We start from the raw sequence: 56,777 nt of genomic DNA, 5'->3' as shown, positions 1-56,777 counted from the left end.
GGCTGACGCGCCCCTTGCCGCGGCCGTCGCGCTCCAGGATGGCGCGGATGTCGGGCACGGCGGTCGCCGCATCGATGAAGATGCGCATCCCCTGCCCCACCCCGGCGGCCGCCTTGTCCAGCCGCTCGACATCCATGGCCGTCAGACGCAGCGCTTCGCCTTCCAGCTTCGCTTCGGCGGTGATCAGCAGCGCCGTGCCCTCCTCCAGCATGTCGCGGGAGCGGTTCAGCACCTCGCTGAAGAAGGTCACCTCATAGCTGCCCGCCTGGTCGGAGAGGCTGATCCAGGCCATGCGGCTGCCAGTGCGGGTGTTGCGCTCCTTCTTCGCGTTCACCGTGCCGGCGAGCTTCAGGCGGGTGGAGCCGGCGCGCGCGCGATCCCCGATCAGGGCGGAGGGTGTCGCGCCCAGCCGCCGCAGCGCGCCCTTGTACTCGTCGAGCGGATGGGCCGAGAGGTGGAAGCCGACCGCCTCCGCCTCAAAGCCGAGCTTGTCGAGCTGCGGCCAGTCCGGGATCTCGGGCAGGCGCAAGAGGGGCGGTCCCTGCTCCACCTCGCCGAAGAGGCCGATCTGGTTGCTGGCGCGGTCCTCCGCCGTGGCCTGGGCGCGGCGCAGCACCGTCTCGGCGCCCGCTACGAGCCGGGCGCGATTGCCCTCCAGGCTGTCAAAGGCGCCGGCCTTGGCGAGGTTCTCGAGCTGCATCTTGTTCAGCAGCTTCGGGTCCACCCGCGCCGCGAAATCGGCGATGCTGGTGAAGGGCGCATCCCGCGCGGCGACCAGATCGCGCATGGCCTGCAACCCCACGCGCTTGATGGCGGCCAGCGCGAAGCGGATGGCGGGCCCCTCCTCGCGGTCCTCGATGGTGAATTCGGCGCCACTCCGGTTGATGTCCGGCGGCAGCACCTTGATGCCGAGCCGCGCAGCCTCCTGCATGTGGGACGCCAGCTTCTCCGTCTTGTCGAGATCGAGCGACATGGAGGCGGCAAGGAAGGCGACCGGATGGTTCGCCTTCAGCCAGGCCGTGTGATAGGCGACCAGCGCATAGGCCGCCGCGTGCGACTTGTTGAAGCCGTAATTGGCGAATTTCTCCATGAGGTCGAAGACCTCGCCCGCCTTGTCCGCCGGCACGCCGTTCTTCGCCGCCCCCTCGCAGAAGATGGCGCGCTGCTTCGCCATCGCCGCCGCATCCTTCTTGCCCATGGCGCGGCGCAGCAGGTCCGCGCCGCCGAGCGAATAGCCCGCCATGACCTGGGCGATCTGCATCACCTGCTCCTGGTAGACCATGATGCCATAGGTCTCGCCCAGGATGTCCTGGATGGAGGGGTGCGGCGCCTCCCACTTCTCGCCATGCTTGCGGGCGCAATAGGCCGGAATGTTCTCCATCGGGCCCGGCCGGTAGAGCGAGACGGCGGCGATCAGGTCCTCGAAGCGGTCGGGGCGCATGGAGCGCAGGCAGTCCCGCATGCCCTGGCCTTCGAACTGGAACACGCCGGCCGCATCACCCTTGGCCAGCATGGCGTAGGTGCGCTCGTCATCCAGCGGCAGTTTGTCGAGGTCCACCTCGATGCCGCGGGCCTTCAGCAATTGCACCGCGCGCTGCAGCACCGTCAGTGTCTTGAGGCCCAGGAAGTCGAACTTCACCAGGCTCGCCTGCTCCACGTACTTCATCGAGTACTGGGTGATGAGTGAGGGCGAGCGCGGGTCGCGATAGATCGAGGTGATCTCGATCAGCGGCTTGCGGCCAATCACCACGCCGGCCGCATGGGTGGAGGCGTTGCGGTACAGCCCTTCCACCTGGAGCGCCGTGTCCAGCAGCTTGGCGATGGCCTCGTCCGTCTCCTGCATCTCCTGCAGCTTGGGCTCGCCCTTGATGGCGTCCGCGAGGCTGACGGGATTGGCGGGGTTGTTCGGGATCAGGCTCGCGATCTTGTCCACCTGGCCATAGGGCATACCCAGCACGCGGCCCACATCGCGCACCGCCGCCTTGGCCTGGAGCTTGCCGAAGGTGATGATCTGCGCGACCCGGTCCGCGCCATATTCCCGGCGGACGTAATCAATCACCTCGTCGCGCCGGTCCTGGCAGAAATCGATGTCGAAGTCGGGCATCGAGACGCGTTCGGGATTGAGGAAGCGCTCGAAGAGCAGCCCGAAGCGCAGCGGGTCGAGATCCGTGATGGACAGCGCCCAGGCGGCGACGGAACCGGCACCCGAACCACGGCCCGGCCCCACCGGAATGCCCTGCTGCTTCGCCCATTGGATGAAGTCGGCCACGATCAGGAAGTAGCCCGAGAAGCCCATCTGCTCGATGACGCCGAGCTCGTATTCCAGCCGCTCGGCATGGGCGGCGGGCACACCCTCGGGGAAGCGGCGCTTCAGGCCCTCGCGCGCCATGTCGGCCACCGTCTCCGCCTCGGTGCGCCCGGGCAGGACCTTGGGGCAGATGGGCAGTTCGGGCTTCTTCGATTCCGCCATGACCGCGCACATGCGCGCGATGGCGAGCGTGTTGTCGCAGGCCTCGGGCAGGTCGGCGAAGAGGGCGCGCATGGCGGCTGGCGGCTTGAACCAATGGTGCGGTGTCACCCGGCGACGATTCTGCTCGGCGACCAACCGGCCCTCGGCGATGCAGAGCAGCGCGTCATGCGCCACATGCGTCTTCTCCTCGGCGAAGTAGACGTCATTGGTGGCGACGATGGGCAGGCCGGCCTCATCCGCCAGCCGCAGCAGACCGGGCTCGAGCGCCTGCTGCCGGTCCGTGTGGTGGCGCATCAGCTCCACCACGAGACGCCCGTCATAGGCTTCGCCAAGCTCCTTCAGCAGGCGCACCGCCGCCTCGCGCCGCCCCTCGGCCAGCAGGCGGGAGAGCGGGCCATGGTCGCCGCCCGTCAGCAGCATCAGGCCGGGCGCATGACGGAGCAGCTGGTCCAGCGAGAGCGCGGGCTTGCCCGAGACATCCTCGCCCAGCCAACCCAGCGAGGAGAGGCGCTGGAGATTCTCCAGCCCCTGCGCGTTCATGGCCAACGCCACCACGGCGTCAGCGCCGGCGCGCAGCGCCTCGGGCCGCTCCTCGCCGGTCGCGGCGCGGGAGAGCCAGAGCTGGCAGCCCATGATGGGCTGGATGCCCTTGCCCGAGGCGTATTGCGCGAATTCCAGCGCGCCGAAGAGGTTGGCCGTATCGGTCAGCGCCACGGCCGGCATGCCCGCTGCCAGGGCAAGGCCTGGCAGTTTGTCCACCTTGATGGCGCCCTCGCTCAGGGAATACGAGGAATGGGTGTGCAGGTGGATGAAGGAATCGCGCATCCGGGGAGTTTAGCGCGAAGTCAGCGCCGCGCCCGCACCATGTCGAGCACGGCGATGAAGAAGGCGCCCATGGCAAGCTGAAGCCCCAGCAGCATGGACGTCATGGAGGCGATGGCGAGGCGCATCGTCCCATGCCCGCCGATCTCCCCGAAGCGCACCGAGCCCCAGATGGCGATGGCGGCCAGGCCCAGCAGCAGGCCCAGCACGAAGAGGCCGAGCGCCGTCAGCAAGGCCGGCTCCAGCCCGAATCGCGCCAGGAAGGCGGTGAGCAGGGGTTGCTCCGGCACCAGCCCCTCCCGCGCGCCATGGATACGCGCGAAGGCCCAGAAGAGGATCAGCTGGAAGCCCATGCTGACAGCCGCCGACGCATAGAGCAGCGTGTGCACGTCCAGCGTCAGGCTGCCGAGCTTCGCCGGCCCGGTCAGCAGCGCGCCCATGCCGAAGAGCCCGCCCAGGAAGAGGATCAGCCCCGGGTAGAGGAACAGCCAGCGCGGACAGAAGACCAGCAGGAAGCGCAGGTGCCGCCAGCCATCCCGCCAGGAGCGCAGGTGGGGCGGGCGCGAGCGGCCATCGGGCGAGAGCGTGGTCGGCACTTCGGTGATGCGCAGCTTCTGCAGCGTCGCCTTCACCACCATCTCGCTGGCGAATTCCATGCCCGGCGCACGGAGGTCGAGCCCGAGGATCGCATCGCGGTTGAAGCCACGCAGGCCGCAATGGAAATCCCCGCTCGGGCTGCCGAAGAAGACGCGCCCGATCGTGGTCAGCACCGGATTGCCAAGGTAGCGATGCAGGGGCGGCATGGCGCCGGGCTTGATCCCCCCCTTGAAGCGGTTGCCCATGACGAGATCGTAGCCCTCGCGCAGCTTCGCGACGAAGGGATCAAGATTTTCGAAATCATAGCTGTCGTCGCTGTCGCCCATGATGACGAAGCGGCCGCGCGCGCCCTTGATGCCGGCGATCAGCGCCGCGCCATAGCCGCGCTCGGGCACCGGCAGCACGCGCGCGCCGAGGCTGGTCGCGATCTCCTGGCTGCCGTCGGTGCTGCCATTGTCGGCGATCAGCACCTCGCCCCGGACACCGCTGCGCTCCAGGTAGCCCATGGCCTTGCGGATGCAGGTGGCCAGCGTCTCCGCCTCGTTCAGGCAGGGCATCAGGATGGTGAGTTCGAGCGGCGCGGCGGTCATGAATTCTCCTCGGCCGGTCCCGGCTGCGGCCATATATGGGGTGATGGGCGCCCGGGGAACCCGGTCAGGCCGGCCGCAGCGTCCGCCACAGCAGGATCAGTGGCAGCGCAAGGCCCAGCAGCAGGGCGGGCATGGCGGGGGAGAGGTAGAGCATGTTCACGCTCGGGATGGCGACGGTGTCGAGATAGGCCAGCAGCGCCACGCGGGTGGCGTAGAGCAGGTACGCCCCGACGCAGAGCGCGAGCACGGGCCAGCAGGCGCGCTCCGGGTGGCGCCGCCATAGCCAGGGCAACGCCAGCAGCGCCAGCAGTGCCGCGATCTGCAGGACCGGGCCGAGGATGGCCCAGACGCGCATCCACCCCTCAAGCCCGCGCAGGAGGCGCGTGGCGCGCTCAACCGCCAAGGAGGGGAAGGGATAGGGCGGGGTCGCCTCCGGCCGCAGCACATCCACGAAGAGATCGCCGCGCACCACGTCCAGGAAGGCCGAGGCGCGGGGTTCGAGTTCCCCGCCCGAGAAATAGACCGAGCGCAGCCGCCGCGGATCAGGCAGCCCGGGCGGCGCCAGCCCTGTGGTCCAGACCTGCCAGGCGGCGCCCAGCGTGGGCAGGATATAGGCGGCGCGAAAGCGCGGGGCGAGGCTGTGGCGCGGCGGCAGGCAGGCGAGTTCACCCCGCGCGCAGGCGGCGTTCACCTCCTCGGCGAGGCGGAGGTTGAAGCGCCGCACCGCGAGGGCATCGGCGTAGCCAGCCGCGATCACGGTCGCATCGCGCAGCGCCCACATGAACCAGGCGGCCCGGAACTCGTCGTCGCAAGGCGTCACTTGATAGGTCTGGCAGCCCACATCCAGGTAGCTGCGCCCACGGTCGGCCGCGAAAAAGGACGCAAGCTCGGCCGCCGCCGGGCTGGCTGCGAACAATTCCGGCAGGCGCGCCCTGGGCAGCACGATCAGCGAGGGCTCCGCCGGGCCAAGGCGGGCCAGCGCCGAATAGGCGGCGATGAAGGCGGGGTCGCGGAACTCCACCGTGCGAAAGACGCCATAGACCCGCGCGTTCATGGCGCTGACCGCCAGCACGGGCAGCACGGCCATGACGCCACAGGCCAGCAGCGCCGCCGCCTCCGCCCGCCAGGTGGCCGGCGTCCAGCCGCGCCAGAGCACGACCGCACGCAGCGCGAGGCAGCCGAGCAGGAAGGGCAGGATCCAGACGCCCTCCTCCCGGGTCAGGTGGAACAGGCCGAGTGCCAGGCCAAGGCCCGCCGCGAGCAACAGGCGCCGGCCCAGCCCCTCGCCCGACCAGCGCACCCACCAGAGCAGCAGCGCCAGGATCAGCAGGAGGGTGGGCGTGTAGAAGCCTTCGCGGATCACGCGGAGATTCTCGGTGCCATAGAGGCCCGGATTGGCGAGCAGCAGGACCAGCAGGGCGAAAAGCGCCCCCTCCTGCGGGATCCAGCGTGACAGGGCGCGCACCAGCAGCAGCGCGGCCGCGGCATAGAGCAGCGCCTGGCCCAGCAGCGCGGGGATGGACAGCCCGCCCGTGAGCGCGAGCCAGAGCGGATAGCCTACCCCCTTGGCCAGCGTGAACTGGGTGTAGGGGCCGAGCCACTGCCCGCTCAGGATCAGCGCCGCATGCCGGACGAAGAGCGCGTCATCCACGCCCGCATTGGGAATGGCCATGAGCGGCAGGCTCGCCCAGACCCAGGCGAAGCCGGCCAGCAGAATGGCGTAGAGCGGTATCCAGGGGCGACCGGGCATGCGGCGGGGGGTAGCCCAGCGCCGGGGCGCCAGCAAGCAGAACCCGGAACGAGAAAGCCCGCCGCCCGGGCTTGCCGGACGGCGGGCTTCGTTAGGAAGGCCGAGGCTTACAGGCCGGCCTGCGTCACGAACTTCGTGTTCAGATAGGCCTCGATCGCCTCATCGCCGCCCTCGGTGCCATAGCCGCTGTCCTTCACGCCGCCGAAGGGCACTTCAGGGATGGCGAGGCCCAGGTGGTTGATGGTCATCATGCCGACCTCGACGCCGGCCGCCAGAGCGGAAGCCGTCTTGCCGCTGCTGGTGAAGGCATAGCTGGCCAGGCCGAAGGGCAGGCGGTTCGCCTCGCTCACCACCTCGTCCAGCGTCTTGAAGGAGCGCATCAGGGCGACGGGGCCGAAGGGCTCCTCGTTCATGGCGCGCATGTCGGTGGTCATGCCCGCCACCACGGTCGGCTCGAAGAAATAGCCCTTGTTGCCGATGCGGTTGCCGCCGGTGACGATCTCGGCGCCCTTCTGCTTGGCGTCGGCGATCAGGGTCTCCATCTGCGGCACGCGGCGCTCATTGGCCATGGGGCCCATCTGCGTGTCGGCCTCCAGGCCGTTGCCCACCTTCAGCGCCTTGGCATGGCCCGCGAAGCTCGCCACGAACTGGTCATAGACGCGCTCCTGCACCAGGAAGCGCGTCGGGCTGACGCAGACCTGGCCGGCATTGCGGAACTTGGCGAAGGCCAGAGTCTTGGCCGCGTGTTCCACATCGGCGTCGTCGAAGACCATCGCCGGCGCATGGCCGCCGAGTTCCATCGTCACCCGCTTCATGTGCTGCCCGGCCATGGCCGCCAGCATCTTGCCCACAGGGGTGGAGCCCGTGAACGTCACCTTGCGGATGATCGGGCTCGCGATCAGGTAGGAGCTGATCTCGCTCGGGACGCCATAGACCAGGCCGATCACGTCGCCCGGCACGCCGGCATCGAGGAAGCACTTGATGAGCGCGGCGGGGCTCGCCGGCGTCTCTTCCGGCGCCTTCACGATGATGGAGCAGCCGGTGGTCAGCGCCGCCGACAGCTTGCGGACGATCTGGTTGATCGGGAAGTTCCAGGGCGTGAAGGCGGCGACGGGGCCGACCGGCTCCTTGATCGTCATCTGGTAGACGCCGGGGGCGCGGGCCGGGATGACATGGCCATAGGCGCGGCGGCCTTCCTCGGCGAACCAGTCGATCGTGTCGGCGCCGCCCATGATCTCGACCTTGGCCTCGGCCAGCGGCTTGCCCTGCTCCATCGTCATGAGCTTGGCGATCTCGTCCACGCGCGAGCGCATCAGGTCGGCCGCCTTGCGCATGATCTTGGAGCGGTCATAGGTGCCGACCTTGCGCCAGGCCGCGAAGCCGCGCTCGGTGGCGGCCAGGGCGGCGTCCAGGTCCTTGATGGAAGCGTGGGCGACGGTGCCGATCACTTCCTCATTGGCGGGATTCAGGACGTCGATCTTGCGGCCATTCTCGCCATCGCGCCACTCGCCGGCGATGTGGAGGAGGGTTTTGGGGTAATCGGCCATGCGGGTCTCTCCGGTTGCTTTGAGGGGAAGGTGGGGCAGCTTCGCCCCTTGCACAACCCGGAGGGCGCGCCCCTTCAGTCGGAAAGCGCACGCATGACGCGGATCAGGTCCGCCTTCCCCTCGAAGCCGATGCCCGGGAGTTCCGGCATCACCACATGCCCGTTCTCGACGCGGACGCCATCGGGGAAGCCGCCATAGGGCTGGAACAGGTCCGGGTAGCTCTCATTGCCGCCGAGGCCGAGGCCCGCCGCGATCATCAGCGACATCTGGTGCCCGCCATGCGGGATGCAGCGCGAGGGGGACCAGCCGAACTGCGCCAGCACATCAAGCGTGCGGAGATACTCGACCAGGCCGTAGGAGAGCGCGCAGTCGAATTGCAGCCAGTCCCGATCTGGCCGCATGCCGCCATAGCGCAGGAGGTTGCGGGCATCCTGGTGGGAGAAGAGGTTCTCGCCCGTCGCCATTGGCCCCGGGTAGAATTCGGAGAGGGCGGCCTGGAGGGCATAGTCCAGGGGATCGCCTACCTCCTCGTACCAGAAGAGCGGGTAGTCCCGGAGCATCTTGGCATAGGCGATGCCGGTCTCCAGGTCGAAGCGGCCATTGGCGTCCACGGCCAATTGCGCCTGGGGGCCGATCTCGGCCAGGACCGCCTCGATCCGGCGGCGGTCCTCGGCCAGCGAGGCGCCGCCGATCTTCATCTTCACCACGTTGTAGCCGCGGTCGAGATAGCCGCGCATCTCGGCCCGGAGCGCCGTGTCGTCCTTGCCCGGGTAATAGTAGCCGCCGGCGGCATAGACGAAGACGCTGGGGTTGGCCTCGCGCCCGTGGCGCTCGGCCAGCAGGCGAAAGAGGGGCTTCTCCTCGATCTTCGCCACCGCGTCCCAGATCGCCATGTCGAGCGTGCCCACGGCAACCGAGCGCTCGCCATGGCCACCCGGCTTCTCGTTGCGCATCATCGCGTCCCAGATCTTGTGCGGGTCGAGGTTGTCGCGGGCATCGTCACGCAGGCTCTCGGGCGGGGCTTCAAGGATGCGGTCGCGGAAGCGCTCGCGGATCAGCCCGCCCTGGCCGTAGCGGCCATTGGAGTTGAAGCCATAGCCCACGACCGGTCGGCCATCACGCACCACATCGGTGATCACGGCGACGAGGCTCGTCGTCATCTTGCTGAAGTCGATATAGGCGTTGCGGATCGGCGAGGCGATCGGCTGGGTGATTTCGCGAACATCAACGATGCGCATCTGGCATGGCTCCTTTGCGATATGAGGCGGGATCTTGGTCCGCTTTCCGGACTGGCATCCGATATGCTCAGGAGATAGGCTGCTTCAGGGGAGCCTGCCCAATGCCAAGTTTCGCAACCACTATGCCAGATCAGCATCAGCCATGGAGCTGACCTGGCTGGAGGATTTCCTCGCCCTCGCCGAGCATCGCAACTTCTCGCGCGCGGCCGAGGCGCGGCATGTCACCCAGCCGGCCTTCAGCCGCCGCATCCAGGCGCTGGAGCAATGGGTCGGCACCACGCTGGTGCTGCGCACGCGGCAGGGCGTGCAGTTGAACGCCGCCGGCACCACCCTGCACGCGGGCGCGGTAGAGCTGGTGCGGGACCTGCATCAGCTGCGGCGGGCGGCGCTGCGGTCGGCCGGGCGGGAGGGTGCCACGCTCTCCATCGCGGCCACCCATGCCCTCTCCTTCACCTTCCTGCCCGGTTGGATCCGCAACCTGGAGCTGCCAGGGACTCTCACCCTGCTCTCCGACACCATGGCGGCCTGCGAGGCCCTGCTGCTGGCGGGCGATGCCGACCTGCTGCTCGGCCACGCCCATCCCGACATGCCGAGCCGGCTGCAGGCTGAGCACTTCGCCAGCCTGGTCGTGGGCCGGGATCTGCTGGTGCCGGTGATGGCGCCGGGCGCGGGCTCTGGGCTGCCCTTGCTGGCCTATAGCCAGGCGTCAGGCCTCGGCCGGATCCTGCGCGCGGCCCACGCTGGCTGGGCGGATGCGCCCAAGCTGGAGGCCAGCGTCACCGCACCACTGGCCGCCACGCTGCAATCCCTCGCGCGCCAGGGTGAGGGTATCGCCTGGCTCCCGCGCAGCTTGGCGGCGGAGGACCTCGCCGGCGGGCAGCTGGTCGAGGCGGGCGAGGCTTATCATGCGATCCCCCTGGAGATCACCCTGATCCGGCCGCGCCGCCGCCTCTCGGCCACGGCGGAGGCCTGCTGGGAGCGCGCCTCCGCTCAGAGCTTGAGGTCGGCCGCCACCTGAACGACATGCCCCTCAGGGCCCAGGAGGTCCGCCAATGCCTGGAGGCCGGCCAGGCCACAGGCAATGTCCTGCTCTCCATTGCCGCCGGACAGACCGATGCCGCCCACCACCTCGCCGTTCAGCACGATGGGAAAGCCGCCGACAAAGACGGCGAAGCGCCCCTCGAAGCTCCATTGGATGCCGAAGGCCTCATTGCCCGGCAGGGCGGGACCATTGGGCGGCGTGTTGAACAGATGGGTGGAGCGCTTGTGCCCCGCAGCGGTGAAGGCCTTGTTCCAGGCGATCTGCGGCCCGGTGATGCGCGCGCCATCCATGCGCTCCAGCAGGATGGGCACGCCGCCCTCATCCACGACGCACACACTCTGCCGGACGCCGATCTCCAGCGCCCTGGCGGTGGCGCCGGCCACCATCACCCGCGCCTCGCGGGTTTCGAGCTTGAGGGCGGATTTCATGCGGAGGCTCCAGGGGAAGGCTTGGCCGGCCAGGAGATGCTGGCATCGCCATTGACGAAGGTCTGGCAGGCCATGCGCCAGCCTTCCGCGAACTCCTCCTCCGTCAGATGCTTGCGCTCCTTCGCCGTGACGGCGGAGGCATGCTCCACGCCGGATTCGAAGCGGCACTTGCAGGTCCCGCAATGCCCGCCGCCACACTTGAAGGGAATGCCGCCCTTCTCGCGGATCGAGATGCGCAGCAGGCTGCCGCCGGCCGCAGCTTCCACTTCCTTGCCGTCATTGCTCACGAAGATCACGCGGATGCGCGGCGCCGCAGCCTCGCTCATTGGCGAACCAGCTCGGCCTCGACGCTGCGGAAGCGGGTGAGATGCGCGAGTTCCGCCCGGGCGGCGTCGAGGTCCGCGAAGCGCGGCAGGAACTTGCTCGGCACCAGGTTCAGGATGGGTTCGCCCGCCAGATCCACCACGCGCAGCTTGGTCTCGTGCTGCAATTCCGCGATGACGAATTGCGCGCGCAGCCTGCCCTGCGCCTGGTAGTCATAGGTCTCGACCGGGATCAGGCCGGGCGTGAGTTCGGTGCGGAACTGGCCCGGCTTGCTGGTCAGGATCACATATTGGGGCATCAGGCCGCATCCTGTTCCAGGGTGATGTCATGCTCGAGCCAGAGCTGGCACATCAGCCGGTAGCCCTCGCTGATCCGCTCACCCAATTGCTTCACTTCCTTCCAGTTGGGCTCGGGCAGTGCGTCGCCACCCGCCAGCACGCGGCAGGCGCATTTGCCGCATTTCCCCATGCCGCAGCCGTAGCGCAGATGCGGCCAGGGGTATTTCCTGATGCCGGCGCGAACGACGAGGTTGCCCTTCTCCGGCACCTCGCCCTCATGCACCTCGCCCGCCTTGTGGAAGGTGACCTTCGGCATCAGGCCGCGGCGGCGAGGCGGCGCTCGACATAGTCGTGATACAGCGCCGTGGTGTAGAGCAGCCGCATCTCGGCGCCGATCTCGCAGATGCGCAGGCATTTCTGCTGCAGCTCGACCGTGTTCGCGTGCTCGAGGACGATCTGGTAGCCGCGCTCGCCATGGATCTCGTCCGAGACGATGTGCAGGTCGAAGAACTCCACCTCCTCATCGGTGAAGCCGTATTTCTCGCGCAGCGTCGGCGTCTGCTTGCGGTAGATGCTGGGCACCTGCAATTCCAGGCCCACCACGAGCGCGGCCACGGCGACCACCGGGTCCTCGCGCATCGCCACCGCATAGCACCAGCTCTGCAGGCCGCGGGTGGTGGGGGACATGTTGTCAGGGTTGGTCACGCGCTCGCGCGTCGTGCCGCAGGCCTCGGCGAAGCGGATCAGAAGGTCGGTGTGGCGGTCGCCGCCGATCTCCTCCTCATACATGTTGGCGAGCAGGAAATCCTTGGCCTCGGTCATGTGCGCCGGCATGCGGGCATAGACGTAGCCGAGATAGTCGGCGAAAGGGCCGACATAGTGGTAGTGGTTCTCCGCCCAGCGGCAGAGATGCTCCCGCGTGAGGGTGCCGTTGGCCCAGGCGATGCTGAAGGGCGAGGCGGTCGCCGCTTTGCCCTTGATGGCGTTCTCGAGCGCGGTGCGGAACTCGTCATGGGTCATCAGGGCGGTCATCGGGGCGTCCTTCCTGCGGTGGGGAGGCCCAGAGCATGGTATACGAGAGAATGCCGAGTCAAAGGAAACCTTGGCCCAAACAGCCAGATCAGCGCTTCGCGGCGCCCCACTCGTATACAACGAGCCAATGAGCCGCGAACCCCTCAGCCGCCAGGCCTTGCAACGGCTGCGCGCCGCCATCCTCTCGGGCGATCTCAAGCCGGGCGAGCGCCTGGTGGAGGAGCGGCTCTCGGCCGAGCTCGGCATGTCCCGCGTGCCGATCCGCGAGGCGATCCAGCAATTGATCGCCGAGGGCCTCGCCGTGCCCGCCGAGGGCACGCGCGGCGCCCAGGTCGCCACCATGACGGAGGAGTTCGCGCGGGACCTGATTGAGGTCCGCGCCGTGCTGGAGGGGCTGACCGCCCGCCTCGCCGCCCGCCACTGCGACGCCCGGACGCGCGCCGAGATCGAGGCGCTGCTGGAGCGCGGCGCCGCACTGGCCGCCGGCCCACAGCGCGATGCCGGGCAACTGGCCGCGCTCAACATCGCTTTCCACGACCTGCTGGCCCTGGCCGGCACCAACCAGGCCCTGCGCGAGGTGATGCGCCCGCTGCGCGAACGCACCGAGCTGGTCTTCCGCCGCAACAGCACCGAGCGCGCGGTGCGTGACTGGCAGGAGCACGCGATGATCCTGGAGGCCGTCTCGGAGGGCGACGAGGAGCTCGCCGCCCTGCTCGCCGCGCGGCATGTGCGCCGCGCGGGCCGGCGCCAGGACGGCTAGTCGCGCCCGAGGATTTCGCGGTTATGCGCGCCCAGCTTCGGCGAATCGCTGCGCGGCTTCGGGCGCTGCCGATTGAAGGAGAGCGGCAGGCCGATCACCTTGGGCGCGCCACCCGGCAGCTCCTGGATCAGGTCCACCGCCGCCATCTGCGGGCTGGCCGTCACCTCGGCGATGTCGTTCACCGGCCCGCTCGGTACGCCGACCGCATCGAGTTCCGCGAGCCATTCGTCGCGCGGCCGTGTCAGCAGCACGGCCTTGATCAGCGGGATCAACGCGTCCTTGTTCCTCACGCGGTTGCCGCCGGTGGCGAAGCGGGGATCCTCCGCCCATTCCGGATGCCCCATCACCTTGGCCGCCCGCGCGAAGAGCCGGTTGTTGCCGGCGGCGAGGCAGAGCGGACGATCCGCCGTGTCGAAGACCTGGTAGGGGACGATCACCGCGGCGCCCGTGCCATGGCGCTGCGGAATGTCGCCGGTGGCCAGGTGGTTGTTGATCTGCCCCTCGACCCAGAAGGCCGCGGTCTCGAAGAGGCTGCCATCCACCAGGCAGCCCTTCCCGGTGCGGTCGCGCCAGCGCAAGGCCGCCAGCGCGCCGATCGTGATGAAAAGGCCGGTCGCCTTGTCGTTGATCGAGGCGCCGCAGAAGGTGGGCGGGCCGTCGGGCTGGCCGGTCACGCTCATCATGCCGCCATAGGCCTGCAAGAGCGGGTCGAAGCCCGGCTTCATCTTCATCGGCCCCTCGAAACCGAAGGCCCAGATGGAGCAGTAGATCAGGCGCGGGTGCCGCTCCAGCATCGCCTCCGGCCCGATGCCGATCTCCTCCACCACGCCGGGGCGGAGGTTCTGGATCAGGATGTCCGCGCTTTCACAAAGCCGGTGCAGTTCGGCAATGTCCTCGGGCTTCTTCAGGTCCAGCGTGATGGAGCGCTTGGAGCGATTCTGCCCGTGGAAATAGAGCGAGGTGACGCCATCCGGCCCATAGGGCGGGCCCCAGAGGCGGGCATCATCGCCGCCATCGGGCTTCTCCACCTTGATCACATCGGCGCCCATATCGGCCAGCACCACGCCGGCCAAGGGCCCGGCGAGCGCCTGTCCCACTTCGATCACGGTGAGCCCCGTCAGCGGCAGATCCATCTTGCGTCCTCCTGTCGGGGCGCAGTCTAGACGCTGCCGCTCGCCGCGCTACCCGGGGACGACGCGTCCCTCGCGCAGCGTGACGGTGCGGTCCATCCGCGCCGCAAGTTCCGGGTTGTGGGTCGCGATGAGGCAGGCGAGCCCCCTGCCCCTCGCCTCGCGCAGCAATTCCTCGAAGACGAGATTGGCGGTGCCCGTGTCGAGATTGCCGGTCGGCTCATCCGCCAGCAGCACGCGCGGCGCATTGGCCAGCGCGCGCGCGATGGCGACGCGCTGCTGCTCACCGCCCGAGAGCTTGCCCGGCCGGTGCTGCAGGCGCGCGGCCAGGCCGAACTGGCCCAGGATCTCCGCGGCCCGCGCCTTCGCCGTGCCGCGCGGCGTGCCGGCGGCGAGCTGCGGCAGCATCACATTCTCCTCCGCCGTGAATTCGGGGAGCAGGTGATGGAACTGGTAGACGAAGCCGATCGTGTTGCGGCGGATCGCGGTGCGCGCATCATCGCTGAGCGTGCCCGCGGCCGCGCCCTCGATGAAGACCTCGCCGCCATCCGGGCGCTCCAGCAGGCCGGTCACGTGCAGCAGCGTGGACTTGCCAGTGCCCGAGGGCGCGACGAGCGCCACGATCTCGCCCGCCTTCAAGGTCAGGTCCGCGCCGCGCAGCACCTCGAGCGCACCCGCCTCGGTCTTGTAGCGCCGCTCGACGGCGCGCAGTTCCAGGGGCGGGCTACTCATTGCGAAGCATCTCGACAGGATCGGTCTTGGCCGCGCGCCAGCTCGGATAGATCGTCGCCAGCAGCGCGAGCGAGAGGGCCAACGCCACAACCTGCATCACCTCCGTCCAGTTCAGCACGGCGGGGAGTTGCGTGAGGAAATAGATCTCGGCGCTGAACAGCTCGGTGCCGCTCAGCATCTGGATGAATTGCCGGATGCTCTCGATGTTCAGGCAGAAGACGACGCCGACCAGGAAGCCCGCCAGCGTCCCCACCACGCCGATCCAGGCGCCGCACATCAGGAAGATTCGCATGATGGCGCCGCGCGTCGCGCCCATGGTGCGCAGCACCGCGATGTCCCGCCCCTTGTCCTTCACCAGCATGATGAGGGACGAGATGATGTTGAAGGCGGCGACGATGATGATGAGCGTGAGGATCAGGAACATGACGTTCCGCTCCACCTGCACCGCCGCGAAGAAGCTGGAATTCGCGTCCTGCCAGTCGAGGATGCGGACGGGCTGGCTGAGCGCCGCGCGGATCTCGCGGTTCACCGCGCGCACGCGTGTCGGGTCCGCCACGAAGACCTCGACCTGCGAGGCCGCGTCGCCGGTCTGGAAGTAGATCTGCGCGGCTTGCAGCGGCATGAAGACATAGGTGCTGTCATACTCGTTCATGCCGACTTCGAAGATGGCGGCGACGGTATAGGCGCGTAGCCGTGGAATGGTGCCGATCACCGTGGCGCGGCCCTGCGGGCTGACCAGCGTGATCTTGTCGCCGATGGAAAGCCCCAGCCGGAAGGCGAGGCGCGTGCCGATGGCGACCGCGTCTTCCCCCTCGAAATTCGCGAGCGAACCCGCGCGGATGTTCTCCGCGATGATCGGCCGCGCCCGCAGATCCTCCGGCCGGATGCCGCGCGCGAGGCCGCCGGTCGCCGTGGCTCCCGCACCGGTCAGCAGCACCTGCCCCTCCACGATGGGCGTCGCCGAGACCACGTTCGGCAGGCGGCGGATGGTGGCGGCGATGGCGTCGAAATCGCGCAGATTGCCGCGATCGGCCGCATAGACGCCCAGATGCCCGTTCAGCCCCAGGATGCGCCCCAGCAATTCCTGCCGGAAGCCGCCCATCACCGACATCACGATGATGAGCGTGGCCACGCCCAGCATGATGCCGACGAGCGAGAAGCCCGCGATCACCGAGGTGAAGCGGTCGCTCTTGCGCGAGAGCAGGTAGCGCGCGGCGACGGTGCGTTCGAAGGCGTTGAACATCAGAAGCCTTTGCCCGGCCGATTCACGCTTCGCTCCGCTCAGCGACCGGACAGGAAAGCTTGGCGAGAGCTTCCTCGAACGAAAGCTCCACCCGCTCACCCGTCATGCGGCGCTTCAGTTCCACCTTCCCGGCGGCCGCACCGCGGGGCCCGATGATGGCCTGCCAGGGGAAGCCCATCAGGTCGGCATCGTTGAACTTCACGCCGGCGCGCTCGGCGCGGTCGTCATAGACGGCCTGGTCCGGGAAGGCGGCGTAGAGCTTCTCGCAAAGCGCGTCACAGCCCGCATCGCCGGGCTTGAGGTTCAGGATGGCGAGCTTCCAGGGGGCCACCGCATCCGGCCATTTGATGCCGGCCTCGTCGTGATTGGCCTCGATCAGCGCGGCGACGAGGCGCGAGACGCCGATGCCGTAGCTGCCCATCTCCGGCACCACGGTCGTGCCGTCCGGCCCCGCGACGGAGAGGCCCATCGTCGCCGAGTACTTCTGGCCGAAATAGAAGATGTGGCCGACCTCGATGCCCTTGCCCTCGCGGCGCCGCGCCTCGGGCACGGTTTCCCAGGCGGCGGTGTCGTGCATCTCCTCGGTCGCCGCATACATTGAGGTGACCTGGTCGAAGAAGCCCTGCAGCGCCGGCACGTCGTCATAGCCGAGGCTCGCATCAGCCCAGTCGCGGCTCTCGAATTCGCTGTCGTAGAAGACGGTGCTCTCGCCCGTCTCGGCCAGGATGATGAATTCATGGCTGAGATTGCCGCCGATGGGGCCCGTATCGGCGCGCATCGGCACGGCCTTCAGCCCCATGCGCTGGAAGGTGCGCAGATAGGCCAGCATCATCTGGCGGTAGGAGTGCTGCGCGCCCTCCACCGTCATGTCGAAGGAATAGGCGTCCTTCATCAGGAATTCGCGGCCGCGCATCACGCCGAAGCGGGGGCGCACCTCATCCCGGAACTTCCACTGGATGTGGTAGAGGTTGCGCGGCAGGTCGCGATAGCTGGTGGCATAGCCGCGGAAGATGTCGGTGATCATCTCCTCATTGGTGGGTCCGAAGAGCATATCGCGCTCATGCCGGTCCTTCAGGCGCAGCATCTCCTTGCCGTAATCCTCGTAGCGGCCGGAACGCTGCCAGAGCTCGGCCGACTGGATGGTGGGCATCAGCACTTCCTGGGCGCCAGCGCGGTCCTGCTCCTCCCGGACGATCTGGGTCACACGCTGCAGCACGCGCCAGCCGGCCGGCAACCACGCATAGATGCCGGCCGAGGTCTGCCGGATCAGGCCCGCGCGCAGCATCAGCCGGTGCGAGACGATCTGCGCCTCGGCCGGGGTTTCCTTCAGGGTGGGCAGAAAGGCGCGGGTGAGACGCAAGGCCGAGATTCCTTAGCAGGCTGAGATGGCGGCGGAACCTAACCGAGAACGGGTTGAGCCGAAACCGCCCGCGCGAGCGCGCAACAATGCTGCGCCGCAACATGCCTGGAAGGCTCGAAAATGTCTTGATAGGTGTGAACGAAATGGCTTAAGAAAAAGAAAGGGCCACCCCCGCGAGGGAGCGGCCCAAGTTTAGGGAGGAAACGCCAGTCACACGGCAGAAAGAGGAAAATCCTCTCTCTGACGTGAAGATTGCCGCAGAAGGCCGGGAAGCCTCAACGCCTATCGGTGCTGTAGACGGCGAAAAAACGAGCGTCCGGCCAACGGATGCTCAAAACGCAGGCGGCAGTCCAGGGAATCCCGGACAGTCGCCTTTTCTTTGTGCAGTTCACCGATCTGGAATAGAGAGCCAGGGGTCGCGGAAGCTGATCCAGTTGCTCTCGATGAGCGCGTAGACGCCCAACCAAAGCACCGCCGAGAGAATCGTCGTCCCCAGGAGCTTACGGCCGAGATGCAGCTTCGTCGGCGTGCCGCGCCAGCCGCCCGCCTCCAATTCGCCCTTCGCATCCGGTCGCACGCCGATGGGCAGGACGCAGAACAGCGCGGTCCACCAGATCAGCGCATAGACGACGAAACCGAGAAACCAGCCCATATCAAACTCTTAACAGGTGGATTTCAACATTGGGGCGCTTCTTCAGCCGCCGCCCCACGGCCTTGCGGAGTACCGCGCGCGCGGCCTCGGTCAGGGCGTCATCCTCGCGGCGCAGGCCCTTGGGCAACTCGCCCACACCGCGCGCCAGCTCATCCTCGAGCTGCCCCGATTCCGGCCCCTCCGCCTCGAAGAGCCCCGGTGCCGAGACGCGCGGCCGGCCGACGACCCGCCCCGCCTCATCCACGGCCAGGCTCGCGACCACGATCCCGTTGAACAGCATGCGCTTGCGCGCGCCGATCACACCGCCCTCCATGGGCAAGAGCCGCGGCCCATCCACCGCGAGGCGACCAATCGGCACGCTGTCGGTGATCTTGGGCTTGCCGGGGCCGAGCCGCACCACGTCGCCATCCTCGACCAGGATCGGCTCCGCACCGCATTCCTGCGCGAGGTCGGCATGCTGGGAGAGGTGCCGCCACTCGCCATGCACCGGGATCGCCACCTTGGGCTTCACCAGCGCATACAGCTTCTTCAGCTCGTCCCGCGCGGGGTGGCCCGAGACATGAACGGCATGGTCATCGGCCGTCATCACCCGGCAGCCCGCGCGCGTCAGCTCATCCTGCACATGCAGGATGCCGCGCTCATTCCCCGGGATCATGCGGGAGGAGAAGATCACCGTATCCCCCTCCCCCAGCGAGATGTTGGGGTGGGTGTCGGCCGCGATCTTGGCGAGCGCGCTGCGCTCCTCGCCCTGGCTGCCGGTGCAGATGATCAGCAGGTCGTCATCCGGCAGGCGGTCCGCCTCCTCCTCGCTGATGAAGTCCCTGACCGAGGAGAGATAGCCGCAGTCGCGCGCCGACTGCACGGCGTTGCGCAGCGAGCGGCCGAACAGCGCCACCTCCCGCCCCGCCGCCTGGCCGGCCAGCGCGATGGATTCGATGCGCGCCAGGTTGGTCGAAAAGCAGGTGACGGCGACACGGCCGCGCAGGCCCGCGATGATGGCCTTGAGGTTGCGCCGCACCTCGGCCTCGCTGCCCGAATGGCCCTCGACCATGGCGTTGGTGCTGTCGCAGACCATGGCCAGCACGCCCTCGGCGCCGAGGCGGGCGAAGGCCGCCTCATCCGTGGGCGGGCCGATCAACGGCTGGGGGTCGAGCTTCCAGTCCCCCGTATGCACGACCAGCCCGTGCCGGGTGCGGATGGCGAGCGCGCAGGCCTCCGGCACGGAATGGGTCACGCGGATGAACTCAAGCCCGAAGGGCCCGACCTCATGCGTGCCCGGCAGGCCGTGCGTGATGATCTTCACATCCTGGCCAAGCCCTGCCTCAGCGAGTTTGCGCCGCAGCACATTGCTCGCGAAGGGCCCCGCGATGACCGGGCATTTCAGGCTCGGCCAGAGATGCGCCACGGCGCCGATATGGTCTTCATGCGCATGGGTGATGACGAGCGCCACCAGGTCCTTGCTGCGTTCGGAGAGCCAGGCCGGGTCGGGCACCATCACGTCCACGGCCGGGTTTTCCGCCCCGCCGAAGCCGATGCCGCAGTCCACGGCGAGATACTTCCCGTCGCAGCGATACACGTTGAGGTTCATCCCGATCTCGCCGGTGCCACCGAGCGGGATGAAGGCAAAGTCGTCCATGGTGTCTGATGATTTCACAAAAGGTCTTTTTGAGAGATGGGGCTGGGGTTGCGTTCCGCCAACAGGCGAAGTCCCTCCAGCGTGATGTCGGGGTCGATGCGTTCGATCAGGGTGGTGCCCTCGGCCAGCAGGGGTGCCAGGCCCCCGGTCGCGATGACCTTCATCCGCGGCAGGTCCACCTCGGCGCGGATGCGGGCGACGATCCCCTCGATCATGCCGACATAGCCCCAGAAGATGCCCGACTGCATGGCCGAGACGGTGTTGCGGCCAATCGCCGCCTGGGGCCGGCCGATGCCGATGCGCGGCAGCCGGGCGGCGGCGCGGTGCAGCGCCTCGATGGAGAGGTTGATCCCGGGCGCGATCACGCCGCCCTGATAGGCGCCCGTGCCATCCACCACGTCGAAGGTGGTGGCCGTGCCGAAATCAATGACGATGAGCGGCCCCCGGTAGTGGTGATGGGCGGCGAGCGCGTTCAGCAGGCGGTCGGCGCCCACCTCCTGCGGCTGGTCCACCTTGATCTCGAACCCCCAGTTGAGCACGGAGCGCGCCACCAGCGGCTCATTCCCGAACCAGTCGCGGCAAAGGCGGCGGAGATTGTAGAGTGCCACGGGCACCACGGTGCCGATGACGCAGCGCTGCACATCGGCCGGGCGCAGCCCCGCATGTTGCATCAGCGCCAGCAGCCAGACGGCGTATTCGTCGCTGGTGCGGTTGGGATCGGTCGCGATGCGCCAGCGGCCGCGCCACTCCGTGCCGTCATGCACGGCGAAGACGACATTGGTGTTGCCGGCGTCAATCGCGAGAAGCATCGGGTCGTTCCATCACCTCGCCCGCATGGAACACCATCGGGCCTCCGGCCGTGGCGAGCAGGAGCCCGCCATCCTCGGCGAGCCCTTCGTAGCTTCCCGTGACCGGCTTGTCGCCGTGCCGCAACGTCATGCGTGAGCCGCGCTCAGGGCCGCGCTCCATCCAGGCGGCGCGGATGGGGGCGAAGCCTCCGGCCTCGCGCAGCGCCAGCCAATGGGCCAGGCGCTCCAGCAAGGTGGCGGCGACATCCTCCGGCGGGATGGCGCCGAGGGCGGCGACCGCCCTGCCCTCCACCACCGGCGCATGGGCCAGGTTCACGCCGATCCCGAAGATCAGATGCGCGATGCCGCCGCGCTCATCCAGTGCCGCCTCGGAGAGGATGCCGGCGAGCTTGGCGCCGCTCTCCATCAGGTCATTGGGCCATTTCAGCGTCAGCGCCCGGCCGGGGGCGTGGTGGCGGGCGGCGTCGTGCAGGGCGACGGCCGCGAGCAGCGCGTAGCCCGCGATGTCCCGGGCCGAAGCCATGGGCCGGATCAGGATGGAGATGTGCAGATTGCCGGCCTGGGAGTTCCAGGCGCGGCCCGCCCGCCCCCTGCCCGCCGTCTGCCGCCGCGCCAGGATCGCGAGGCCGGCGGCCTCACCCCGCTCGGCCCGCTCGGTCAGCAGGCTTTGCGTGCTGGGCAGGCTGTCATGGATCTGGAGGCGGAAGCCGCCCCTCACCCGATCAGCGCCGCCACGGCCTGCCGCGCGGCCGCCAGCAGCGGCGCCGGGAACAGGAAGAAGAAGAGCGTGAAGGCGCCCGTGCCCGCCAGCACGACCGAGACGCCCGTGGGCCGCGCATCGAAGGCCGGCTTGGCCGGGTCGAAATACATCACCTTCACGATGCGGAGGTAGTAGTAGGCCGACACCACGGAAGAGAGCACGGCCACCACCGCCAGCAGCCAGAAGCCCTGCTCGATGGCGGGCAGCAGCACGTAAAGCTTGGCGAAGAAGCCTGCCAGTGGCGGGATGCCCGCCATGGAGAACATGAAGATCGCCATGGCCATCGCCATGCCGGGATCGCTGCGGCCGAGGCCCGCCAGATCCTCCACGCCCTCCACAGCGCGCCCGTCGCGCCGCATGGCGATGAGGACCGCGAAGGCGCCGATGTTCATGGCGATGTAGATGGCCATGTAGACCAGCACGCCGCGCAGGCCGCTCTCGCCGCCCACGGCCAGGCCCATCAGCGTGAAGCCGACATGGCCGATGGAGGAATAGGCCATCAGGCGCTTGATGTTGGTCTGCCCGATCGCGGCGAAGGCGCCCAGGATCATGGAGCCGAGCGAGGCCAGCACGATCACCTGCTGCCACTGGCCCACCACGTCACTGAAGGGCCCGGCCAGGATGCGGACCAGCAGCGCCACGGCCGCCACCTTGGGGGCGGATGCGAAGAAGGCCGTCACCGGCGTGGGCGCGCCCTCATAGACGTCGGGCGTCCACATGTGGAAGGGCACGGCCGCGATCTTGAAGGCCATGGCGGCGATGATGAAGATGATGCCGACGACCACGCCGTTCGACACATCCTGCGGCGAGGAGAGCGCGTCGGCGAGGCGATCGAAATTGGTCGTGCCCGCGAAGCCATAGACCAGCGAGGCGCCGTAGAGCATCAGGCCCGAGGCCAGAGCGCCCAGCACGAAATACTTGAGGCCCGCCTCGGCCGAGCGGCCATTGTCGCGGTCGAAGGAGGCGAGCACGTAGAGCGGCAGCGAAAGCAGTTCGAGCCCGAGATAGAGGCTCATCAGGTCATTCGCCGAGATCATGACCATCATGCCGAGGGTGGCGAAGAGGACCAGCACCGGGAATTCGAAGCGCGAAAGCCTCTCCCTCTCGTTCCAGTCCAGCGCCAGCAGCAGGCCGAGCGCGGCGGCGGCGAGCGCCAGCAGCTTCATGAAGCCGGAGAAGGCGTCGGCGACGTATTGGCCTGCGAAGGCCGTGCCCTCGCCCTGGGCCAGCACCAGTACGCCCGCCAGCAGGAAGGCGCCCAGCACCAGCATGGTGCAGGGGAAGGTCATGTCGCGCTTCGGGATCACGCCGAAGACGAGGATCGCGAGGCCCGAGAGCGCCAGCGCCAGTTCCGGGAGGGCAAGGGTCCAGTTCATCAGAGGCCTGCCAGACGCGAAGCGGCGCCGATCGCGGCCTGGTGCTCCTGCACCAGTTCCGCCACCGTCACCGAGAAGAAGGAGAGGAAGGATTGCGGGTAGATGCCCATCCAGAGCGTCAGCGCGATGAGCGGCGCGAAGATGGCATATTCCCGCGGGCTGAGGTCCAGCAGGGACTTCAGGTCGTCGCGGATGATCCGCCCGAAGGCGACCCGGCGATAGAGGAACAGCATGTAGGCCGCGCCCAGGATCATGCCGAGCGCCGCGCCGAAGGCGACCCAGGGGTTCACCGCCCAGGCGCCCAGGATGACCAGGAACTCGCCGGGGAAGCCCGCCGTGCCCGGCAGGGCCACGGACGCCATGGTGAAGAGCATGAAGATCAGCGCATAGGCGGGCATGATCTTGGCCACACCGCCGTAACGCGCGATCTCACGGCTGTGGACGCGGTCATAGAGCACGCCCACGCAGAGGAAGAGCGCGCCGGAGACCACGCCATGGCTCAGCATCGTGAAGAGAGCGCCCTCGATGCCCTGCTGGTTAAAGGTGAAGATGCCCAGCGTCACGATGCCCATGTGGGCCACCGAGGAATAGGCGATCAGCTTCTTCATGTCGGTCTGCGCGAGGGCGACGAGGCTGGTGTAGACTACGGCCACGATGCTCAGCACATAGATGAAGGGCGCGAAGTAGAGGCTGGCCTCCGGCAGCAGCGGCAGGCTGAAGCGCAGGAAGCCATAGGCGCCCATCTTCAGCAGCACGCCGGCCAGGATGACCGAGCCCGCGGTCGGGGCTTCCACGTGGGCGTCGGGCAGCCAGGTGTGCACCGGCCACATCGGCACCTTCACCGCGAAGGAGGCGAAGAAGGCGAGGAACAGCCAGACCTGCATGTTGAAGGGAATGTCGTACTCGGCCAGCTCGACGATGTTCGTCGTGCCCGCCTGGTACCAGATCGTGATGATGGCCAGCAGCATCAGCACCGAGCCGAGCAGCGTGTAGAGGAAGAACTTGTAGGAGGCGTAGACCCGCCGCGCGCCGCCCCAGATGCCGATGATAAGGAACATCGGGATCAGGACGGCCTCGAAGAAGATGTAGAAGAGCATGAAGTCGAGGGCCGCGAACATGCCCACCATCATCGTCTCCAGAATGAGGAAGGCGACCATGTATTCGCGCACGCGGTTCTGCACGCTCTCCCAGGAGGCGAGGATGCAGATGGGCGTCAGCAGGGTGGAAAGCAGGATGAACAGGACGGAGATGCCATCCACGCCCATGATGTAGGAGACGCCGAATTCCGGCAGCCAGGCGAGCTGCTCGACGAACTGGTAGTCCACGCTCGTCTTGTCGAACTGCACCCAGAGGATGAGCGAGAGCCCGAAGGTGATGAGGCTGGTCCAGAGCGCCGTCCAGCGCGCATTGCTGGCGACCACCTGCTCCTCGCCGCGCACGCACATGATGATGGCGGCACCCAGCAGGGGCAGGAAGGTGATCAGGGAGAGAAGCGGGAAGCCCATCGCTCAGCGCCCCATCAGATAGAGTGAGACGAAGAGGACGAGGCCGATGATCATGGCGAAGGCGTAGTTCGCCACCCGCCCCGTCTGCAGCCGCACCACGCCGCGCGCGGTGGTGGCCGCCATGCTGGCCGCCCCGTTCGGCATGCCGTCGATGATCCGCACATCGCCCACCTGCCAGAGCTGCACCGCCATGCGGCGCGCGGGCTGGACGAAGATGCGGTCATACAGCTCGTCGAAGTACCACTTGTTCAGCAGGAACTGATAGGCGCGCGGGGCCATGGCAGCCACGCGGCCCGGAAGCTGGGGCATGAAGCCGTAGACGACCACGGCGAGCGCGATGCCGCTGATGGCCACCGCCTTCGCGAGCGTCGGCACCCAATGCGGCGCGTGGTGCAGCGCCTCCATCATGTGCTTGGCCGGCAGGTTGAAGATCGCGCCGTTCCAGAAGGCCGTCGCATGGTCGCCGATGAAGTAGGGCGCGAAGACGAAGCCCGTGGTGATGGCACCCGCCGAGAGCACCAGCAGCGGGATGAGCATGACGAGCGGGCTCTCATGCACATGCTCCATGGTGTGGTGATCCGCCCGCGGCTTGCCGTGGAAGGTCAGGATGAGGAGGCGCCAGGAGTAGAAGGCGGTGAGGAAGGCCGCGAGGACGCCGCAGGCGAAGGCGTAGGAACCCACAACGGAACCGGCGGCCACCGCGCCCTCCAGGATCGCGTCCTTCGAGTAGTAACCCGCGAAGATCGGAATGCCGGCCAGCGCAAGCGAGCCGATCCACATCACCAGGTAGGTGACCGGGATCTTCTTCCAGATGCCGCCCATCTTCCGGATGTCCTGCTCATCCGACATCGCATGGATGACCGAACCCGCGCCCAGGAAGAGCAACGCCTTGAAGAAGGCATGGGTGAAGAGGTGAAACATCGCCGCCTGGTAGAGGCCCACGCCGGCGGCGAAGAACATGTAGCCGAGCTGCGAGCAGGTGGAGTAGGCGATGATGCGCTTGATGTCGTTCTGCACGCAGCCGATCGTCGCGGCGAACAGCGCGGTGGACGCGCCCACCACGGTGACGATGGCGAGCGCCACCGGCGCGTATTCCATCACCGGGGACATGCGGCAGATCAGGAAGACGCCAGCGGTCACCATGGTCGCTGCATGGATCAGCGCGGAGACGGGCGTGGGGCCCTCCATCGCGTCCGGCAGCCATGTGTGCAGGCCGAGCTGCGCAGACTTCCCGCAGGCGCCGAGGAAGAGCAGCACGCCGATCAGTTCCAGCGCCGGCAGGCCGAGGAAGGTCTCATCCACCTTGGAAGCGGCGGCGGCGAAGATCGTGTTGAACTCGAGGCTGCCGAAGACCAAGAAGGTCAGCGCCATGCCGAGCATGAAGAAGACGTCGCCCACGCGGTTCACGATGAAGGCCTTCATCGCGGCGGCGTTCGCACTCTCCTTCTCGTACCAGTAGCCGATGAGCAGGTAGCTCGCGAGGCCGACACCCTCCCAGCCGAAGAAGAGCTGCACCAGATTGTCCGCCGTCACCAGCATCAGCATCATGAAGGTGAAGAGGCTGAGATAGGCGAAGAAGCGGCTCGGCGTCGCGTCATGCGACATGTAGCCCACGGAGTAGAGATGGATCAGCGTGGAGATCAGCGTCACCATGCCGACCATGATCGCGCTCAGCGTGTCGTAGCGCAGCGCCCAGGCGAATTCGAGCTCGCCCACATCCATCCAGGTGAAGAGGGTGACGGTGGCGGGCGTGCCGCCGAGGGCCACCTGGAAGAAGGCCATGCTGCCGCAGATGGCGGCCAGCGCCATGCAGACCACGGTGGACCACATGGCCGCACGGTCGCCGATCCAGCGGCCGAAGAAGCCGCTGATGCAGGCGCCCAGCAGGGGGAAGAAGATGGCTCCGACGAACATCGGGTCAGCCTTTCAGGGCCGAGACGTCATCGACCTCGATGCTGCCCCGGTTTCGGAAGTAGATGACGACAATGGCAAGCCCGATCGCCGCCTCGGCGGCGGCAACGGTCAGGATGAACATGGCGAAGACCTGGCCCGTGAGATCATCGAGCCGAGCCGAGAAGGCCACGAAGTTCAAATTCACCGCGAGCAGGATGAGCTCCACGCTCATCAGGATGACGATGACGTTCTTGCGGTTCATGAAGATGCCGAGCACGCCCAGCACGAAGAGAATGGCGCCCACCGTGAGGTAGTGGGCCAGGCCGATGGCCAGCATCAGTGGTGCCCCCCTTCATGCGCCACGGGCTTCGGCTTTTCCGCGACGGGCGGCGGTAACGGTCGGAGGATTTCCGCGCGGTTGATGCCGGCACCGACGGCCGGCTGCGCCATGACCACCTCGGAGGAGCGGGCGATCTGCTCGGCGATGTTCTGGCGGCGGGCCGTCGGCTTGTCGCGCAGCGTCAGCACGATGGCGCCGATCATGGCGACCAGCAGGATCAGGCCGGAAGCCTGGAAGAGGTAGATGTAGTCCGTGTAGATGACGCGCCCCAGCGCCTCGGTATTGGACACACCCGCCGGCGTCGGCGAGAGCCGCAGGTCACCCACATCGGCCGCGAAGCGCCATGCGCCCAGCACCAGCAGAAGTTCGAGGAAAAGAATGCCGCCGATCACCGCGCCCACAGGGAGGTAGCGCTGGAAGCCCTCGCGCATCTGCGCGAAGTCGATGTCGAGCATCATCACGACGAAGAGGAACAGGACCGCGACCGCACCGACATAGACGATGACCAGGATCATCGCCAGGAACTCCGCGCCCGCGATCAGGAAGAGCGCCGCCGCGTTGAAGAAGGCGAGGATGAGGTAGAGCACCGAATAGACGGGGTTGCGCGACGTCACCACCATCACCGCGGAGGCGATGAGGATGAAGGCGAAGAGGTAGAAGGCGAGGCCGGCGATCATCGGTAGGGTGCATCCAGTTCGAGGCGCTTGGCGAGAACGCTCTCCCACCGGTCGCCATTCGCGAGCAGGCGATCCTTGTCGTACATCAGCTCCTCGCGGGTTTCGGTCGCGAATTCCGCGTTCGGCCCCTCGACGATGGCGTCCACCGGGCAGGCTTCCTCGCACATGCCGCAATAGATGCACTTCGTCATGTCGATGTCGTAGCGCGTGGTGCGGCGGGAGCCGTCCTCGCGCGGTTCGGCCTCGATCGTGATGGCCTGGGCGGGGCAGACCGCCTCGCAGAGTTTGCAGGCGATGCAGCGTTCCTCGCCATTCGGGTAGCGGCGCAGCGCGTGCTCGCCCTTGAAGCGCGGCGAGAGCGGCGTCTTCTCGTAGGGGTAGTTCAGCGTCACCTTGCGGCTGAAGAACTGGCGCAGGGTCTGCGCCATGCCCGAGACCAGCTCGGCCAGCAGGAAGGAGCGCGCGAAGCGGTCGAGACCGGTCATGCGGGGAGCAACCCTGTGAGCTTGAGGAAGGCCGCGGTCAGCACCAGCCAGACCAGGCTGAAGGGCAGGAAGACCTTCCAGCCCAGGCGCATCAGCTGGTCATAGCGATAGCGCGGGAAGGTCGCGCGCACCCATATGAAGACGAAGAGCAGTGCCGCCACCTTCAGCGCGAACCACACCGGGCCCGGGATCCAGTTCAGCGGCGCGATGTCGAGCGGCGGATACCAGCCTCCGAGGAAGAGGATGGTGGTCAGCGCGGACATCAGGATCATGTTCGCGTATTCGCCAAGGAAGAACAGCGCGAAACTCATCGAGCTGTATTCGACGAAGAAGCCGGCCACCAGCTCACTCTCGCCCTCGGGCAGGTCGAAGGGGGCGCGGTTGGTCTCGGCCAGCGTGCTGATGAAGAAGATGACGAACATCGGAAACAGCGGGATGGCGAACCAAAGGTTCTCCTGCGCGCGCACGATCTCCGTCAGGTTCAGCGAGCCCACGCAGAGCAGCACGGTCACGATCACGAAGCCCATCGAGACTTCGTAGGAGACCATCTGCGCCGCCGAACGCAGCGCGCCCAGGAAGGCGTATTTCGAGTTGGACGCCCAGCCCGCGATGATGATGCCGTAGACGCCCAGCGAGGAGATGGCGAAGAGATAGAGGATGCCGACATTGATGTCGGCGATCGCCCAGCCGTCATTCACAGGAATCACCGCCCAGGCCATCATGGCCAGGATGAAGGTGAGCATCGGCGCCAGGATGAAGAGCCCGCGCGAGGCGCCGGAAGGAATGATGGTTTCCTTCATCAGCATCTTCAGCGCGTCGGCGAAGGGCTGCAGCAGGCCGAAGGGGCCGACCACGTTGGGGCCGCGCCGCATCTGCATGGCACCCAGCACCTTGCGCTCGGCCCAGGTGAGGTAGGCGACGGCGACCAGGATCGGCACCAGCAGCGCCAGCGCCTGCGCCACCGTGAGCGCCAGCACGCCGATCGGGGAGTTGAGGAAATCCGTCATGCGCTCACTCCGCCGCCAGCGCCGGGCGCAGATAGGTGGCCGCGCATTCCGCCATGGTGGAGCTGGCCCGCGTGATGGGGTCCACCTGCCAGTAGTTACGGATCGGCAGGCCGAAGGGTGCGGCGCTCAGCCCGCCCGTGGCTTCCGGGCCGGTATCATCGGTGCAGCCCGGCAGCGGCGCCTGGTCGAGCCGCGCGAACACCGGATGCGCGGCGGCCATCTCGGCGCGCAGCGCCTCCAGCGTGTCGAAGGGCAGCGTCACGCCGAGGAATTGCGAGGCGGCGCGGATGATGCGCCAATCCTCCCGCGCCTCGCCCGGCGGCAGCACGGCCATGCGGCCCCGTTGCACGCGGCCTTCGGTGTTGACGTAGGTGCCATCCTTCTCGGTATAGGCCGCACCAGGCAGGATCACATCGGCGCGCGCGGCCGCGGCCTCGCCATGATGGCCCTGGTAGACCACGAAGGTGCCGGGCTTGATGCGCGCAACGTCGAAGCCATCCGCGCCCAGCAGCCAGAGCGCATCCACACCGCCCGCCAGCATGCCCGCCATGTCGAGGCCGCCCACACCCGGCACGAAGCCGAGGTCGAGCGCCGCCACCTGGCCGCCGAACTGGTGCAGCAGGTTGAAGCCATGCCAATCCTCGCGCAGCGCCTCCGCGCCCTTGGCGAGTTCCCAGGCGGAGGAGAGCACGGCCGCGCCATCCTCCCGCGCCAGAGCGCCACGGCCCAGGATGACCATGGGCTTGGCCGCACCCTTCAGGAACTCCGCACCCGCCGCGAAATCGGCGGGGCCTTGGCCCAGATGCGTGGCAGGGTAGGTCAGGTCCACCGCCTCGCCGATCACGCCCACGCGCATGCCGCCCGCGACCCAGCGCTTGCGGATGCGCGCATTGATCACCGGCGCCTCGACGCGCGGATTGCTGCCGATGAGGAGGATGGCGTCCGCCTCCTCGATCCCGGCGATGCTGGAATTGAACAGGTAGTAGTCAGGGCGTGAGGCATCGAGCTTAGCGCCGTCCTGCCGCGCATCCAGGTGCTTGCTGCCCATGGCGTTCAGCATCGCCTTCAGCGCAAAGAGGCTCTCCGCATCCATCGTGTCGCCCGCGATGGCACCGATGCGCTGGCCGCGGACATTCTGCACGATGGCGCCGAAGGCCTCGGCCCAGGACGCCGGCTTGAGCTGGCCATCGCGCCGCACCCAGGGGCGGTCCAGCCGCTTGCGCTTGAGCCCATCGAAGGAGAAGCGCGAGCGGTCGCCCAGCCATTCCTCGTTCACGTCGTCATTCACACGGGGCAGCATGCGCAGCACCTCGCCGCCGCGCACATCCACGCGGATGGCAGCCCCCGTGGCGTCCAGCACATCCACGCTGTCCGTCTTCGAGAGCTCCCAGGGCCGGGAGACGAAGGCATAGGGCCGGCTGGTCAGCGCGCCGACCGGGCAGAGGTCGATCAGGTTGCCGGAGAGTTCGCTCGAGAGCGCCTTCTCGACATAGGTGCCGACTTCCATGTTCTCGCCACGGCCCGTCGCACCCATTTCCGGCACGCCGGCCACTTCGGCGGCGAAGCGGATGCAGCGCGTGCAATGGATGCAGCGGTTCATCACCGTCTTGATCAGCGGGCCGACATACTTGTCCTTCACCGAACGCTTCTGCTCGTGATACCGGCTGCCATCCTTGCCGTAGGACATGGCCTGGTCCTGCAGGTCGCATTCGCCGCCCTGGTCGCAGATCGGGCAATCGAGCGGATGGTTGATCAGCAGGAATTCCATCACGCCGCGCCGCGCATTGCGCACCACCGGCGTGTCGGTGAAGACCTTCATGCCGTCCATGACGGGGTAGGCGCAGGAGGCGACGGGCTTCGGCGCCTTCTCCACTTCCACCAGGCACATGCGGCAATTGCCGGCGACCGAGAGGCGCTCATGATAGCAGAAGCGCGGGATTTCCTTGCCCGCGGCCTCGCAGGCCTGCAGCACGGAGGACCCGTTGGGGACCTCGACCTCGATGCCGTCAATGGTGACCTTGGCCATGCTGCTTACTCCGCCGCCATGGGCAGGTTGTTGCGCGCCTTGTAGGCGGCGATGCGCTCTTCCATCATCGGGCGGAAGTGGCGGATCAGGCCCTGTACCGGCCAGACGCCGCCATCGGCCAGCGCGCAGATGGTGTGGCCCTCAATCTGCCGCGTCACCTGCTCCAGCACGTCGATCTCCTCGATCTCGGCGCGGCCTTCCACCATGCGCAGCATCACGCGGTTCACCCAGCCCATGCCCTCGCGGCAGGGCGTACACTGGCCGCAGCTCTCATGCTTGTAGAAGGCACTGAGACGCTGGATCGCCTTGATGAGATCGGTGGACTTGTCCATCACGATCACGCCTGCCGTGCCCAGGCCGGTCTTGTGCTCGCGCAGCGCATCGAAATCCATCAGCACGTCGTCGCAGACCGCCTTGGGAATCATCGGCGTGGAGGAGCCGCCGGGGATCACCGCCAGAAGATTGTCCCAGCCGCCGCGCACGCCGCCGGCATAGCGGTCGATCAGCTCGCGCAGCGGGATGCTCATCTCGGCTTCCACGTTGCACGGCTTGTTCACATGACCTTGCAGGCAGAAGATCTTGGTGCCCGAATTCTTGGGCCGGCCGAAGCTCGAGAACCAGGAGGCGCCGCGCCGCAGGATGGTCGGAACCACCGCGATGGTCTCGACATTGTTCACCGTGGTCGGGCAACCATAGAGGCCGACGGCGGCGGGGAATGGCGGCTTCAGCCGCGGCATGCCCTTCTTGCCCTCCAGGCTCTCGATCAGCGCCGTCTCCTCGCCGCATATATAGGCGCCGGCGCCGCGATGCACGAAGACGTCGAAATCATAGCCCGAGCCGCAGGCGTTCCTGCCGATCAGCCCGGCATCATAGGCCTCGTCGATCGCGGCCTGCAGCACCTGGATCTCGTTGTAGTACTCGCCGCGCACATAGATGTAGGCAGCGACCGCGCCCATCGCGAAGCCCGCGATCAGGCAGCCCTCGACCAGCTTGTGCGGATCATGACGGATGATGTCGCGGTCCTTGCAGGTGCCAGGCTCGCTCTCGTCGCCATTCACGACGAGATAGGAGGGCCGGCCCTCGACCGGCGCCTTGGGCATGAAGGACCACTTCATGCCGGTCGGAAAGCCGGCACCACCGCGGCCGCGCAGGCCGGAATTCTTCACCTCCTCGATCAGCGCATCGCGCCCTTTCGAGAGCAGATCCTTCGTGCCATCCCAATCGCCACGCATGCGCGCGGCCTGGAGGTTCCAGGGCTGCGTTCCATAAAGGTTGGTGAAGATGCGATCCTTGTCGGAGAGCGCCATGGTTCAGTCCTCCGCCCCGTTCAGCACCTGCGGGCCGCCAACGGGCGCGCTCGTCTGGCGGCCGATCATCGAGCCGGGCTTCGGCCGCTCGCCGCGCTTCAGCGCCTCGATCAGCCTCACCGTGCTGTCGTAGTCCATGTCCTCGTAGTAGTCGTCATCCACCTGCAGGATCGGCGCGTTCACGCAACCGCCCAGGCATTCGACTTCCGTCAGCGTGAAATTGCCGTCGGCGCTGGTATCGCCATAGCCCTTCAGCGCGCCCGCATCCTTGCAGGCGCGCAGCACATCATCCGAGCCGCGCAGCCAGCAGGGCGTGGTGCCGCAGACCTGCAGGTGGAAGCGCCCGATCGGCTTGGTGTTGTACATGAAGTAGAAGGTCGCGACCTCGTAGACGCGCATCGGCGCCATGCCGAGCCGCTCGGCGATCACGTCCATGGCGATGCGCGGCACCCAGGCGGAGCCGGTCTGCCGGCCCATCTGCTTCTGCGCGACGTAAAGCAGCGGCATCACCGCGCTGGCCTGCTTGCCGGCCGGATAGCGCGGCAGGATCTTCGCGATCTGCGCTTCGCTCTCGGCGTCGAATTCGAAGGAGGTCGGCTCGCTCATGGGGCTTACAGCTTCTGCACGAAGAAAACGGCCGCGGTGAGGATCACCGCCAGCCAAAGCGGCGTCCAGCCCCAGGCGGGCTTCAGCCAACGGAACAGCACGCCCGCGACCAGCGCCGGCACATAGAAGCCGATGAAGCTGATCAGGGCGTTGTCGCTCACCGGTCGATCTCGCCGAAGACGATGTCGAGGCTGCCGATGATGGCCACCGCATCGGCCAGCATGTGACCCTTGCTGAGCGTCTCCATCGCCTGGAGATGCGCGTAGCCAGGTGCGCGGATCTTGCAGCGATACGGCTTGTTGGTGCCGTCGGCGACCAGATACACGCCGAACTCGCCCTTGGGCGCCTCGGTCACCGTGTACGTGCTGCCGGCAGGCACGTGATATCCCTCGGTGTAGAGCTTGAAGTGGTGGATGAGCGCTTCCATCGAGCGCTTCATCTGCCCTCGCGTGGGCGGGACGATCTTGTTGTCCAGCACCTTGATGGGGCCGGGCTTCATCTGGTCCAGGCACTGGCGGATGATGCGCAGCGACTGCCGCATCTCCTGCATGCGCAGCAGGTAGCGGTCATAGCAGTCGCCATTGCGGCCGACCGGCACGTCGAACTCCATCCGGTCATAGACGTCATAGGGCTGCGACTTTCGCAGATCCCAGGCGACGCCAGAGGCGCGCAGGCAGGGGCCGGAGAAGCCCCATTCCATCGCCTGCTCGGCCGTCATCACGCCGATATCCACGGTGCGCTGCTTGAAGATGCGGTTGTTCGTCAGCAGCCCTTCCAACTCATCCAGGAAGGCCGGGAACTGCGCCATCCAGCGCTCGATCTTGTCGGGCAGCGCGGCGGGGATGTCCTTCGCGACACCGCCAGGCCGGAAGTAATTGGCGTGGTAATGGCTACCCGAGGTCATCTCGTACATCTCGAGCAGGTGCTCGCGCTGCTCGAAGCCCCAGAGCGCCGGTGTGATGGCGCCGCAATCCAGCGCGTAGGTCGTGACATTCAGCAGGTGGTTCGCGATGCGCGTGATCTCGGCGAAGAGCACGCGGATATACTGCGCACGCTCCGGCACGTCCTGCGTGATGCCCAGCAGCCGCTCGGTGGCCAGAGCGAAGCTGTGCTCCATGCACATCGGGCTGACATAGTCGAGCCGGTCGAAATAGGGCAGCGCCTGGAGGTAGGTCTTGTACTCGATCAGCTTCTCGGTGCCGCGGTGCAGCAGCCCGATATGCGGATCGGCGCGCTCCACCACCTCGCCCTTCATCTCGAGGATGAGGCGCAGCACGCCATGCGCCGCCGGGTGCTGCGGGCCGAAATTGATGGTGTGGCTGTCCATCTCGACGATGCGGCGCTCGGTCTCGTTCGCCGGCACTTCGCCGATAGGGCTGAGGTCGCTCATGCCTTGTCCCCCTTCTCATCCTCGGGGCGCGCGATGCGGTTCAGATGCACCTTCTCGTCGCCCGGGAGCGTGGTCATCGCCTCCCAGGGGCTGAGGAAGTCGAAATTGCGGAAGTCCTGCACGAGCTTCACCGGCTCCTGCACCACGCGGCCGGCCTCGGCGTCGTAGCGCATCTCGACGAAGCCGGTGAGCGGGAAGTCCTTGCGGAGCGGGTGGCCCTCGAAGCCGTAATCCGTCAGCAGGCGGCGAAGATCGGCAAGGCCCGCGAAGACCACGCCGTACATGTCCCAGGTCTCGCGCTCGAACCAGGTGGCGGTGGGCCAGATGGAGGCCACGCTCGGCACCGGCTGCTCGGCATCCGTCGTGGTGATGACGCGCAGGCGCTCGTTCCGGGTCAGCGAGAGGAGATTGTACACCACCTCGAATCGCTCCGGCCGCTCGGGCCAGTCCACGCCGCAGACATCCATGAGCTGCGCGAAATCGAGCGATGGTGCATCGCGCAGCAGTGTCATCAACGGCAGCAGCGCATCGCGCGCCACATGCAGCACAAGCTCGGCGCCGCCGCGCTCGCGCGTGAAGGCCACGGGCAGGCGGTCGGCGATCAGGCCGCGGATGTCGTTCTCGAGCGCGTCAACCACGGAGGATGGTCCCCGTGCGGCGGATCTTCTTCTGCAACTGGAGGATTCCGTAAACCAGCGCCTCGGCCGTCGGCGGGCAGCCGGGGACGTAGATGTCCACCGGCACGATGCGGTCGCAGCCGCGCACCACCGAGTAGCTGTAGTGGTAGTAGCCGCCGCCATTGGCGCAGGAGCCCATGGAGATCACCCAGCGTGGCTCGCTCATCTGGTCGTAGACCTTGCGCAGCGCGGGGGCCATTTTGTTGGTCAGCGTGCCGGCCACGATCATCACGTCACTCTGCCGCGGCGAGCCGCGCGGAATGATCCCGAAGCGGTCGAGGTCGTAGCGGGCCATATAGGCGTGGATCATCGGGACGGCGCAGCAGGCGAGGCCGAAGGTCATCGGCCAGAGCGAGCCGGTCCGGGCCCAGTTCACCACCTTGTCGAGGTTGGCGACGACGAAGCCCTTTTCCTCGATTTCTCCGGTCACGGCGCGGATCACCGCATCCTGGGGCGCGCCGGCGGGGTTCCAGGCGATCTCGTTCATGGCCCTATTCCCAATCCAGGGCGCCCTTGCGCCACTCATAGATGAAGCCGACCGTCAGCACGCCGAGGAAGCCCATCATCGAGAAAAAGCCAAGCCAGCCGATCTCGCCCAGCGTCACCGCCCAGGGGAAGAGGAAGGCCACCTCGAGGTCGAAGATGATGAAGAGGATGGCGACCAGGTAGAAACGCACGTCAAAGCGCCGGCGCGTATCGTCGAAGGGGGCGAAGCCGCACTCATAGGCCGAGAGCTTCTCGGCATTGGGCTTCTGCCGCGCGACCAGCAGGCTGCCGCCCACCATGGCGAGGGCGATGCCTCCCGCGATCCCCAGGAAGACGAGGATAGGGAAATACTCGGCGAGCAACGGCTGCGTCATCTTTGCCTCGGCGACTCTTTTGCCTCGCCCATTCCTGGCCGCTTTGCCACGGCGGATGAGCGATGGGCCAGGGGAGCGGGACTGCGCCTCTGACGCGGCGCACCATACAGCAAGGCGGGCCCGCTCCGCCATAGGGGGGACGAGTTAAACCCGCGTCAGCACAAGCAGTTGCGCCGCGCGATCGGTTCGGATTTGCAATGTCAGGAAGGGGTGCGGTCTGGCGCGAGTGACGGGGCTCGAACCCGCGACCTCCGGCGTGACAGGCCGGCGCTCTAACCGACTGAGCTACACCCGCAGCAGACGTAGGGGCGTTTAGGCCCCGCCCGGGTGGCTGTCAACCAACCCCGGAAGGAAAAGTGGTGGGCGCTGACGGGGTCGAACCGCCGACATCCTGCGTGTAAAGCAGGCGCTCTACCTCTGAGCTAAGCGCCCCACAGGCGCATCATGCCATGACACGCCGCGCAAGAAAAAGGGCCGGCCCGCGCATGGCGGGCCGGCCCTGCAAGACCGAACTGGCGTCAGCTCAGTTCACGGCGTCCTTCAGGTTCTTGCCGGCCTTGAAGCGAACCGTCGTCGAGGCGGGAATCTTGATCTCCTCGCCCGTGCGCGGGTTGCGGCCCTTGCCGGCCTTGCGCTTGCTGGTGCTGAAGGTGCCGAAGCCGACGAGGCGGACTTCCTGCTTCTTCTTCAGCGCCTTGGTGATCGCCTCGAAGACGGAGTCGAGAACGTCGCCGGCCTTCGCCTTGGACAGTTCACCCGACTCGGCAACGACGGCCACGAGATCCTGCTTGTTCATGGGACGGTCCCCTTGCTGAACGGCCTACGCACGTGAAGACCGATTCTCCACACTGGCCTGGAAGGGACAGTAAGCGGCGGTTTTCCGCCACGTCAATCAGCCACCCCTCCGATTCGCGGCGGTTTGCCTGGGTTTTTTGGGGATAGCTTCGGCAAACCCTTGAGCGACGTGGCGAAAACGAAAAGGGCGCCCGCGGGGGCGCCCTTGCCGGCATGGATTTCCGGGCCGGTCAGTGCGGCCGGACAACAGCCCCCGATTCGACGGTAGGCACCGCCGCCTCCTCCGGCTCCACCCAGGTGATCGGATCGGGCGCGCGCACCAGGGCCTGGTTGATCACCTCATCGGCATGGCTGACGGCGATGATCTTCAGCGCCTTCTTCACGCTGTCCGGGATGTCGGCCAGGTCCTTCTCATTCTCCTTCGGGATGAAGACCGTGGTGATGCCGGCACGCAGGGCCGCCAGCAGCTTCTCCTTCAGGCCGCCGATCGGCAGCACGCGGCCGCGCAGCGTGATCTCGCCCGTCATCGCCACCTCACGCCGCACCGGAATGCCGGTAAGGACGGAGATGATGGAGGTCGCCATCGCCACACCCGCGCTCGGGCCATCCTTGGGCGTCGCGCCTTCCGGCACGTGGACGTGGATGTCGCGCTTCTCGAACAGCGTGGGCTTGATGCCGAAGCTGATCGAACGCGAGCGCACATAGGAAAGCGCCGCGCTGACCGATTCCTTCATCACGTCGCCGAGCTGGCCGGTCGGCTTGATGTTGCCCTTGCCGGGCACCACCACGCTCTCGATGGAGAGGATGTCGCCCCCCACCTCCGTCCAGGCGAGGCCGGTGACGACGCCCACCATGTCCTCGCTCTCGGCCTCGCCATAGCGGAACTTCTTCACGCCCGCGTATTTCTCGAGGTTCTTGCGGTTGATCGCGACCTTCTTCGCCTTGCCGGTGACGATCTCCTTCACCGCCTTGCGCGCCAGGCCGCCCAGCTCGCGCTCCAGGTTCCGCACGCCCGCCTCGCGCGTGTAGTAGCGCACGAGATCGAGCAGCGCCTCGTCCGAGAGCGACCATTCGGCGGACTTCAGGCCATTCGCCTCGGTCACCTTGGGCAGGAGGTGCCGCTTGGAGATCTGCACCTTCTCATCCTCGGTGTAGCCGGGGATGCGGATGATCTCCATGCGGTCCAGCAGCGGCTGGGGCATGCGGAGCGAATTGGCGGTCGTGACGAACATCACGTCGCTCAGGTCGTAATCCACCTCCAGGTAGTGGTCGGCGAAGGTGGCGTTCTGCTCGGGGTCCAGCACTTCCAGCAGCGCGCTGGAGGGGTCGCCCCGCCAATCGGCGCCGAGCTTGTCGATCTCATCCAGCAGGAAGAGCGGGTTGCTCGTCTTCGCCTTCTTCATGCCCTGGATGACCTTGCCCGGCATGGAGCCGATATAGGTCCGCCGGTGGCCACGCACTTCCGCCTCGTCCCGCACGCCGCCCAGCGACATCCGCACGAAGTTGCGCCCCGTGGCCTTGGCGATGGATTTGCCGAGCGAGGTTTTGCCCACGCCGGGCGGGCCGACGAGGCAGAGGATGGGGCCGCGGATCTTCTTGCTGCGCGCCTGCACAGCCAGATACTCGATGATCCGCTCCTTCACCTTCTCCAGGCCGTAATGGTCGGCGTCGAGCACCTTCTCGGCCGCGGTGATATCGCGGCGGATGACGCTGCGCTTCTTCCAGGGGATGCTGAGGATCCAGTCGAGGTAGTTGCGGACGACGGTCGCCTCGGCCGACATGGGCGACATGGTGCGCAGCTTCTTCAGCTCCGCCATCGCCTTGTCATGCGCTTCCTTGCTGAGCTTCGTGGCCTTGATCTTGGCCTCGATCTCCGCCGATTCGTCCTTGCCGTCCTCGCCCTCGCCCAGCTCCTTCTGGATCGCGCGCATCTGCTCGTTCAGGTAGTATTCGCGCTGCGTCTTCTCCATCTGCCGCTTCACGCGGCTGCGGATGCGCTTCTCCACCTGGAGCACGCTCATCTCGCCTTCCATGTGCGAGAAGACACGCTCCAGACGCGCGGCGACGGAGGCGATCTCGAGCAGCTCCTGCTTCTCGGGGATCTTGATGGAGAGGTGGCTCGCCACCGTGTCCGCGAGCTTGCCGGCATCATCGATCTGGTTGATCGAGACCAGCACCTCGGGCGCGATCTTCTTGTTGAGCTTGATGTAGCTCTCGAACTGCGAGACCACGGTGCGCATCAGCGCCTCGACCTCGCGCTTGTCCGAAGCGGCTTCGGCCATCGGCTCGGTGAAGGCCTCGAAGTAGTTCTCGGTCTCCTTGAAGCCCACGATCTTGGCGCGGCGCCCGCCTTCGACCAGCACCTTCACCGTGCCGTCGGGCAGCTTCAGCAGCTGCAGCACGGTGGAGACGGTGCCGGTCTCGAACAGGTCCTTGGCGCCAGGATCATCCTGCAGGGCGTTCTTCTGGGCGACGAGCAGGATCTGCTTGTCCTCGCGCATCACGGCTTCGAGCGCGCGCACGGATTTCTCGCGGCCGACGAAGAGCGGCACGATCATATGCGGGAAGACGACGATATCCCGCAGGGGCAGCACGGGAAGCAGGTCGCCGCGAATGGTTTCCGTCATGAGGACCTCACTGGGACAGTCGGCGGGGCGGGCGCCCGAATTCGGCACGCCCACCCGGAGCCACGGGTTAGTGACCTTATCTGGTCATGAAAGGGCGGCAGACAAGCCGCCCCTCCTGACCCCCGCCGGCTCAGGCGGAGGTCTGTTCGGCGGGCTTCTCGCCGTAGATGAAGAGCGGCTGGGCACGGATCTCCGCCACCTCGCGGTTCACCACCACCTCCTCGACGTCGGCGAGGCCCGGCAGCTCGAACATGGTGGTAAGCAGGATCTGCTCCATGATGGAGCGCAGGCCGCGAGCGCCGGTCTTGCGCTGGATCGCCCGCGTGGCGACCGACCGGAGCGCGTCCTCGGTGAAGGTGAGCTTGGCGCCCTCCATCTCGAAGAGCCGCTGGTACTGCTTGAGCAGCGCGTTCTTCGGGCGCGTCAGGATCTCGATGAGCGCCTTCTCGTCGAGGTCCTCGAGCGTCGCGACCACCGGCAGGCGGCCGATGAATTCCGGGATCAGGCCGAACTTCAGCAGGTCCTCGGGCTCCACCTCGCGCAGCACGGCCCCCATGCGGCGATCCTCGGGGCTGCGCACCTCGGCGCCATAGCCGATGCCCGAGCCCTTGCCGCGCGCGCCGATGATCCGCTCCAGCCCGGCGAAGGCGCCGCCGCAAATGAAGAGGATGTTGGTCGTGTCCACCTGCAGGAATTCCTGCTGCGGATGCTTGCGCCCGCCCTGCGGCGGCACGGAGGCCACGGTGCCCTCCATGATCTTCAGCAGCGCCTGCTGCACGCCCTCGCCCGAAACGTCCCGCGTGATGGAGGGGTTGTCCGACTTGCGGCTGATCTTGTCGACCTCGTCGATATAGACGATGCCGCGCTGCGCGCGCTCGACATTGTAGTCGGCCGCCTGCAGCAGCTTGAGGATGATGTTCTCCACATCCTCGCCGACATAGCCGGCCTCGGTCAGCGTCGTCGCATCCGCCATGGTGAAGGGCACGTCCAGGATGCGGGCGAGCGTCTGCGCCAGCAGCGTCTTGCCCGAGCCGGTGGGGCCGATCAGCATGATGTTGGACTTGGCGATCTCGACGTCGTTGTTCTTGGCCACCGCGGCGAGGCGCTTGTAGTGGTTGTGCACCGCGACCGCGAGCACCTTCTTCGCGTGTTCCTGGCCGATCACATAGTCGTCGAGGACCTTGCAGATTTCCTTCGGCGTCGGCACGCCATCGCGCGTCTTCACCATGTGGGTCTTGTGCTCTTCACGGATGATATCCATGCAGAGTTCGACGCATTCATCGCAGATGAAGACGGTCGGGCCCGCGATGAGCTTGCGCACCTCGTGCTGCGACTTGCCGCAGAAGGAGCAGTAAAGGGTGTTCTTGCTGTCGCCAGACTTGCTCATGCGCACTCCTCGCGGCGGGACGGGACCCGGCTGTCCGCCCCACGGCCGCGTTTCAAACTCGTGACCCGGGAATCTACCCTCCCGGGGGCCTGCAAGGGAAGCTTTGCCGCCCCTGCCGGCTCATCCTGCTCCATAAATCCCTAAGCCTCGCTCAAGGCTCAGCTTTTCGGCACTTCCGCCGCGGGGGGGCGCTTGTCCACCACCTGGTCGATCAGGCCCCAGTCGCGGGCCTCCTCGGCGGACATGTAGCTGTCGCGCTCCAGCTTGGCCTCGATCGCCTCGACCGGCTGGCCCGTGTGGGTGACGTAGATCTGGTTCAGGCGCTTGCGCAGTTCCAGGATCTCGCGCGCCTGGATCTCGATATCCGTCGCCTGGCCCTGGGCGCCGCCGGACGGCTGGTGAACCATCACCCGGGCATTCGGCAGCGCGAAGCGCTTGCCCTTGGCGCCGGCCGTCAGCAGCAGCGAGCCCATGGAGGCCGCCATGCCGAGGCAGACCGTGCTGACCGGGCTGCGGATGAACTGCATCGTGTCGTAGATCGCGAGCCCGGCGCTCACCACGCCGCCCGGGCTGTTGATGTAGAACGAAATTTCCTTGTTCGGGTTTTCGCTCTCCAGAAACAGGAGCTGCGCGCAGATCAGCGAGGACACCTGATCATAGACCGCGCCGGTCAGGAAGATGATCCGCTCCTTGAGCATCCGCGAATAGATGTCATAGGCGCGCTCGCCGCGGCTGGATTGCTCCACCACCATGGGGACGAGGGAGTTGTTATAGATTTCAACAGGATCGCGATCCTGGGTCCCCACATATCGCACGTCTTGCATTCCCATCTTCTGAGGTCCGCCCCAGGATGGGCACGGCCTGGTTAAGGCCGGACGAATCGTGCCCCGGCCCCTTGGTCAGGCACAGCATGTGGGCAGAGACGCGCCCAAGGAAAGAGGGGGCGTAAAAACCCCCTCCCCCACCGATCAGACCTGCGTGGCGGCCTCGGCCAGCTTCTCCGGCGTCACCGTCTCGTCCTCGACCTTGGCCAGTTCCAGCATGAAGTCCACGACCTTCTCCTCGAAGATCGGGCTGCGGAGGTTCTCCAGCGCCTGCGGGTTCTTCTGGAAGAACTCGAAGACCTGCTTCTCCTGGCCCGGATAGCGCTGCACCTCGGCGCGCATCGCGTTACCCAGCTCCTCGCGGCTCACCGTGATGTTGTTGGTGGTGCCGATCTCGGAGAGCAGCAGGCCGAGGCGGATGCGGCGCTCGGCGATGGCCCGGTACTCGGCCTTCAGCGTGGCCTCGTCCTTGCCGGCATCCTCGCCGTCCAGGCGGCCGGCCTTCATGTCGGCCTCGACGCGCTCCCAGATCTGCTTGAACTCGTTCTCCACCATGCCCTCGGGCACTTCGAAGCTGGCGCGCTCGGCCAGGGCATCCAGCAGCTTGCGCTTGATGGCCATGCGGCTCTGGCTGTCATATTCGCGCTGCAGGCTCTCCAGGATCACCTCGCGCAGCTTCTCGAAGCTCTCGAGGCCGAGCTTCTTCGCCAGCTCGTCATCCAGCGCGGGCTTGGAATAGGTCTTCAGCGCCTTGGCGGTGACGGTGAACTCGGCATCCTTACCGGCCAGCTCGGCCGAGCCGTATTCGGCCGGGAAGGACACCTTGATCACACGCTCCTCGCCCGGGGCCAGGCCTTCCAGCTGCTCGGTGAAGCCGGGGATGAAGCCGGGGCCGGCCACTTCGATCGGCATGTCGGTGGCGGAGCCGCCCTGGAATTCCTCGCCGCCGATGCGGCCGACGAAATCGCAAACCAGCACCTCGCCCTTGGCGGCGGCGCGGGCTTCCGTCTCCTCCAGGCTGGCCTGGCGGCGGCTGATGCTCTCCAGCGCCTTGGCCACTTCCTCATCGCCCGGGGCGGCCTTGAGGCGCGTCAGGCTGATGCTGGCGAAATCCGGCATCGGGATGGTGGGCAGGACCTCCACATCCATGCGGAATTCAAGGTCGGCGCCATCGGCGAAGTTCACCAGCTCGATCTTGGGCTGCAGCGCGGGGCGGAGGTTATTGTCCGTCACCACCTTGCTGGTGGCTTCCTGGACGGAGGCTTCCAGCACCTCGCCCATCACGGCCTGGCCGTAGCGGGCGAGAACCACCTTCTGCGGCACCTTGCCGGGGCGGAAGCCCGGCATCTTCATGTCCTTGGCCAGCTCAGCCAGGCGCTTGTCCTTCTGGGCGGCGATGCTCGTCGCGGGAACCACCACCGTGTAGGCCCGCTTGAGCCCTTCGTTCGCAACCTCAGTGACCTGCATAGTGAGCGATTCCGTTCGTGTGTTGATGGGCGCGGCCAGGTGGTGCGGGCGGAGGGATTTGAACCCCCACGGCTTGCGCCACTGGAACCTAAATCCAGCGTGTCTGCCAATTCCACCACGCCCGCATGACCGCGTGGCCAAATGGGAAGCGGCGCATGTAGCCGAAACGGCCGCCCTCGCCAATACTGGCCCCATGACCATCCCCCATGATCCGGGCGGCAAGGTGCGGCTGCGCCTCGCCTCCGACATCGTCTCCGCCGCCGCCTTTTCCGGGTGCAGGCGCTGGCGCTGGTGGCTGGAGCGGCGCTGGGACGGCGCGCCCATCGGCACGCCCGGCTTCGGCGTTGTGATCGGCATGAATCCCTCCACCGCCGATCTCGAGGCGGATGACCCGACGGTGGCCGGCTGCATCTGGCGCGCTCGGTACCGCTGGGGCCTGCCCGGCCTCGTCATGCTGAACGCCTTCGCCTACCGCGCGACCGACAAGAAGCGCCTGCTGGAGGTGGAGGACCCGGTGGGCGAGGAGAATGACGCGACCATCCTCCACTATGCCCGGAGCGCGGCTCTGGTCGTCGTCGCCTGGGGGCAGCCGCCCAAGCCCCTGTTGAAGCGCGGGCCCGCCCTGGCGGGGCTGCTGCGCGAGGCGGGGGTCACGGCCCTCTGCTTCGGCGTGAACGGTGACGGCAGCCCGAAGCACCCGCTCTACCAGAAGCGGGATGCGCCCCTGATCCCGCTGCCTTCCCCTTGAGGCCCCTGCCCCTCGATTTTTCGCTGGTGGCGCCGGGTATCGGCAATTTCGGGGATTCGCTGGGCCCGCTCCTGGTGGCCGCCTTCTCGGGGCGGGAGGTCGTGCGCGCCCCCCGGATCTCGCCCTGGCGCCGGCTGGCGGCGACGGGCACCAACGCCCAGAAGTTCCGGCTTGGCACGGTGGACCTCTGGGGCACCGGCGCCGCCGGCGGCAACAACCCCTTCGAGCCGCAGAGGGGATTTCCGCGCCATTTCGCCACGCGCCTGGTCCCGCACCTTCTGCGCGGCCCCTTCTCGGCCCGGTTGCTGGCCGAGGCCGGCTTCGGCCCGCCGCGCGCCTTCGGCGACCCCGCCTGGCTGCTGCCCCGCCTCTGGCCGGCGCCGCCGGGCCCGCCCCGCCACGAACTGGGCGTGATCCTGCATGAGAGCGAGGTCGCCGCGCCGCATCCTGGGGCGCCGGCGAATGCCGAATTCCTGCGCTACCACCTTCCCCCCAGCCTCGCGGGCACGGTCCGGATCATTTCCCCCCTGCACGCCCTGGATGTGCGCTCCATGCGCGCCAAGCTGGACGAAATGCTGGATTGCCGGCGCCTGCTCTCGACCGGGCTGCACGGGCTGGTCCTGGCCGAGGCCTATGGCCGCCCCTGCGCCGCCTTCGACATCCATGCCGGGGCGAGCGGGCGAATCCCCCTGACGACCGAAACGCCGCTCGACCACCGGATCCGGGATTTCTATGCGGGCATCGGCCAGGATCAGGCGCTGGTCCTGCGCCAGGAACGCCACCTCGCGACGGATTGGGAGGCGGCGATCCGCTTCCTGGACCGCGAATGGTCGCCCGTCGGCTTCGACGCAACGGCGCTCATCGAGGTCTTCCCTGAACGCCATGGGCGGCTTTCGGACGCCCATCTCCCGGCCGGCCCGGCGGAGCTGGAGGCCCGGCTCCGCCGTGTCATGGCGTGAGTTCGGCCCCTGGCCCCAGCCCAGCAGCAGAATGGCCTGCATAGAGAGCGATTCCGTTCATGCGTTGACGGGCGCCGCCCGGTGGTGTGGGCAAAGGGATTTGAACCCCCACGGCTTGCGCCAGTGGAACCGAGAGCGTGCTGCGTTCACTTCGCTCGTTCTAGGTTTTGCTGAGAGGATGATTCAGCGTTTCGGCGATTCCGCCTCAGCGCATCATGCTCTAACTCCAGCGTCTGCCAATTCCACCACGCCCGCATGACCGCGTGGCCCAATTGGGAAGCGGCGCATGTAGCCGAAACGGCCGCCTTCTCCGAATTCAGCCGCTGGCGCTGGTGGCTGGAGCGGCGCCGGGACTGGCCGCTCGGCGATTCCGCCTCAGCGCATCATGCTCTAACTCCAGCGTCTGCCAATTCCACCACGCCCGCATGACCGCGTGGCCCAATTGGGAAGCGGCGCATGTAGCCGAAACGGCCGCCTTCTCCGAATTCAGCCGCTGGCGCTGGTGGCTGGAGCGGCGCCGGGACTGGCCGCTCGGCGATTCCGCCTCAGCGCATCATGCTCTAACTCCAGCGTCTGCCAATTCCACCACGCCCGCATGACCGCGTGGCCCAATTGGGAAGCGGCGCATGTAGCCGAAACGGCCGCCTTCTCCGAATTCAGCCGCTGGCGCTGGTGGCTGGAGCGGCGCCGGGACTGGCCGCCCACCGGCGCGCCGGACTTCGGCGTGGTCACCGGCATGCCCCCCACCGCCGACCTCGACGTGGATGACCCCACGGCCGCTGACTGTATCTGACGGGTCCGGCAACGCTGGGGGCTGCCGGGCCTTGTCATGCTCAATACCTTCGCCCACCGCGGCACCGGCAAGAAGCGTCCGGTGGAGGTGGATGACCCGCTGGGCGAGGAAAGCGACGCGACCATGATTGATGCGCGGCGCGCAGCCCTGGCCGTCGTCACCCGGGCGCAGCCATCCAAGCCCTTGATGGGCCGTGGGCCGCACTGGTGGCCGCCAGCGCCGGCTCATCAGCTTTGCCCCAGGACCTGCATGAGCGTGAGGGCCGCGATCAGCAGGATGACACTCGACGCGCTGACGACATTGGCCACCCAGTTTCCTCCGGCTTGCGCCAGAAGCGGGCCCAGCGCGTCATCCAGCGTCCCGCGATCCACGCTCGAGGGCAGCAGGTTCGCAGTGGCGTCGAGATCCTCCCTCAGATTCTGAAGGTCGGGGGCCACGCTCGAGTAGGAGTACCAGCCCAGCAGAAGCCACCAGAAGAACAACGCCAGGGCGACCACATGCAGAGGTGACGCCCGTTCGGGCGACCTCGCCTGCGCGGCGAACAGGGCGCCTTCCGTCACCTCGCCGCGCAAGGGGTGAAGGTGCCCCACAATGCCCATGCCCCCCTCCGCCTCGCCACCGCCCAGCGCGACCACGACGAAGCACACGAAGATGATCAACGCATAAAGCGCGATCATGTGGCCGTAGAACAGCATGACGAAGCGGAGGTTCGCCGTCGCACCGCCACGCAGAAGCGCACGTTGCTCGCTCTCGCGGCCAACCAGAACCCGCCCAAGCGCAAGCGCCAAGAGGAGATGCTGCAGGTTTGCCCGATGCAGCAGCGCCATGGCGCGCATGCGTGCTTCTCGCCGGGTCACGGGCCGGATACCTTGCAAGGCTGCGCTGAGCCACTGCCGGCAATCGCGCAACGCTCCCCGGGGCGGCACGCGCGCCTCATGCGGATGCGAGTGCTCCTGGGGCGGGTGTGAGAGGCGACCTGCGGCCTCCATCAGGATTGGCCTCTCACTGCGTGCCGCCCGGTGAAGAATGTCGTCCAGCGGCGCCCGCGCGGGATAAAGGCAGACCAAGTATGCCGGCGCGGCCGCGGCCACCAGCGCCACAAGGCACGAGCTGATGACCGTCAGGATTTGGTATTCCATATGCCAGCGGTCGTCGGCGACGGCCAGGCCGAGCGCCATCCCGACCACCAGGGCGGCGATCACCAAGGGCCGCGCGATCCCATAGGGCAGGAGCAACGTGCCGCGACGATCGGCGCGCTCGTCTCGCCCGGCGGTGTGGGCGATGTACATGCCCGTCTCATCCCGCATGAAGTGGTCCCGGTACACCAGCACCGCGAAGAGCGGCGTGCGGGCCGGGCGCGCGGCAAGCCCGATCATCCGGCGCTGTGGCGGCACGAGCGAGAGAAGCCGGTCGCTCAGCCAAACCCGAGCCCGGTGCAGCGCGAGCCGGCGTCGAAAGGCCAGACTGCCGCCATGCTGTTCAGAAGAAGCCGACGCGGCGGATGGCGGCTGCGGCGCGGGAGGAAGCGGCCGGCGCAGGAGATGGAACAGCCAGATCTTGGCGAGCGGAACGAGCAGGAGGAGGAGCAGAATGACGAACAGCCAGAGGAAATCCAGCATCGCGGCACCCTTCTGCTGCTATGGATCTGTCCGACCGAGGCGGGGCTCCCGCAGTCGTCTCAGCGGACCCGACGTGGCCGGATGGAGCCGTCGGCCGTGCCGATATAGGGGCGGGGCTCCATGGCGGCCGAACCTCCGAAGCTCGGGGACGAGGCCAAGCCGCGCCCGCCATGGATGCGGGACGCCTGTGCTGCGTTCAGGGCATCCTGCTGCACGCGCAGCCGAAAGAATTCACGATCCCTGTTCTCCTGCGCGACGCGAAGCTCACCGATGTCCTGCTGGAGCGTCCTGAGCAGGCTCCCCTGCTCCTCCAGGCTTTTGTGTGCGACCTTCAGGTCGGTCATGTCGTTCCGCAGGGCCGCGTAATCGCTGCGAAGTTCGGTCACGACCTCCAATATCTTCCCGAGCTTGTCCTCGCCGGTTGCCGAAGGCCCATGCGGCACATCGCCACGGCTATCACCACTGTCCGGATTGGTCATTTGCTTGCGTCGCTCATCCCGCGGGCCTTTCGCAAGGGGAAGCCACTCACGACCCACTTCGGATCGAGCCGCCAAGCCCGCGAAGCCGCAGATACTAGGCGATTGGGAAGAGGGAGTCAAGGATCGAGAGATTTTCGTACGCCAATACCGCTTCGCGCAGCCTGAAACGTACAATTTTACCCCGATCGACGCAATTTCGCTAACGATTGGTAGATAATTTAATTTCCTAAAAATTATATTGCACGGATCCCAACCTCTCAAGGCTGGGAATCTTCCGCGCGAATGGAAAACTCCATGACGTCGTCTGCCCCGGATTCAGCCGTCCGTATCGCCCATCCCACGCCCCTGGCGCGCATGGTGTTGATCAGCTTCCTGGACGCGACAGACAAGTGCGACCTGCTGTTTCACGAGATCAGGCAGTTGCAGCTGACATTGATCCACCAGATCGGGCTGCCGCGGCTCGCCGTCCTGCTGCGCTACGAAGAGGCCTTCCTCTGGGGCGATCGTCCCGAGGCGGATGGCAACACCGAGGGCAGCTGGGCCAGGATTCTCATGCCGCTGAGCATTGCCGCGGTACGCGAAAAGAGCCGCGTCCTTGCGAAGAACTGGGTGGTGCGCTTCCCACCGCCTGGCGGCCCGCTCGAACCCGACCCCGAGACCGCAGGGGCTGAGGGAAAGCCGGCCGGCGAGGCCGCTGAGCTCTACGCGCTCGCCGCCGCCATCATGCAGAACGCGGCGAATGCGGGCCTGCTGACGCAGGAGTTGCGCCGGCTGCACTTCCTTCTTTCCAGCCTGCAGACCATGAAGCAGCAACTGCTGCGCGAAAAGATCATCCTGGTCCATGCCGCGCTGCGGGCCTTCTGGATCAGGGAGCCGTCGGGCGAGCCTGTCCGCGCGATCCCGCCCGTCCCAGGTGCGCCGGACGACGAATGGCAGAAGCTGGCCGGTGACTTCGACCCGAGAAAGCTGCAGGACTTCCTGCTGACACGTTTCGCGTTCAATGCGCAATTGCAGTTCCGCGTCAGGCAGATCGGCCACCTGCAGCGCCAGATCGAACAGCTGCTGGACCTGTCGCTGGAACAGGATCCCCGCCCCTCCGCCGCACGTCGGCGCGACCAGGGAATCTACACAGGCGCCATCGTCGATCGCTGCCTGACAATCCAACGCTGCATCCAGGGGCTCTTCCAGGAAGGTCTCAAGGCTCCGGACCCCCTGAACGAGCCCGGGTGGGCCAAGAAGGAGGCGTCCCGCCTGGGCCCCTTCATCATGCACAGGTGGGACCTCTCCGCCACCTCATCCTATGAAGGCAGCGTCGATGCGATCTACGCGAACCGCGCCTGGGACCCGCGGGCAACGCCGCTTGGCGGCAAGAAGGACGCGCCCAACCGCTACTCCGAGACGCGCTACGTCAATTCCAGCTACTGGATGCCGGACCGCCCGGACCTGCAGCCACAACTGGCCCACGAAATCGCCCATGCTGAGTTGGAGGGCCGGTATCTGGGCTTCTCCCTGCATGTGCTCGCGGGCGCGGATGATGATTTTGCGACGCTCATGCAGGCGATCCGCGCTGCCATCAGCGCCTTCACCGAAGCAGCCGAAGCGGAGGAGATCAGCTTCTGGCGGCTGGACGCCAAGCAGTTGCAGGCCGTGCTGGAGGAAATCGCCGTGGACATCGTCGCGGCATCCGTCGTGGGTCCGGCTTACGCCTTCGCCGGTTTCCATGAGTTGCTGGGCGCGGGCTTCGCGCCGTTGCTGCATGGCGCGGTGGACTCGATCGATTTCGATCTTGACCTGCAGGCCGAGACCTTCGAGCGGCTCGAGGAGTTCAACTTCCCGCCCATCTGGTATCTTCGGCTGCGCGCCACCTGCGCCCTGATCCGCGCCCTGCCAGACAAAGACAACAAGCCCGCCGCCCTTTCGGACGTGCTGCTGGACGGGATCGAGCAGGCCAGCCGGCTGTTCTTCACGGCCTTTCATGAACGCGCCCCTTCGCGCGCCCGCTCGCGCTGGCAGAACTGGAAATACCTGGCTGACACCATCGCCGACATCATTGGCCACATGGAAGGGCGAGCCTTCCTGAAAACCGCCCGCCGATACACGGAGGTGAAAGCCTGGAACGATCTGCTCGCCAAGCGGATGCCCGACAGCCCGCGGAATGAGCCGCAAGACCTGAACAAGCGCCTGCGCACGCTGTTGCTGGGACCGCTGCTCGATCGCCTCGCGGAGGACCCTCGTTTGCTCTGGGCGAGCCTCAGGGAGGGGAACCTCAAGGACAATGCTCAGCTGGAGACGCTCTTTACCAGCACCTACATCACGAGGCCGAGCGACCGCCTGGCGCCAGACCACGAAAGGCCCTTCGCCTGGCTGCATGACATTCCCTGGCAATGGGCGCTGATCACAAGCCTGGACCTGCTGGCCCGACCAGCCAACGGCCAGAGTTTCGAGACCTTGGCCGAGCCGGCGGGGGCATCATTGCCCTCCGCCATCGATCGCTGGTTGCGGGCCGTTCACCGCTTGAACTGGCTCGGACGGGATGTGTTCCAACTGGGCCTGGAATTCCACGTGTGGATTTCGCGCCCCGATCGCGGCCTCATCGAAACCTGCGCGCGCGCCATCATGACGATCAAGCATGACCTGGCACATTTGCCGCAATACGCAACAGACCGATCCCTGCAGAGGCTCACGGCCATGATTGAAAAATGGCTCGTCGACGACAAAAAAATAAGTCCCGTGGGTCATCAACCCAACAATTGGACTGATGTACAAACAGAAAAGTCCAACAATTTTTTCAAAATTCTTCATCAAGATATAGAAAAATCGCTTGAATTATGTGATCATATACGCAGTAATGTTGCAGAAAAATTATATAATTCGCAATTCAAGCAGCGTATTGACATGTTATGCTGGTATATTGATTTGGCCAATGATCCCCTTTCCAGAGCGAATTTTCCGAAACTAGCAACGGCGCTGGGCCATTCGACTGAAGGACCCGCGGCGATCGGGCGCGGCCGGAACCATCGCATCGAGCGCATCTCCAGCCGGGCGCATCTGCTGCCCGGCGCTCATCGAAACCTGAATCCGAACGCACCCGGCGATTTCGAGCGCGGTCCAGACGCCCTGAGCTCGCTGCACGCCTCGCCCTGGCTCGACCAGGTGGACAACCGTGCCTGGCCCTGCCTCGGCGGTGAACCCAGAAGATCCAGTGTCCAGTGCCTTCCGCTCCTCGGCCGGTATGACCAGATGCGGATCGAGAGCGCCCGCACCCTGGCGCCATCCGCCCTCCCCGTCATATCCGTCCAGGAGCGGCATCGCCTGACCGAATGGCAAAGCCCGGCAGGAAGCGCGAACGCCAAATCCGCCCAGCTCTCCAAGCTGGCGCGCTCCAACCGCATCAACCAGCTGCCCTTCTTCATCCGGCAGCAATTCGGCCTGCCCTTCCGGCGCAGCTGGACGGAACCCTCCGTGATTAAAGCCGACGAGAATACGGACAACGCTTGGAAGGCACAGGGGCAATGGGCCAGGATCGCGGACGAGATCAGTCTGTCCAGCCAGCCGCAGCTTGGCTGCGCTCACGAATGGCTCCTGCCGGACGAGCCCGCCCCCGCGCTGGCGATCATCTCCATCCAGTTGGCCCAGCGCTCTGCACGCCTGACCCTGTTGAACGAGTTGCTGGAGCGAGTAGGGGACGACAAGAACCACGTTTGGGGGGAATTCACCAAAGCCGACATGGGCTTCCTGATCGATGGTTGGGGCGACTTGCTGCTGGTTCTGCACATGCCGCGAGACAAGCCCTCGGCATTTCACCATCTGCCCAGCGCGACGGAACTGGCCCAGAGCGAAGGCCCGCAAAAATTCGCGCTCCGACTTGCCCGTTTCCACGCCGCGCTTGAAGCGCGCATGAAGCAAATCATCCAGCTGAACGAGCGGCTTGTGAACCACCTTCTCGTGGCTCGCACAGAGCTCGCCTGGACGTCGCTCGTGGCCGATTCAGCCTTGCGCGCGGTGCTTCACGGCCCGCACCGGGAGCTGCACTGGTCGGTCGAGCTGCGCATGAAGCCTGATCGTTCCTCCGGTCTCGCGCATGAACGTTTCACTCGAAGTTTCCGCGACGGCTGCCAGGAATTGTTCAACTGGGCAGCCAGCATCGGCCTGCCAGGGGCCAAGGAGTTGCTGACCCTGCCCCGCCTCGTGCGGCGCAGCGGAACCGGCGATTATCGCCTCAGCCTCGTCGGAACCAACAATGCCCGGCGCGCGCTCAAGCGGCTCATCTTTTGCGAGAACGGACTGCTTTGCAGCCGCTATAGAACGCTCGCAGCGGAGCTTGCGGGCAAGCACCCGATACCCGCCGGCCACATCCACATCCCTGGCGCCGCGCTGTTCCTCGAGACGCTGTTCCCTGACAAGGGCGCGGCCGAGAGCATCGACAACACCTTCACCATCATCGGCAAGCGCGAGAGATGGACATGATGCGCCCCGCCAGCATCACGGCTCGCCGACGAAACCTGCTGAGGAAGTTCGATCGTGATCCAGCCCGAGCGGATCATGGCCCAGGGTCTCACGGCAAGCCGCTCCGCCTCCGCCGTAGCCTCCGACGGGCCGTCAACGAGCCTTAGTTGCCTGGTGCCAGCAGCAACTCCGCGCAGGCATCCAGGATCGCCGCCTCGTCCAGCCCGTATTCGGCATAGAGCGCCGGGATGTCGCCGCCCTGGCCGAAGCGGTCCACGCCGAGCGCGGCGATGCGCTGACCGCGCACGCCGCCCATCCAGTCCAGCGCCGCAGGGTGGCCATCCAGCAGGGTGACGATGCCCGCACCCGGCGCCAGCGGGGCCAGCAACGTCTCGATCCACGAGGGCGCGGCGCCCGGCCCGCCACGCGCCCGCTTGCGCGATTCGAGCCAGCCCTGGTGCAGCCGGTCGGGCGAGGTGACGGCGAGGAGCCCGGCGCCGGGCTCCTCGGCACGCAGCGTCTCGAAGGCCGCCATGGCTTCCGGCGCCAGGGCCCCCTGATAGGCGATGGCGATGCGCGCCCCCGGCGCGGGCGGCACCATCCAGTAGCCGCCGGCGATGACCTGCGCCGGGTCGAGCTGCCGCTCGGGCTGCGTGAGGCCGCGCGTGGAAAGCCGCAGCCAGACGGAGGAGCCCTCCGGCTCCTGCATATGCGCGAAGGCATGGCGCATCAGGATGGCGAGTTCATCGGCGAAGGCGGGCTCATAGGCGGCGAGCCGGTCCTGCGCCATGCCGATCAGCGGCGTGTTCACCGACTGGTGCTGCCCGCCCTCGGCCGCCAGCGTGATGCCCGAGGGCGTGCTGACCAGCAGGAAGCGCGCATCCATGTAGCAGCCGTAGATCAGCGCATCGAGGCCGCGGTTCACGAAAGGATCGTACACGGTCCCGATCGGCAGCAGCCGCGCGCCATAGAGCCGGTCGGACAGGCCAAGCGCCGCCAGCACGAGGAAGAGGTTCTGCTCGGCGATGCCGAGTTCCACATGCTGCCCCTCGGGCGACATGCCCCAGCGCTGGGCCGAGGCCAGCTTGGCATCGCGGAAGACATCGTTCTTCAGATGGCGGTCGAAGATGCCGCGCCGGTTCACCCAGGGGCCGAGATTGGTGGAGACGGTCACATCCGGGCTGGTGGTGACGATGCAGGCCGCCATGGGCGCGAATTCCCCCTCCCCACGCCCGATCCCGGCCAGGATCTCGCCGAAGGCCGCCTGGGTGGAGAGCTTCCGGCCTGCCGGCACGCGCGGCACGGGCAGCACGGCGGGGATCGGAATCTTGGGCGAGGTGAGCGAACGGCCCGCCGGCGTCAGCTTCTCGGCGAAGGGCACACTCTGGATGAAGGCGCGCATCTCCTCGGCCGAGATGTCCAGCCCCTCGAACTCGTCCCACTCATGGCCCGGGCGGATGCGCATGGCGGAGCGGAACTCCTCCATCTGCTCCTTCGTCATCAGCCCGGCATGATTGTCCTTGTGGCCGGCGAAGGGCAGGCCCATGCCCTTCACGGTGTAGGCGATGAAGCAGGTGGGCTGGTCACCCGCCGCATCCTGGGCGCGGAAGGCCTCCATCAGCGTCTCGATGTCGTGGCCGCCGAGGTTGTTCATCAGCGCCGCCAGCTCGTCATCGGTCAGCGGATCAATGATGGCGCGCAGCCCCTCCTCGCGGCCGAGCTCGGCGAGCAGCGCGCTGCGCCAGGCCGCACCGCCCTGGAAGGTGAGGGCCGCATAGAGGCTGTTGGGGCAATCGTCGATCCAGCGGCGCAGCGCCTCGCCGCCCGGGCGCGCGAAGGCGGCCTGCAGCTTGCGGCCGTATTTGAGGGTGACGACGTTCCAGCCCATGTCGCGGAACAGGCCCTCGATGCGGCCGAAGAGGCGATCCTGCACCACGGAATCCAGGCTCTGGCGGTTGTAGTCCACCACCCACCAGACATTGCGGATGTCGTGCTTCCAGCCCTCCAGCAGGGCCTCGTAGATGTTGCCCTCGTCCAGCTCCGCATCGCCCACGATAGCGACATGCCGGCCGGCGGGCAGGCCCTCGGGCGCCAGCTTCTTCAGGCGCACATAATCCTGCACCAGGCTGCCGAAGCTGGTCAGCGCCACGCCCAGGCCGACCGAGCCCGTGGAGAAATCCACTTCCCCGCCATCCTTCATGCGGGAGGGATAGGGCTGGATGCCGCCGAATTGCCGCAGCGTGGAGAGCCGCTCCGCGCTCTGCCGCCCCAGCAGCAGGTTCATGGCGTGGAAGACAGGGCCCGCATGCGGCTTGATGGCGACACGATCGGCCGGCTTCAGGATGTCGAAATAGAGCGCCGTCAGGATCGAGATGACCGAGGCGCAGGAGGCTTGGTGCCCGCCCACCTTCAGCCCGTCCCGGTTGGAGCGGACATGGTTGGCGTGATGGATCATCCAGGCCGAGATCCAGAGCAGCTTGCGCTCGACGGCGTTCAGCAGGGTCACGCGCCGCGCCTCGTCCATGGTGGCGGCGCGTGCGAGGGGGGATTGCTGGTTCATGGCGGGACTTTCCTGGCTTGAGGGGAGCTTACCCCGATCCCCCCCCGGCGTGGCTAGACCTGTCCCTCGGCTAGCTCTTCACCAGCTTGCGCACCGCGCTCGCCATGGCGCGCTTGCCCTCGCCGGCATAGGCCTCGTGATTGTCCTCGATGAAGGCGGGATCATAGAGGTAGTTCACCATCAGCCCCGCACTCTCCCGCATGCCCTTGGCCGAGGTGTCGCCCCGCCAGTTGATGCGCTCGACGCGCGCCCCGTTCGAAAGGTGGAAATGCGCCACCGGATCGGCCGCGCGCTTGGGGTTGCGGCCCGCCTCGAGAGCGACGAAGCGGGCGCAGAGCCGCACCAGCACCGGCTCCAGCACCTTGGCCAGCGCCGGCGGCCATTCCTTGCGCGAGAGCAGCAATTGCAGCGCGGCGCCCGGCGAGGTCTCGGGAGGCACGCCGGCGGCGTTGCGGATGGCGGTGAGTTCCTCGGGCGTCAGCAGCGTCGCGTCGCCCGCCTCCTCGCGCGCATTCAGCCAGCGGCAGAAGCCCGGCACGGGCGAGAGGGTTGCGAATTGCTTGAGGCCGCGGAATTCCTGGCCCAGCACCTCGACCACGCGCTTGATCAGGAAATTGCCGAAGGCGATGCCGTCGAGGCCGCGCTGGCAGTTGTTGATCGAATAGAAGATCGCGGTGTCCGCCTGATTCGGGTCCATCACCTCGGCCTTGGGGTCGAGCAGCGCCTGGACGGAGCCGGCGAGCCCCTTCATCAGCGCGATCTCGACGAAGATCAGCGGCTCTTCCGGCATGCGGGGGTGGAAGAAGGCGTAGCAGCGGCGATCGGAATCCAGGCGGTTCTTCAGGTCGTCCCAGCTCTCGATGCGGTGCACCGCCTCATAGCGGATCAGCTTTTCCAGCAGGGCCGCGGGCGAGTTCCAGTCGATGCGGCGCAATTCAAGAAAGCCGAGGTCGAACCAGGAGGTGAGCAGCGTCTTGAGGTCCGCGTCGAGCGCTTCCAGCAACGGATCGGTCTCGACGGCGCGCAGCAGGTCGGCGCGGAGGTCCACGAGCAGCTTCATGCCGTCGGGGATCGCGGTGAACTGCGTCAGCAGCCGCACGCGCGGACTTTCCAGCGCGCGCCGGAGCCGGACCTTGGCCGCCGCCTTGGCCGGGCCGTCCGTGGCCTGCGTCCAATCGACGATGGCGCGCTCGACCGCCTTCGGGTCGGCGTCGAACCCCGCCAGCACCCGCAGGAAATTGACGCGCTCGGCCTCCGAGAATCCACGATAGGCGGCGGCGAGCTTGGCGGCGCGGGCGCGGGCCGAGACCTCGCCACCCCGCGCGGCGAGACAGGCCTGCATCTGGCCGGCGATGTCCTCCGCCTCGTCACGCCCGCCGACGCGGTCCGCCATGTCCCGCCAGAGACCCGTCACGCGCCGCAGGGCGCGATCCACCAGGGAGTCTGACAGTGACAAGGCGGCATCGGACATGAGCACTCTCCCAAAGAGGCAGAAAGTCTAGCTCGGAAACATCCGGAAATAAAGCGCGATCCACCTGAGGCTGCACATTTGCGGGCCGTGCAAGTCCTTCATTCATCGAGAAAAACGGCGGCGCGTCGCACCGCCTCCGGCAGGTCCTCGGCCACCAGCCCGGGCCCCACCAGGGTGCCGGCCTCGCCCTGCAGCCAGGCCGCGGCCGCGGCCGCCTCGAAAGGGGGCAGGCCCTGCGCGAGCAGCGAGGCGGCGAGGCCCGCCAGCACATCCCCGCTGCCGCCGGTCGCGAGCCAGGGCGGCGCATTGTGGTTGATCGCGGCCCGGCCATCGGGGGCGGCGATCACGCTGTCCGAGCCCTTGAGGAGCACCACCGCCCCGCTTCGCCGCGCCGCCGCGCGCGCGGCCGCAAGCCGGTCCCCTCCCGCCGGGCCGAAGAGGCGCGCGAACTCGCCCTCATGCGGCGTGAGGATGGCAGCCCCTTGCAGCGCCTCGGGCTGGCCGGCGCAGGCGGAGAGCGCGCCCGCATCCAGCACGAGGCGCCGGCCCTCGCGCAGCAGCGTCGCGACGGCGCCGCGCGTGGTGGCGTCGGGCGGCAGGCCGGGGCCGAGCAGGATGACCTGTCGCTTCGGGTCATCCACCAGCGCGCCCAGCAGCTCCTGCATGCCCTCGGCCTGGATCACCAGCGCGCCGGGCTCGGCCAGTCGGTGCAGCGCGGCGCTCTGGCCATCGGCGCAGGCGAGCGTGACGAGCCCCGCGCCGATGCGCCGCGCCGCGCGGGCCGCCAGCAGCGCGGCCCCCGCCATCTGCGTGCCGGAGAGGATCGTGACATGGCCACGGCTGTGCTTGTGGCTCGCCGCATCCGGGCGCGGCAGGCGCCAGAGCGCCGGGCCGTTCGCGAAGGTCATGGGGCGGATGTGTTCCAGCACCGCGGGGGGCAGCCTGATATCGGCCAGCACGAGTTCGCCGCAGAGGTCGCGCCCGGGGCGCAGCAGATGCCCGGGCTTGCGGCGGAAGAAGGTGACGGTCAGCGCGGCCTGCGCCGCGAAGCCGCGCACCGCGCCCGTGGCGCCGCAGACGCCCGACGGCACATCCACCGCGACGATGGGCGCGGATGCGGCGGCCAGCATCTCCGCCGCCAGCCCCTCCACCGGGCGCGAGAGGCCGGCGCCGAAGAGCGCGTCCACCACCAGGCCCGCGCGGGCCACCTCCTCAACCGCGAAGGGCCGCATCGGCCCGGGCCAGGCGGCGGC

Annotated in this window: 49 protein-coding genes and 3 tRNA genes (2 of these 52 only partly in view); 6 read left to right on the top strand and 46 right to left on the bottom strand. The window is 67.2% G+C overall.

The window, feature by feature from the left end; all coding sequences use genetic code 11:
• The 5 genes from dnaE to ACQ860_RS22050 all read right to left on the bottom strand — a co-directional run.
• Positions 1–3,295, bottom strand: the 5' portion of a protein-coding gene (dnaE, locus tag ACQ860_RS22070; protein WP_431305455.1) for a DNA polymerase III subunit alpha. It extends 125 nt beyond the left edge of the window; 3,295 of the gene's 3,420 nt are visible here — the first part of the coding sequence; the start codon lies at positions 3,293–3,295; its stop codon lies off the left edge, out of view.
• Between the two features lie 20 nt (positions 3,296–3,315).
• Positions 3,316–4,479, bottom strand: coding sequence for a glycosyltransferase family 2 protein (locus tag ACQ860_RS22065; RefSeq protein WP_431305454.1), 1,164 nt, complete (start codon positions 4,477–4,479; stop codon positions 3,316–3,318).
• A 64-nt stretch (positions 4,480–4,543) separates the two neighbouring features.
• The gene (locus tag ACQ860_RS22060) at positions 4,544–6,229 is read right to left on the bottom strand and encodes a hypothetical protein (RefSeq protein ID WP_431305453.1); all 1,686 of its coding nucleotides are present in this window, start codon (positions 6,227–6,229) and stop codon (positions 4,544–4,546) included.
• Between the two features lie 107 nt (positions 6,230–6,336).
• Entirely contained in the window at positions 6,337–7,776 is a 1,440-nt protein-coding gene (locus ACQ860_RS22055; RefSeq protein WP_431305452.1) for an NAD-dependent succinate-semialdehyde dehydrogenase, read from the bottom strand.
• Between the two features lie 74 nt (positions 7,777–7,850).
• Complete coding sequence (locus ACQ860_RS22050; RefSeq protein WP_431305451.1) at positions 7,851–9,014, bottom strand: mandelate racemase/muconate lactonizing enzyme family protein; 1,164 nt, start codon at positions 9,012–9,014, stop codon at positions 7,851–7,853.
• 142 nt (positions 9,015–9,156) lie between these two features.
• Between ACQ860_RS22050 and ACQ860_RS22045 the strand changes: the two genes are divergently transcribed.
• Positions 9,157–10,032 carry a LysR family transcriptional regulator gene (locus tag ACQ860_RS22045; RefSeq protein ID WP_431305450.1) on the top strand — a complete coding sequence of 292 codons (876 nt, stop codon included), beginning with the start codon at positions 9,157–9,159 and terminating at the stop codon, positions 10,030–10,032.
• On the opposite strand, the gene ACQ860_RS22040 is transcribed toward ACQ860_RS22045, so the two are convergent.
• From ACQ860_RS22040 to ACQ860_RS22020, 5 genes are read right to left on the bottom strand one after another with little or no spacing between them, the layout of a single operon-like run.
• Positions 10,005–10,484 (bottom strand): GlcG/HbpS family heme-binding protein, encoded by a 480-nt coding sequence (locus ACQ860_RS22040; protein WP_431305449.1) that lies wholly within the window; start codon positions 10,482–10,484, stop codon positions 10,005–10,007. The two genes, ACQ860_RS22045 and ACQ860_RS22040, sit on opposite strands and share 28 nt — an antisense overlap.
• Positions 10,481–10,810, bottom strand: a complete 330-nt coding sequence (locus ACQ860_RS22035) for a 2Fe-2S iron-sulfur cluster-binding protein (RefSeq protein WP_431305448.1) — start codon at positions 10,808–10,810, stop codon at positions 10,481–10,483. The genes ACQ860_RS22040 and ACQ860_RS22035 overlap by 4 nt, the downstream gene beginning before the upstream one ends.
• Positions 10,807–11,106, bottom strand: coding sequence for a hypothetical protein (locus tag ACQ860_RS22030; RefSeq protein ID WP_431305447.1), 300 nt, complete (start codon positions 11,104–11,106; stop codon positions 10,807–10,809). Before ACQ860_RS22030 ends, ACQ860_RS22035 begins: the two co-directional genes overlap by 4 nt.
• Positions 11,106–11,402, bottom strand: a complete 297-nt coding sequence (locus tag ACQ860_RS22025; RefSeq protein WP_431305446.1) for a 2Fe-2S iron-sulfur cluster-binding protein — start codon at positions 11,400–11,402, stop codon at positions 11,106–11,108. Before ACQ860_RS22025 ends, ACQ860_RS22030 begins: the two co-directional genes overlap by 1 nt.
• On the bottom strand, positions 11,402–12,118 hold the full coding sequence (locus ACQ860_RS22020; protein WP_431305445.1) for a TenA family transcriptional regulator: 717 nt from the start codon (positions 12,116–12,118) through the stop codon (positions 11,402–11,404). The genes ACQ860_RS22025 and ACQ860_RS22020 overlap by 1 nt, the downstream gene beginning before the upstream one ends.
• A 127-nt stretch (positions 12,119–12,245) precedes the next feature.
• On the opposite strand from ACQ860_RS22020, the gene ACQ860_RS22015 reads away from it, so the two are divergent.
• On the top strand, positions 12,246–12,878 hold the full coding sequence (locus ACQ860_RS22015) for a GntR family transcriptional regulator (protein WP_431305444.1): 633 nt from the start codon (positions 12,246–12,248) through the stop codon (positions 12,876–12,878).
• Here ACQ860_RS22015 and ACQ860_RS22010 read toward each other — a convergent pair.
• The 31 genes from ACQ860_RS22010 to ACQ860_RS21860 all read right to left on the bottom strand — a co-directional run bounded on the left by ACQ860_RS22010 (position 12,875) and on the right by ACQ860_RS21860 (position 42,574).
• On the bottom strand, positions 12,875–14,011 hold the full coding sequence (locus tag ACQ860_RS22010) for a CaiB/BaiF CoA transferase family protein (protein ID WP_431305443.1): 1,137 nt from the start codon (positions 14,009–14,011) through the stop codon (positions 12,875–12,877). The two genes, ACQ860_RS22015 and ACQ860_RS22010, sit on opposite strands and share 4 nt — an antisense overlap.
• Positions 14,012–14,059: 48 nt before the next feature.
• Entirely contained in the window at positions 14,060–14,740 is a 681-nt protein-coding gene (locus tag ACQ860_RS22005; RefSeq protein WP_431305442.1) for an ABC transporter ATP-binding protein, read from the bottom strand.
• Entirely contained in the window at positions 14,733–15,983 is a 1,251-nt protein-coding gene (locus ACQ860_RS22000) for a lipoprotein-releasing ABC transporter permease subunit (RefSeq protein ID WP_431305441.1), read from the bottom strand. The genes ACQ860_RS22005 and ACQ860_RS22000 overlap by 8 nt, the downstream gene beginning before the upstream one ends.
• A gap of 22 nt (positions 15,984–16,005) precedes the next feature.
• Positions 16,006–17,343 carry a proline--tRNA ligase gene (gene proS, locus ACQ860_RS21995; RefSeq protein WP_431305440.1) on the bottom strand — a complete coding sequence of 446 codons (1,338 nt, stop codon included), beginning with the start codon at positions 17,341–17,343 and terminating at the stop codon, positions 16,006–16,008.
• A gap of 388 nt (positions 17,344–17,731) precedes the next feature.
• Positions 17,732–17,995, bottom strand: coding sequence for a DUF1467 family protein (locus ACQ860_RS21990; protein WP_431305439.1), 264 nt, complete (start codon positions 17,993–17,995; stop codon positions 17,732–17,734).
• A gap of 1 nt (position 17,996) precedes the next feature.
• A complete protein-coding gene (locus tag ACQ860_RS21985; RefSeq protein WP_431305438.1) occupies positions 17,997–19,631 on the bottom strand; it encodes a ribonuclease J in 1,635 nt (544 codons plus the stop codon).
• A gap of 14 nt (positions 19,632–19,645) precedes the next feature.
• Positions 19,646–20,440 carry a type III pantothenate kinase gene (locus ACQ860_RS21980; protein ID WP_431305437.1) on the bottom strand — a complete coding sequence of 265 codons (795 nt, stop codon included), beginning with the start codon at positions 20,438–20,440 and terminating at the stop codon, positions 19,646–19,648.
• Positions 20,424–21,158, bottom strand: coding sequence for a biotin--[acetyl-CoA-carboxylase] ligase (locus ACQ860_RS21975; RefSeq protein ID WP_431305436.1), 735 nt, complete (start codon positions 21,156–21,158; stop codon positions 20,424–20,426). The genes ACQ860_RS21980 and ACQ860_RS21975 overlap by 17 nt, the downstream gene beginning before the upstream one ends.
• Positions 21,155–22,576, bottom strand: coding sequence for an NADH-quinone oxidoreductase subunit NuoN (gene nuoN / locus ACQ860_RS21970; RefSeq protein WP_431305435.1), 1,422 nt, complete (start codon positions 22,574–22,576; stop codon positions 21,155–21,157). The genes ACQ860_RS21975 and nuoN overlap by 4 nt, the downstream gene beginning before the upstream one ends.
• On the bottom strand, positions 22,576–24,081 hold the full coding sequence (locus ACQ860_RS21965; RefSeq protein WP_431305434.1) for an NADH-quinone oxidoreductase subunit M: 1,506 nt from the start codon (positions 24,079–24,081) through the stop codon (positions 22,576–22,578). Before ACQ860_RS21965 ends, nuoN begins: the two co-directional genes overlap by 1 nt.
• A gap of 3 nt (positions 24,082–24,084) precedes the next feature.
• On the bottom strand, positions 24,085–25,995 hold the full coding sequence (nuoL, locus tag ACQ860_RS21960) for an NADH-quinone oxidoreductase subunit L (protein WP_431305433.1): 1,911 nt from the start codon (positions 25,993–25,995) through the stop codon (positions 24,085–24,087).
• Positions 25,996–25,999: 4 nt separating this feature from the next.
• Positions 26,000–26,311, bottom strand: coding sequence for an NADH-quinone oxidoreductase subunit NuoK (nuoK, locus tag ACQ860_RS21955; protein ID WP_431305432.1), 312 nt, complete (start codon positions 26,309–26,311; stop codon positions 26,000–26,002).
• Positions 26,311–26,991: an NADH-quinone oxidoreductase subunit J gene (locus ACQ860_RS21950; protein ID WP_431305431.1), complete on the bottom strand. Its 681-nt coding sequence runs from the start codon at positions 26,989–26,991 to the stop codon at positions 26,311–26,313. The genes nuoK and ACQ860_RS21950 overlap by 1 nt, the downstream gene beginning before the upstream one ends.
• On the bottom strand, positions 26,988–27,476 hold the full coding sequence (nuoI, locus tag ACQ860_RS21945) for an NADH-quinone oxidoreductase subunit NuoI (RefSeq protein ID WP_431305430.1): 489 nt from the start codon (positions 27,474–27,476) through the stop codon (positions 26,988–26,990). The genes ACQ860_RS21950 and nuoI overlap by 4 nt, the downstream gene beginning before the upstream one ends.
• Positions 27,473–28,483: an NADH-quinone oxidoreductase subunit NuoH gene (nuoH, locus tag ACQ860_RS21940; RefSeq protein ID WP_431305429.1), complete on the bottom strand. Its 1,011-nt coding sequence runs from the start codon at positions 28,481–28,483 to the stop codon at positions 27,473–27,475. The genes nuoI and nuoH overlap by 4 nt, the downstream gene beginning before the upstream one ends.
• Before the next feature lie 4 nt (positions 28,484–28,487).
• Positions 28,488–30,509 carry an NADH-quinone oxidoreductase subunit NuoG gene (nuoG, locus tag ACQ860_RS21935; protein ID WP_431305428.1) on the bottom strand — a complete coding sequence of 674 codons (2,022 nt, stop codon included), beginning with the start codon at positions 30,507–30,509 and terminating at the stop codon, positions 28,488–28,490.
• A gap of 5 nt (positions 30,510–30,514) precedes the next feature.
• The gene (gene nuoF, locus ACQ860_RS21930; protein WP_431305427.1) at positions 30,515–31,816 is read right to left on the bottom strand and encodes an NADH-quinone oxidoreductase subunit NuoF; all 1,302 of its coding nucleotides are present in this window, start codon (positions 31,814–31,816) and stop codon (positions 30,515–30,517) included.
• A gap of 3 nt (positions 31,817–31,819) precedes the next feature.
• Positions 31,820–32,422 carry a complex I 24 kDa subunit family protein gene (locus ACQ860_RS21925; protein WP_431305426.1) on the bottom strand — a complete coding sequence of 201 codons (603 nt, stop codon included), beginning with the start codon at positions 32,420–32,422 and terminating at the stop codon, positions 31,820–31,822.
• Between the two features lie 5 nt (positions 32,423–32,427).
• Positions 32,428–32,583, bottom strand: coding sequence for a hypothetical protein (locus tag ACQ860_RS21920; RefSeq protein WP_213612659.1), 156 nt, complete (start codon positions 32,581–32,583; stop codon positions 32,428–32,430).
• The gene (locus ACQ860_RS21915; RefSeq protein WP_431305425.1) at positions 32,580–33,812 is read right to left on the bottom strand and encodes an NADH-quinone oxidoreductase subunit D; all 1,233 of its coding nucleotides are present in this window, start codon (positions 33,810–33,812) and stop codon (positions 32,580–32,582) included. The genes ACQ860_RS21920 and ACQ860_RS21915 overlap by 4 nt, the downstream gene beginning before the upstream one ends.
• Complete coding sequence (locus tag ACQ860_RS21910; protein ID WP_431305803.1) at positions 33,809–34,402, bottom strand: NADH-quinone oxidoreductase subunit C; 594 nt, start codon at positions 34,400–34,402, stop codon at positions 33,809–33,811. Before ACQ860_RS21910 ends, ACQ860_RS21915 begins: the two co-directional genes overlap by 4 nt.
• A gap of 40 nt (positions 34,403–34,442) precedes the next feature.
• Positions 34,443–34,976, bottom strand: a complete 534-nt coding sequence (locus ACQ860_RS21905) for a NuoB/complex I 20 kDa subunit family protein (RefSeq protein WP_249732032.1) — start codon at positions 34,974–34,976, stop codon at positions 34,443–34,445.
• 4 nt (positions 34,977–34,980) lie between these two features.
• Complete coding sequence (locus ACQ860_RS21900) at positions 34,981–35,349, bottom strand: NADH-quinone oxidoreductase subunit A (RefSeq protein WP_213612655.1); 369 nt, start codon at positions 35,347–35,349, stop codon at positions 34,981–34,983.
• Between the two features lie 218 nt (positions 35,350–35,567).
• Positions 35,568–35,644: transfer RNA gene (locus ACQ860_RS21895), tRNA-Asp, on the bottom strand.
• A 62-nt stretch (positions 35,645–35,706) separates the two neighbouring features.
• A tRNA-Val gene (locus ACQ860_RS21890) sits at positions 35,707–35,781 on the bottom strand.
• Positions 35,782–35,872: 91 nt separating this feature from the next.
• On the bottom strand, positions 35,873–36,145 hold the full coding sequence (locus ACQ860_RS21885) for an HU family DNA-binding protein (RefSeq protein WP_213612654.1): 273 nt from the start codon (positions 36,143–36,145) through the stop codon (positions 35,873–35,875).
• A gap of 229 nt (positions 36,146–36,374) precedes the next feature.
• Positions 36,375–38,771 (bottom strand): endopeptidase La, encoded by a 2,397-nt coding sequence (gene lon, locus ACQ860_RS21880; RefSeq protein ID WP_431305424.1) that lies wholly within the window; start codon positions 38,769–38,771, stop codon positions 36,375–36,377.
• Positions 38,772–38,901: 130 nt separating this feature from the next.
• A complete protein-coding gene (gene clpX, locus ACQ860_RS21875) occupies positions 38,902–40,158 on the bottom strand; it encodes an ATP-dependent Clp protease ATP-binding subunit ClpX (RefSeq protein WP_431305423.1) in 1,257 nt (418 codons plus the stop codon).
• Positions 40,159–40,316: 158 nt separating this feature from the next.
• Positions 40,317–40,982, bottom strand: a complete 666-nt coding sequence (gene clpP / locus ACQ860_RS21870; RefSeq protein ID WP_431305422.1) for an ATP-dependent Clp endopeptidase proteolytic subunit ClpP — start codon at positions 40,980–40,982, stop codon at positions 40,317–40,319.
• 144 nt (positions 40,983–41,126) lie between these two features.
• Positions 41,127–42,449, bottom strand: coding sequence for a trigger factor (gene tig / locus ACQ860_RS21865; protein ID WP_431305421.1), 1,323 nt, complete (start codon positions 42,447–42,449; stop codon positions 41,127–41,129).
• A 40-nt stretch (positions 42,450–42,489) separates the two neighbouring features.
• Positions 42,490–42,574 (bottom strand) — tRNA-Leu (locus ACQ860_RS21860).
• Between the two features lie 68 nt (positions 42,575–42,642).
• Here ACQ860_RS21860 and ACQ860_RS21855 point away from each other — a divergent pair.
• The 3 genes from ACQ860_RS21855 to ACQ860_RS21845 all read left to right on the top strand — a co-directional run bounded on the left by ACQ860_RS21855 (position 42,643) and on the right by ACQ860_RS21845 (position 44,949).
• Positions 42,643–43,197, top strand: a complete 555-nt coding sequence (locus ACQ860_RS21855; RefSeq protein WP_431305420.1) for a DUF1643 domain-containing protein — start codon at positions 42,643–42,645, stop codon at positions 43,195–43,197.
• Positions 43,194–44,156, top strand: a complete 963-nt coding sequence (locus ACQ860_RS21850) for a polysaccharide pyruvyl transferase family protein (RefSeq protein ID WP_431305419.1) — start codon at positions 43,194–43,196, stop codon at positions 44,154–44,156. Before ACQ860_RS21855 ends, ACQ860_RS21850 begins: the two co-directional genes overlap by 4 nt.
• Positions 44,157–44,751: 595 nt before the next feature.
• Positions 44,752–44,949 carry a hypothetical protein gene (locus ACQ860_RS21845; protein WP_431305418.1) on the top strand — a complete coding sequence of 66 codons (198 nt, stop codon included), beginning with the start codon at positions 44,752–44,754 and terminating at the stop codon, positions 44,947–44,949.
• Between the two features lie 227 nt (positions 44,950–45,176).
• On the opposite strand, the gene ACQ860_RS21840 is transcribed toward ACQ860_RS21845, so the two are convergent.
• The gene (locus ACQ860_RS21840; protein WP_431305417.1) at positions 45,177–46,568 is read right to left on the bottom strand and encodes a hypothetical protein; all 1,392 of its coding nucleotides are present in this window, start codon (positions 46,566–46,568) and stop codon (positions 45,177–45,179) included.
• A 59-nt stretch (positions 46,569–46,627) separates the two neighbouring features.
• Entirely contained in the window at positions 46,628–47,047 is a 420-nt protein-coding gene (locus ACQ860_RS21835) for a hypothetical protein (protein WP_431305416.1), read from the bottom strand.
• Positions 47,048–47,341: 294 nt separating this feature from the next.
• Between ACQ860_RS21835 and ACQ860_RS21830 the strand changes: the two genes are divergently transcribed.
• Positions 47,342–51,514, top strand: coding sequence for a hypothetical protein (locus tag ACQ860_RS21830; protein ID WP_431305415.1), 4,173 nt, complete (start codon positions 47,342–47,344; stop codon positions 51,512–51,514).
• A 142-nt stretch (positions 51,515–51,656) separates the two neighbouring features.
• Here the strand turns inward: ACQ860_RS21830 and ACQ860_RS21825 are convergent, their stop codons facing one another.
• The 3 genes from ACQ860_RS21825 to ACQ860_RS21815 form a co-directional block, all read right to left on the bottom strand.
• Entirely contained in the window at positions 51,657–54,053 is a 2,397-nt protein-coding gene (locus tag ACQ860_RS21825) for a 1-deoxy-D-xylulose-5-phosphate synthase N-terminal domain-containing protein (RefSeq protein WP_431305414.1), read from the bottom strand.
• A gap of 70 nt (positions 54,054–54,123) precedes the next feature.
• Positions 54,124–55,524 carry a malonyl-CoA decarboxylase gene (locus ACQ860_RS21820; protein WP_431305413.1) on the bottom strand — a complete coding sequence of 467 codons (1,401 nt, stop codon included), beginning with the start codon at positions 55,522–55,524 and terminating at the stop codon, positions 54,124–54,126.
• 98 nt (positions 55,525–55,622) lie between these two features.
• On the bottom strand, positions 55,623–56,777 hold the 3' portion of the coding sequence (locus ACQ860_RS21815; protein ID WP_431305412.1) for an NAD(P)H-hydrate dehydratase. It continues 279 nt past the right edge of the window; the window shows 1,155 of its 1,434 coding nt (coding positions 280–1,434); its start codon lies off the right edge, out of view; it ends in the stop codon at positions 55,623–55,625.

It is taken from the genome of Sediminicoccus sp. BL-A-41-H5, assembly GCF_050632405.1.
Classification (GTDB): domain Bacteria; phylum Pseudomonadota; class Alphaproteobacteria; order Acetobacterales; family Acetobacteraceae; genus Roseococcus.
Note: the sequence above shows the minus strand (reverse complement) of the source record. Positions and strands in the feature narration are given on the sequence as shown.

Coding starts and splice junctions, on each gene's coding strand:
- clpP (WP_431305422.1), bottom strand. CDS start 40,982: ATGCAAGACGTGCGATATGTGGGGACCCAGGATCGCGATCCTGTTGAA.
- ACQ860_RS22025 (WP_431305446.1), bottom strand. CDS start 11,402: ATGCCGAAGGTCACCTTCCACAAGGCGGGCGAGGTGCATGAGGGCGAG.
- ACQ860_RS22000 (WP_431305441.1), bottom strand. CDS start 15,983: ATGTTCAACGCCTTCGAACGCACCGTCGCCGCGCGCTACCTGCTCTCG.
- ACQ860_RS22060 (WP_431305453.1), bottom strand. CDS start 6,229: ATGCCCGGTCGCCCCTGGATACCGCTCTACGCCATTCTGCTGGCCGGC.
- nuoN (WP_431305435.1), bottom strand. CDS start 22,576: ATGAACTGGACCCTTGCCCTCCCGGAACTGGCGCTGGCGCTCTCGGGC.
- ACQ860_RS21990 (WP_431305439.1), bottom strand. CDS start 17,995: ATGGGCTGGTTTCTCGGTTTCGTCGTCTATGCGCTGATCTGGTGGACC.
- ACQ860_RS21820 (WP_431305413.1), bottom strand. CDS start 55,524: ATGTCCGATGCCGCCTTGTCACTGTCAGACTCCCTGGTGGATCGCGCC.
- ACQ860_RS22005 (WP_431305442.1), bottom strand. CDS start 14,740: ATGAGTAGCCCGCCCCTGGAACTGCGCGCCGTCGAGCGGCGCTACAAG.
- ACQ860_RS21915 (WP_431305425.1), bottom strand. CDS start 33,812: ATGAGCGACCTCAGCCCTATCGGCGAAGTGCCGGCGAACGAGACCGAG.
- ACQ860_RS22055 (WP_431305452.1), bottom strand. CDS start 7,776: ATGGCCGATTACCCCAAAACCCTCCTCCACATCGCCGGCGAGTGGCGC.
- ACQ860_RS21825 (WP_431305414.1), bottom strand. CDS start 54,053: ATGAACCAGCAATCCCCCCTCGCACGCGCCGCCACCATGGACGAGGCG.
- ACQ860_RS21845 (WP_431305418.1), top strand. CDS start 44,752: ATGACCGCGTGGCCCAATTGGGAAGCGGCGCATGTAGCCGAAACGGCC.
- ACQ860_RS22010 (WP_431305443.1), bottom strand. CDS start 14,011: ATGGATCTGCCGCTGACGGGGCTCACCGTGATCGAAGTGGGACAGGCG.
- nuoG (WP_431305428.1), bottom strand. CDS start 30,509: ATGGCCAAGGTCACCATTGACGGCATCGAGGTCGAGGTCCCCAACGGG.
- ACQ860_RS21965 (WP_431305434.1), bottom strand. CDS start 24,081: ATGGGCTTCCCGCTTCTCTCCCTGATCACCTTCCTGCCCCTGCTGGGT.
- ACQ860_RS21830 (WP_431305415.1), top strand. CDS start 47,342: ATGACGTCGTCTGCCCCGGATTCAGCCGTCCGTATCGCCCATCCCACG.
- ACQ860_RS21900 (WP_213612655.1), bottom strand. CDS start 35,349: ATGACGCAGCCGTTGCTCGCCGAGTATTTCCCTATCCTCGTCTTCCTG.
- nuoH (WP_431305429.1), bottom strand. CDS start 28,483: ATGACGGATTTCCTCAACTCCCCGATCGGCGTGCTGGCGCTCACGGTG.
- ACQ860_RS21885 (WP_213612654.1), bottom strand. CDS start 36,145: ATGAACAAGCAGGATCTCGTGGCCGTCGTTGCCGAGTCGGGTGAACTG.
- ACQ860_RS22030 (WP_431305447.1), bottom strand. CDS start 11,106: ATGCCCCAATATGTGATCCTGACCAGCAAGCCGGGCCAGTTCCGCACC.
- nuoK (WP_431305432.1), bottom strand. CDS start 26,311: ATGCTGGCCATCGGCCTGGCCCACTACCTCACGGTGGGCGCCATTCTC.
- lon (WP_431305424.1), bottom strand. CDS start 38,771: ATGACGGAAACCATTCGCGGCGACCTGCTTCCCGTGCTGCCCCTGCGG.
- ACQ860_RS21840 (WP_431305417.1), bottom strand. CDS start 46,568: ATGCTGGATTTCCTCTGGCTGTTCGTCATTCTGCTCCTCCTCCTGCTC.
- ACQ860_RS21835 (WP_431305416.1), bottom strand. CDS start 47,047: ATGACCAATCCGGACAGTGGTGATAGCCGTGGCGATGTGCCGCATGGG.
- ACQ860_RS21855 (WP_431305420.1), top strand. CDS start 42,643: ATGACCATCCCCCATGATCCGGGCGGCAAGGTGCGGCTGCGCCTCGCC.
- ACQ860_RS21980 (WP_431305437.1), bottom strand. CDS start 20,440: ATGCTTCTCGCGATTGACGCCGGCAACACCAATGTCGTCTTCGCCGTG.
- ACQ860_RS21925 (WP_431305426.1), bottom strand. CDS start 32,422: ATGAGCGAGCCGACCTCCTTCGAATTCGACGCCGAGAGCGAAGCGCAG.
- ACQ860_RS22065 (WP_431305454.1), bottom strand. CDS start 4,479: ATGACCGCCGCGCCGCTCGAACTCACCATCCTGATGCCCTGCCTGAAC.
- ACQ860_RS21905 (WP_249732032.1), bottom strand. CDS start 34,976: ATGAACGAGATCGCCTGGAACCCCGCCGGCGCGCCCCAGGATGCGGTG.
- nuoI (WP_431305430.1), bottom strand. CDS start 27,476: ATGACCGGTCTCGACCGCTTCGCGCGCTCCTTCCTGCTGGCCGAGCTG.
- ACQ860_RS21985 (WP_431305438.1), bottom strand. CDS start 19,631: ATGGACGACTTTGCCTTCATCCCGCTCGGTGGCACCGGCGAGATCGGG.
- ACQ860_RS22015 (WP_431305444.1), top strand. CDS start 12,246: ATGAGCCGCGAACCCCTCAGCCGCCAGGCCTTGCAACGGCTGCGCGCC.
- clpX (WP_431305423.1), bottom strand. CDS start 40,158: ATGAGCAAGTCTGGCGACAGCAAGAACACCCTTTACTGCTCCTTCTGC.
- nuoF (WP_431305427.1), bottom strand. CDS start 31,816: ATGGCGCTCTCCGACAAGGATCGCATCTTCACCAACCTTTATGGAACG.
- ACQ860_RS22040 (WP_431305449.1), bottom strand. CDS start 10,484: ATGAAATCCGCCCTCAAGCTCGAAACCCGCGAGGCGCGGGTGATGGTG.
- ACQ860_RS22035 (WP_431305448.1), bottom strand. CDS start 10,810: ATGAGCGAGGCTGCGGCGCCGCGCATCCGCGTGATCTTCGTGAGCAAT.
- ACQ860_RS22020 (WP_431305445.1), bottom strand. CDS start 12,118: ATGACCGCCCTGATGACCCATGACGAGTTCCGCACCGCGCTCGAGAAC.
- ACQ860_RS21950 (WP_431305431.1), bottom strand. CDS start 26,991: ATGATCGCCGGCCTCGCCTTCTACCTCTTCGCCTTCATCCTCATCGCC.
- ACQ860_RS22050 (WP_431305451.1), bottom strand. CDS start 9,014: ATGCGCATCGTTGATGTTCGCGAAATCACCCAGCCGATCGCCTCGCCG.
- nuoL (WP_431305433.1), bottom strand. CDS start 25,995: ATGTTCGTCGGAGCCATCTTCTTCCCCCTGCTGGGCGCCTGCATCAGC.
- tig (WP_431305421.1), bottom strand. CDS start 42,449: ATGCAGGTCACTGAGGTTGCGAACGAAGGGCTCAAGCGGGCCTACACG.
- ACQ860_RS22045 (WP_431305450.1), top strand. CDS start 9,157: ATGGAGCTGACCTGGCTGGAGGATTTCCTCGCCCTCGCCGAGCATCGC.